The organism is Caballeronia temeraria, from assembly GCF_001544795.2.
Taxonomy (GTDB): Bacteria; Pseudomonadota; Gammaproteobacteria; order Burkholderiales; family Burkholderiaceae; genus Caballeronia; species Caballeronia temeraria.
Genome location: NZ_FCOI02000025.1, coordinates 55644 through 105531 on the forward strand (window position 1 = coordinate 55644; position 49888 = coordinate 105531).

At 62.0% G+C, this 49888-nt stretch carries 47 protein-coding genes and 2 pseudogenes (1 of these 49 running past the window's edge); 28 read left to right on the forward strand and 21 right to left on the reverse strand.

What is annotated here, in order from left to right:
* On the forward strand, nucleotides 1–157 hold the 3' portion of the coding sequence (locus AWB76_RS28100) for an MFS transporter (protein WP_061163403.1). The gene continues 1280 nt to the left of window position 1, outside the view; the window shows 157 of its 1437 coding nt (coding positions 1281–1437); the start codon falls outside the window, past its left edge; it ends in the stop codon at nucleotides 155–157.
* 446 nt (nucleotides 158–603) lie between these two features.
* On the opposite strand, the gene AWB76_RS28105 is transcribed toward AWB76_RS28100, so the two are convergent.
* On the reverse strand, nucleotides 604–1530 hold the full coding sequence (locus AWB76_RS28105; RefSeq protein WP_061163404.1) for a LysR family transcriptional regulator: 927 nt from the start codon (nucleotides 1528–1530) through the stop codon (nucleotides 604–606).
* A gap of 301 nt (nucleotides 1531–1831) precedes the next feature.
* On the opposite strand from AWB76_RS28105, the gene mdlC reads away from it, so the two are divergent.
* From mdlC to AWB76_RS28130, 5 genes are all read left to right on the forward strand, one after another.
* Nucleotides 1832–3445 (forward strand): benzoylformate decarboxylase, encoded by a 1614-nt coding sequence (gene mdlC / locus AWB76_RS28110; RefSeq protein ID WP_061163405.1) that lies wholly within the window; start codon nucleotides 1832–1834, stop codon nucleotides 3443–3445.
* Nucleotides 3446–3482: 37 nt separating this feature from the next.
* Complete coding sequence (locus AWB76_RS28115; RefSeq protein ID WP_061163449.1) at nucleotides 3483–4934, forward strand: aldehyde dehydrogenase; 1452 nt, start codon at nucleotides 3483–3485, stop codon at nucleotides 4932–4934.
* A 74-nt stretch (nucleotides 4935–5008) separates the two neighbouring features.
* On the forward strand, nucleotides 5009–5944 hold the full coding sequence (locus AWB76_RS28120) for a ketopantoate reductase family protein (RefSeq protein WP_279616462.1): 936 nt from the start codon (nucleotides 5009–5011) through the stop codon (nucleotides 5942–5944).
* Between the two features lie 188 nt (nucleotides 5945–6132).
* The gene (locus AWB76_RS28125; RefSeq protein ID WP_061163407.1) at nucleotides 6133–7509 is read left to right on the forward strand and encodes an MFS transporter; all 1377 of its coding nucleotides are present in this window, start codon (nucleotides 6133–6135) and stop codon (nucleotides 7507–7509) included.
* Between the two features lie 234 nt (nucleotides 7510–7743).
* On the forward strand, nucleotides 7744–8889 hold the full coding sequence (locus tag AWB76_RS28130; RefSeq protein ID WP_074171428.1) for an alpha-hydroxy-acid oxidizing protein: 1146 nt from the start codon (nucleotides 7744–7746) through the stop codon (nucleotides 8887–8889).
* 338 nt (nucleotides 8890–9227) lie between these two features.
* Here the strand turns inward: AWB76_RS28130 and AWB76_RS28135 are convergent, their stop codons facing one another.
* From AWB76_RS28135 to AWB76_RS28150, 4 genes are all read right to left on the reverse strand, one after another.
* Entirely contained in the window at nucleotides 9228–9713 is a 486-nt protein-coding gene (locus tag AWB76_RS28135; RefSeq protein ID WP_061163409.1) for an SLATT domain-containing protein, read from the reverse strand.
* Between the two features lie 41 nt (nucleotides 9714–9754).
* Nucleotides 9755–10177 carry a VOC family protein gene (locus AWB76_RS28140; RefSeq protein ID WP_061163410.1) on the reverse strand — a complete coding sequence of 141 codons (423 nt, stop codon included), beginning with the start codon at nucleotides 10175–10177 and terminating at the stop codon, nucleotides 9755–9757.
* Nucleotides 10174–10689, reverse strand: coding sequence for a helix-turn-helix domain-containing protein (locus AWB76_RS28145; protein ID WP_061163411.1), 516 nt, complete (start codon nucleotides 10687–10689; stop codon nucleotides 10174–10176). Before AWB76_RS28145 ends, AWB76_RS28140 begins: the two co-directional genes overlap by 4 nt.
* Before the next feature lie 224 nt (nucleotides 10690–10913).
* Complete coding sequence (locus AWB76_RS28150) at nucleotides 10914–11798, reverse strand: LysR family transcriptional regulator (RefSeq protein ID WP_061163412.1); 885 nt, start codon at nucleotides 11796–11798, stop codon at nucleotides 10914–10916.
* 77 nt (nucleotides 11799–11875) lie between these two features.
* On the opposite strand from AWB76_RS28150, the gene AWB76_RS28155 reads away from it, so the two are divergent.
* Complete coding sequence (locus AWB76_RS28155; protein ID WP_061163413.1) at nucleotides 11876–13177, forward strand: aspartate aminotransferase family protein; 1302 nt, start codon at nucleotides 11876–11878, stop codon at nucleotides 13175–13177.
* Between the two features lie 3 nt (nucleotides 13178–13180).
* On the opposite strand, the gene AWB76_RS28160 is transcribed toward AWB76_RS28155, so the two are convergent.
* From AWB76_RS28160 to AWB76_RS28170, 3 genes are all read right to left on the reverse strand, one after another.
* Complete coding sequence (locus AWB76_RS28160) at nucleotides 13181–14146, reverse strand: GlxA family transcriptional regulator (protein ID WP_061163414.1); 966 nt, start codon at nucleotides 14144–14146, stop codon at nucleotides 13181–13183.
* Nucleotides 14147–14310: 164 nt separating this feature from the next.
* Nucleotides 14311–14787: a VOC family protein gene (locus AWB76_RS28165; RefSeq protein WP_061163415.1), complete on the reverse strand. Its 477-nt coding sequence runs from the start codon at nucleotides 14785–14787 to the stop codon at nucleotides 14311–14313.
* A 40-nt stretch (nucleotides 14788–14827) separates the two neighbouring features.
* A complete protein-coding gene (locus tag AWB76_RS28170) occupies nucleotides 14828–15760 on the reverse strand; it encodes a LysR substrate-binding domain-containing protein (protein ID WP_061163416.1) in 933 nt (310 codons plus the stop codon).
* A 172-nt stretch (nucleotides 15761–15932) separates the two neighbouring features.
* Here AWB76_RS28170 and AWB76_RS28175 point away from each other — a divergent pair, with 172 nt between their 5' ends.
* The 9 genes from AWB76_RS28175 to AWB76_RS28215 all read left to right on the forward strand — a co-directional run bounded on the left by AWB76_RS28175 (nucleotide 15933) and on the right by AWB76_RS28215 (nucleotide 24264).
* Nucleotides 15933–16988, forward strand: a complete 1056-nt coding sequence (locus AWB76_RS28175) for an ABC transporter substrate-binding protein (protein ID WP_061163417.1) — start codon at nucleotides 15933–15935, stop codon at nucleotides 16986–16988.
* Nucleotides 16989–17013: 25 nt separating this feature from the next.
* Nucleotides 17014–18102: an ABC transporter ATP-binding protein gene (locus tag AWB76_RS28180; protein ID WP_061163418.1), complete on the forward strand. Its 1089-nt coding sequence runs from the start codon at nucleotides 17014–17016 to the stop codon at nucleotides 18100–18102.
* On the forward strand, nucleotides 18089–18961 hold the full coding sequence (locus AWB76_RS28185; RefSeq protein ID WP_061163419.1) for an ABC transporter permease: 873 nt from the start codon (nucleotides 18089–18091) through the stop codon (nucleotides 18959–18961). The genes AWB76_RS28180 and AWB76_RS28185 overlap by 14 nt, the downstream gene beginning before the upstream one ends.
* 16 nt (nucleotides 18962–18977) lie before the next feature.
* Nucleotides 18978–19775: an ABC transporter permease gene (locus tag AWB76_RS28190; protein ID WP_061163420.1), complete on the forward strand. Its 798-nt coding sequence runs from the start codon at nucleotides 18978–18980 to the stop codon at nucleotides 19773–19775.
* On the forward strand, nucleotides 19772–20899 hold the full coding sequence (locus AWB76_RS28195; protein WP_061163421.1) for an NAD(P)/FAD-dependent oxidoreductase: 1128 nt from the start codon (nucleotides 19772–19774) through the stop codon (nucleotides 20897–20899). Before AWB76_RS28190 ends, AWB76_RS28195 begins: the two co-directional genes overlap by 4 nt.
* A 7-nt stretch (nucleotides 20900–20906) precedes the next feature.
* Nucleotides 20907–21269, forward strand: coding sequence for a (2Fe-2S)-binding protein (locus AWB76_RS28200; RefSeq protein ID WP_061163422.1), 363 nt, complete (start codon nucleotides 20907–20909; stop codon nucleotides 21267–21269).
* On the forward strand, nucleotides 21259–22665 hold the full coding sequence (locus AWB76_RS28205; protein ID WP_061163423.1) for an FAD/NAD(P)-dependent oxidoreductase: 1407 nt from the start codon (nucleotides 21259–21261) through the stop codon (nucleotides 22663–22665). The genes AWB76_RS28200 and AWB76_RS28205 overlap by 11 nt, the downstream gene beginning before the upstream one ends.
* Nucleotides 22658–23830, forward strand: coding sequence for an NAD(P)/FAD-dependent oxidoreductase (locus AWB76_RS28210; protein WP_061163424.1), 1173 nt, complete (start codon nucleotides 22658–22660; stop codon nucleotides 23828–23830). The genes AWB76_RS28205 and AWB76_RS28210 overlap by 8 nt, the downstream gene beginning before the upstream one ends.
* An 80-nt stretch (nucleotides 23831–23910) precedes the next feature.
* Entirely contained in the window at nucleotides 23911–24264 is a 354-nt protein-coding gene (locus tag AWB76_RS28215) for a RidA family protein (RefSeq protein ID WP_061163425.1), read from the forward strand.
* A 66-nt stretch (nucleotides 24265–24330) separates the two neighbouring features.
* Here AWB76_RS28215 and AWB76_RS38785 read toward each other — a convergent pair whose 3' ends face one another.
* The gene (locus tag AWB76_RS38785) at nucleotides 24331–24492 is read right to left on the reverse strand and encodes a DUF1328 family protein (RefSeq protein ID WP_008346326.1); all 162 of its coding nucleotides are present in this window, start codon (nucleotides 24490–24492) and stop codon (nucleotides 24331–24333) included.
* Nucleotides 24493–25008: 516 nt separating this feature from the next.
* Between AWB76_RS38785 and AWB76_RS28220 the strand changes: the two genes are divergently transcribed.
* Nucleotides 25009–26928: an AAA family ATPase gene (locus AWB76_RS28220; protein WP_061163426.1), complete on the forward strand. Its 1920-nt coding sequence runs from the start codon at nucleotides 25009–25011 to the stop codon at nucleotides 26926–26928.
* A gap of 100 nt (nucleotides 26929–27028) precedes the next feature.
* On the opposite strand, the gene AWB76_RS28225 is transcribed toward AWB76_RS28220, so the two are convergent.
* Together AWB76_RS28225 and AWB76_RS28230 are read right to left on the reverse strand one after the other, a co-directional pair.
* Nucleotides 27029–29263, reverse strand: coding sequence for a xanthine dehydrogenase family protein molybdopterin-binding subunit (locus AWB76_RS28225; protein WP_061163427.1), 2235 nt, complete (start codon nucleotides 29261–29263; stop codon nucleotides 27029–27031).
* Complete coding sequence (locus AWB76_RS28230) at nucleotides 29264–29719, reverse strand: (2Fe-2S)-binding protein (protein ID WP_061163428.1); 456 nt, start codon at nucleotides 29717–29719, stop codon at nucleotides 29264–29266. It abuts the gene before it with no gap.
* Nucleotides 29720–29825: 106 nt separating this feature from the next.
* Here AWB76_RS28230 and AWB76_RS28235 point away from each other — a divergent pair, with 106 nt between their 5' ends.
* Nucleotides 29826–30731, forward strand: a complete 906-nt coding sequence (locus AWB76_RS28235; protein ID WP_061163429.1) for a LysR substrate-binding domain-containing protein — start codon at nucleotides 29826–29828, stop codon at nucleotides 30729–30731.
* Here AWB76_RS28235 and AWB76_RS28240 read toward each other — a convergent pair.
* Nucleotides 30709–31599 (reverse strand): LysR substrate-binding domain-containing protein, encoded by an 891-nt coding sequence (locus AWB76_RS28240; protein ID WP_061163430.1) that lies wholly within the window; start codon nucleotides 31597–31599, stop codon nucleotides 30709–30711. The genes AWB76_RS28235 and AWB76_RS28240 overlap by 23 nt on opposite strands.
* Nucleotides 31600–31842: 243 nt before the next feature.
* Between AWB76_RS28240 and AWB76_RS28245 the strand changes: the two genes are divergently transcribed.
* Genes AWB76_RS28245 through AWB76_RS28280 form a run of 8 tightly spaced genes read left to right on the forward strand, consistent with a single transcriptional unit; the run spans nucleotide 31843 to nucleotide 40344 of the window.
* On the forward strand, nucleotides 31843–32775 hold the full coding sequence (locus AWB76_RS28245) for an amidohydrolase family protein (protein WP_061163431.1): 933 nt from the start codon (nucleotides 31843–31845) through the stop codon (nucleotides 32773–32775).
* Nucleotides 32775–33707: an amidohydrolase family protein gene (locus AWB76_RS28250; protein WP_061134279.1), complete on the forward strand. Its 933-nt coding sequence runs from the start codon at nucleotides 32775–32777 to the stop codon at nucleotides 33705–33707. Before AWB76_RS28245 ends, AWB76_RS28250 begins: the two co-directional genes overlap by 1 nt.
* 55 nt (nucleotides 33708–33762) lie before the next feature.
* Nucleotides 33763–35148: a UbiD family decarboxylase gene (locus AWB76_RS28255; protein ID WP_061163432.1), complete on the forward strand. Its 1386-nt coding sequence runs from the start codon at nucleotides 33763–33765 to the stop codon at nucleotides 35146–35148.
* Nucleotides 35145–35717: a UbiX family flavin prenyltransferase gene (locus tag AWB76_RS28260; RefSeq protein ID WP_061163433.1), complete on the forward strand. Its 573-nt coding sequence runs from the start codon at nucleotides 35145–35147 to the stop codon at nucleotides 35715–35717. The genes AWB76_RS28255 and AWB76_RS28260 overlap by 4 nt, the downstream gene beginning before the upstream one ends.
* Before the next feature lie 21 nt (nucleotides 35718–35738).
* Nucleotides 35739–36809, forward strand: a complete 1071-nt coding sequence (locus AWB76_RS28265; RefSeq protein WP_061163434.1) for a CobW family GTP-binding protein — start codon at nucleotides 35739–35741, stop codon at nucleotides 36807–36809.
* Between the two features lie 40 nt (nucleotides 36810–36849).
* A complete protein-coding gene (locus tag AWB76_RS28270; protein WP_061163435.1) occupies nucleotides 36850–38187 on the forward strand; it encodes a nucleobase:cation symporter-2 family protein in 1338 nt (445 codons plus the stop codon).
* Between the two features lie 24 nt (nucleotides 38188–38211).
* A complete protein-coding gene (locus tag AWB76_RS28275; RefSeq protein ID WP_061163436.1) occupies nucleotides 38212–39597 on the forward strand; it encodes an isoxanthopterin deaminase in 1386 nt (461 codons plus the stop codon).
* A 12-nt stretch (nucleotides 39598–39609) separates the two neighbouring features.
* The gene (locus AWB76_RS28280; RefSeq protein WP_061163437.1) at nucleotides 39610–40344 is read left to right on the forward strand and encodes a maleate cis-trans isomerase family protein; all 735 of its coding nucleotides are present in this window, start codon (nucleotides 39610–39612) and stop codon (nucleotides 40342–40344) included.
* Here AWB76_RS28280 and AWB76_RS28285 read toward each other — a convergent pair.
* From AWB76_RS28285 to AWB76_RS28315, 7 genes and pseudogenes are all read right to left on the reverse strand, one after another.
* Nucleotides 40331–41194: pseudogene (locus AWB76_RS28285) on the reverse strand (sugar transferase); the annotation flags it as partial. The gene AWB76_RS28280 and the pseudogene AWB76_RS28285 sit on opposite strands and share 14 nt — an antisense overlap.
* A gap of 336 nt (nucleotides 41195–41530) precedes the next feature.
* A complete protein-coding gene (locus tag AWB76_RS39485; protein ID WP_074171429.1) occupies nucleotides 41531–41914 on the reverse strand; it encodes a DUF1398 family protein in 384 nt (127 codons plus the stop codon).
* Nucleotides 41915–41936: 22 nt separating this feature from the next.
* The gene (locus AWB76_RS28295) at nucleotides 41937–42386 is read right to left on the reverse strand and encodes a MarR family winged helix-turn-helix transcriptional regulator (RefSeq protein WP_061163439.1); all 450 of its coding nucleotides are present in this window, start codon (nucleotides 42384–42386) and stop codon (nucleotides 41937–41939) included.
* Nucleotides 42387–42486: 100 nt separating this feature from the next.
* Nucleotides 42487–43467: a trypsin-like serine peptidase gene (locus tag AWB76_RS28300; protein WP_244173479.1), complete on the reverse strand. Its 981-nt coding sequence runs from the start codon at nucleotides 43465–43467 to the stop codon at nucleotides 42487–42489.
* A 446-nt stretch (nucleotides 43468–43913) separates the two neighbouring features.
* Nucleotides 43914–44354: a cupin domain-containing protein gene (locus tag AWB76_RS28305; protein ID WP_061163441.1), complete on the reverse strand. Its 441-nt coding sequence runs from the start codon at nucleotides 44352–44354 to the stop codon at nucleotides 43914–43916.
* Nucleotides 44355–44594: 240 nt separating this feature from the next.
* On the reverse strand, nucleotides 44595–44921 hold the full coding sequence (locus AWB76_RS28310; protein WP_061163442.1) for an HdeA/HdeB family chaperone: 327 nt from the start codon (nucleotides 44919–44921) through the stop codon (nucleotides 44595–44597).
* 80 nt (nucleotides 44922–45001) lie between these two features.
* A pseudogene (locus AWB76_RS28315) lies at nucleotides 45002–45307 on the reverse strand (winged helix-turn-helix domain-containing protein); the annotation flags it as partial.
* Between the two features lie 106 nt (nucleotides 45308–45413).
* Between AWB76_RS28315 and AWB76_RS43115 the strand changes: the two are divergent.
* Nucleotides 45414–45701 (forward strand): response regulator, encoded by a 288-nt coding sequence (locus AWB76_RS43115; protein WP_374729956.1) that lies wholly within the window; start codon nucleotides 45414–45416, stop codon nucleotides 45699–45701.
* Here AWB76_RS43115 and AWB76_RS28320 read toward each other — a convergent pair.
* Together AWB76_RS28320 and AWB76_RS28325 are read right to left on the reverse strand one after the other, a co-directional pair.
* On the reverse strand, nucleotides 45679–45981 hold the full coding sequence (locus AWB76_RS28320) for a protealysin inhibitor emfourin (RefSeq protein ID WP_061163443.1): 303 nt from the start codon (nucleotides 45979–45981) through the stop codon (nucleotides 45679–45681). The two genes, AWB76_RS43115 and AWB76_RS28320, sit on opposite strands and share 23 nt — an antisense overlap.
* A 94-nt stretch (nucleotides 45982–46075) precedes the next feature.
* A complete protein-coding gene (locus tag AWB76_RS28325) occupies nucleotides 46076–47149 on the reverse strand; it encodes a M4 family metallopeptidase (RefSeq protein ID WP_061163450.1) in 1074 nt (357 codons plus the stop codon).
* Nucleotides 47150–47609: 460 nt separating this feature from the next.
* Between AWB76_RS28325 and AWB76_RS28330 the strand changes: the two genes are divergently transcribed.
* On the forward strand, nucleotides 47610–49433 hold the full coding sequence (locus AWB76_RS28330; protein ID WP_061163444.1) for a serine aminopeptidase domain-containing protein: 1824 nt from the start codon (nucleotides 47610–47612) through the stop codon (nucleotides 49431–49433).
* Nucleotides 49434–49888: the final 455 nt, after the last annotated feature.

Below are 49888 nucleotides of genomic sequence, written 5' to 3' on the forward strand. Positions count from 1 at the left end.
CAGTGTCGCAGGGACGTCAACGGATCCGATGACTTTGGCTAGGGCGCTAGTCGTCGCAATGATGTGCGTCGGTGGGAGTCTGACCGTTTCCGCCGTTCTGTCTATTGTCGCTTCAAGATCGAGCGTTCATGCCGCTGCAACCGCCGCGCCTCGTTGAGTCCGGCCCGCCATCACTCTATTGGCTTGCGTCGAATTCATGGACAGACCAACGCCTCGGCGGCAGTGCACGCTTGCGACCCGTACCGCAAGTTAGGCGCGGACGGACACGCGCAGTTCGCCTGTTTTAGCGGATTCGACTTCACGAGCGTTGTCACTCTCGATTCCTAATCTTTTTACGCACCTTCCAGCGCGAGCGATGCCGAGTTCTGGACGGCGGTGTTGTTCAGTATTACGGATGGGCGCGCCGCCGCGACATCGGTATCCGATGCGAATCCGAGGCAACGTTGGTGAAATCGCGATGTGCTTCTGGATAACCTTGCCCTAGGCGGCCGGCCAGCCATCGGCGGTATCGACGCGTGCTGATGAGCGCAAAGCCGCAATTGTAAGCGCGTAGATGAGGGTGTCGTTTTGACCGGAATGCCGACCCAGCCGAACGGATAGGGCTTATCGCGTGGTCTGCAACGCCATGCCGCGCTCGGTCAAACTTCTGAGTTCGTCGAGTAGACGCGCCGATGGACGTGGCAGTATCCCGTTGCGGCGCTGAAACGCCGTCAGCGTTCTGGCCGCGCGAATGCCCGGAATAGGCAGAGTCCCCATGATCCCTGCCTTGCTTTCAGAGTCGTACATCGGTTCCGGCATCCAGCTCAGAAACGAACATTCGGCTACCAGACTTTTGAGCACTGTAACCGACCGCGTACGGACAGCAATATCCGGCATGTCGAGGTTGCGAGAGAGGAACGTCTCCCGCATGTGTTCATAAGGGGCTGTACCTTTGGGCGGGATGGCCCACCGTGCAGTCAACGTGTCGGCAAGCGCGAGCTTGGGTCTCTTGCGCAATGGATGGCTGAATGCTGCTACCACAAAGCTGTTGTCCTCCCATCGGCAGTCAGGCACAGCTACGATCTCGTCGCTGTCGTTGGTAGCCGTACTCAGGGCGAGGTCGATTTCGTAATTGATGAGCCCCTCAGCAAGGCGGTCCCACACGCCCTCAATGATTTCGACGTGCAAGTTGCCCCACTTTCCTAAGACGCGATCGATGGCCATAGGAAGGAAGTGGGCGGCGAGACTGCCGACTGCTCCGACCTTGATCGTACCTCTGGCGAGTCCGCGCATCGCGTCGATCTCTTCGCGGGCATTTTCTGCCTCGCGCAATAGAAGCTGAGCATGCGGCAGCAAGGCGGCGCCAATATCCGTCAACTGCATGCCTTTCACATGCCGCTCGAAGAGCGACGCGCCCACATCCTCCTCCAGGCGCTTGATTGTTCGACTGAGTGCTGGCTGAGTCACATTGAGCAATGCCGCAGCCCTTCCGAGACTACCGGACGACACGATGGTCGTTAAAGCATGCAATTGATGGAGGTTGTAGCTCATGAGTTTTACCCTGGATCAGCTCGATGCCGGCACGCGTCGGAGCGCCGAATGCGCTTGGATGCAGCTCGGGGTGTTCCCTAAGGAGACGGACACACGGGGTCGGCCACCGAGGCGAAAAGGAGCATCCCAAAACCCCTTAGAAACAGCGACTTACCTAAACGCATGACCGTTGCCGCAGAGTTCAACCCTTAACCCGAAGGTAAATGGTTTGGTGCAAAAAAGCAATATTCAAGCAAGTCTCAGAATTTCATACTCGCTTTACCGACGAGCAGAAACGCTCTTGAACCAAAAAGGAATTGCAATGAAAGGCAGCGACAAACGAGGCGAAGAAAGCAGTCTGTCGACACAAGCCACCGTGAGGGATGTCGTCATCAAGCTTGTGCGCGAACTGGGAATGACGTCGATCTTTGCTAACCCTGGATCGACAGAGCTTCCAATGTTCCGGGACTTCCCCGACGACTTTCGATACATCTTGGGCTTACAGGAAGCGGCAGTTGTCGGGATGGCCGATGGCTATGCGCAAGCGACTGGAAACGCGGCGTTAGTGAACCTCCATTCTGCGGCCGGCGTCGGCAACGCGATGGGCAACATCTTCACGGCATTCAAAAATCAGACGCCGCTTGTTATTACGGCGGGTCAACAAGCCCGTTCGATCTTGCCCTTCGACCCGTTCCTTTCCGCCGCACAGGCAGTCGAGTTGCCCAAGCCATACGTGAAGTGGGCGATTGAACCCGCGCGCGCGCAAGACGTGCCGCGCGCGCTAGAGCGCGCGTATCACATTGCAATGCAGGAGCCACGTGGGCCTGTTTTCGTTTCGATCCCCGTGGATGACTGGGACCAGCCTGCGGAGTTTCATGAGCGCGCGACTGTCAGCAACTCGGTCCGTCCCGACCCGGAGGCATTGGCGAAGCTCGGTGCAGCGCTGGACGCATCGAGAACGCCTGCTCTCGTGGTGGGTGCGGGAGTCGACCGGGCCGGCGCATGGAAGGAAGTTGTTCAACTGGCCGAGAGACATAACGCACGCGTGTTTGTCGCGCCGATGAGCGCCCGTTGTTCGTTCCCCGAGGACCACCGGCTTTTCGCGGGATTTCTACCCGCGATGCGTGAAAAGATCGTCTCGCTGCTCGATGGGCATGACGTTATTTTTGTCCTTGGCGCGCCTGCTTTTTCGTATCACGTCGAAGGTACAGGCCCGCACGTGCCTCCAGGCGCGGCGCTTTACCAACTCATCGATGACCCCAATGTCGCTGCGTGGACGCCCGTGGGGGCCGCGGTGGTCGGCAACGTCCGCCTTGGCGTGCGCGACTTGCTGGCGCGTGCGGCACCGGACAGTCGTCCTTTGCCTGAGCCTCGGCCGAGGCCACCCCGTGCTGAGCCGTCGCCCGTGATGTCGGTCGCCTTTGCGCTCCAAACCCTGGCCGAAGTTCGCGACGCGAATGACGTCGTCGTTGAAGAGGCACCGAGTTCCCGTCCCGTCATGCAACGGTATCTGCCATTCACAAAGAGCAATACGTTTTTCACGATGGCTAGCGGCGGCTTGGGGTACGGCATGCCTGCAGCGGTTGGTGTTGCGCTCGCTCTTCCGAACCGCAGAGTGGTCGGACTGATTGGAGACGGTTCGAGCATGTACTCCATCCAGGCGATCTATAGCGCCGTGCAAATGCGTCTGCCGATTACGTTTGTCATTTTGAACAACCGGCGCTATGCCGCACTTCAGGAGTTTGCGCCGGTGTTTGGATTCGCTTCGGACGACCCGGTTCAGGGCACGGATCTTCCCGGTCTGGATTTCGTGTCGCTTGCCCAAGGCATGGGTTGTAACGGTGTCCGTGTCACGGACGCCGCGGAGCTTGCAGAGAAGTTGAAGGAAGCCCTCGAGGCGGGCGAGCCGCGTCTTGTCGAGGTCGTGGTGGCCTGAAGACCTACAGCAGAAAGAGAAACATACGGCGGAGACTATGAAGACAATTTCGATGCTCATCAACGGAGCGCATGTCGGCGCAAGTAATGGCGCGACATTCCAGCGCTCTAACCCTTTGGATCGGGACGTGGCAAGCGTGGCCCCTGCATGTACGCTCGACGACGTTCGTGACGCAGTGGATTCAGCTGCGGCCGCGTTCGCTCAATGGTCTCAGCTGGGCCCGACGCAACGTCGCTCTTATCTCCTTGGCGCCGCGCAAGCGCTCGAAGCAAGGGCGAATGCGTTTGCTTCCGCGATGGCGGCCGAAACGGGCGCTTCGCGCATCTGGGCTGACTTCAACGTGCGGTTGGCCGCTGATGGCCTGCGTGACGCAGCGTCACTGACCACGCAGATTTCAGGCGAAATCATTCCGTCCGACGTACCCGGCAGCCTGGCCATGGCGGTTCGGCAACCGGCAGGCGTATGCCTCGGGATTGCGCCATGGAATGCGCCTGTCATCCTTGGAGTCCGTGCGGTTGCCCTTCCACTCGCCTGCGGTAACACGGTGGTACTGAAGGGCTCGGAAATCTGCCCGGCGACGCACGCGCTCATTGCGGACGCCTTCATGGATGCAGGGTTGCCTGCAGGCGTCGTCAACTTCGTGACCAACGCGCCTGCCGATGCAGGTCCGGTTGTCGAGGCGCTGATTTCGCATCCGGCTATCCGACGTGTCAATTTCACGGGCTCAACAAAGGTCGGAAGAATCATCGCAGAAAGCTGCGCACGGCATCTCAAGCCGTCCGTTCTCGAATTAGGCGGAAAGGCTCCGCTGATCGTGCTCGACGACGCCGACATAGCGGCAGCGATCGATGCTGCGGCTTTCGGTGCCTTCGCCAATTCAGGACAAATCTGCATGTCCACCGAGCGCATCATCGTGGATCGCGCGATCGCCGATGAGTTTGTCCTGCAACTTGGTGACAAGGCTAAAGCGCTGCCGCTCGGCGACCCGCGAAAGGGGCCGGCCGTCCTGGGCTCCGTTGTCGATATGGCGACGGTTCAACGCTGCAACGCCTTGATTGATGACGCCTTGCTCAAAGGCGCGACCTTGGTCTGCGGAGGACGAGCAGACAGCACGCTTATGCCTGCAACGCTCGTCGACAACGTCGGGCCGAACATGCGGATCTACAACGAAGAAACGTTTGGCCCTGTCAAGGCAATCGTACGCGTTGACGGCGAAGAAGAAGCGATCCGATGCGCTAACGATAACGAATACGGTCTTGCTGCGGCCGTGTTCAGTCGCGATGTCGCGCGCGCGATGCGGGTAGCCAGGCGCATCCAATCTGGAATTTGCCATGTCAACGGACCGACCGTCCACGACGAAGCGCAGATGCCCTTTGGAGGCGTCAAGGGTAGTGGCTTTGGCCACTTCGGCGGACAGGCAGGCATTGCCGCTTTTACTGACTTGCGCTGGGTCACAGTGCAAACGTCGCCGCGACACTATCCGTTTTGAATTTCACCCGGGTCAGCCTTGCAGCTTACACAGCAACCTTAGGTTAGACCGCAGCCGCGGTCGATATGTCAATTATGGAAATAGCCGTACTCGGTGCAGGAGCGATGGGATCGTTGTTCGGCGGTCGCCTCGCGGAAGCCGGTCATTCAGTAACGCTGATCGACATCAATCAACCGCATCTCGACGCTATCGATGCGAACGGCCTCCGCTTGGAGATAGATGGCGATACTCGAGCCATCAAAAACATCGCCGCGATGCAACCCGGGGCTGCGGATAAGTCGCCTCACGTGCTGTTGGTCTTCACGAAGTCGATGCATACCCGCGCGGCCCTGTCGGGCATCGAGCATCTGCTCGGCGAGACCACCGCCGTACTCACGCTGCAGAACGGACTTGGAAACGTCGAAGCGATTCGAGACTTCGTGCCGCTCTCAAACGTGCTTGTTGGCGTTACCACGTGGCCGGCGGACCTCGTCGGGCCTGGTTCGGTGAGCAGTCACGGCGAAGGGACAATTCGGATGATGAGTGCCGACGGTGAACGCACTCCCAAAGTCAATGCCGTCGCCGAGGCTCTCAATTCCGCCGGACTGAATTGTCAGATCGACGACAACGTCTGGGCGGCTATCTGGGAAAAGGTGGCATTCAATGCTGCGCTCAACAGCATCTGTGCGGTCACTGGAACGACGGTGGACCAGCTTGGACTGCTGGAGGACAGCAAGAGCCTGGCGCTGGCCGTTGCCGCCGAGGTCGTCTCAGTGGCGAATGCCAGCGGCGTTTCCGCGGATCTGAACGTGTGCTCGGCAAACATCGTTCACGCGATCGAACAGCACAAGGGGCACAAGCCGTCGATGCTGCAAGACGTTCTAGCCCGGCGAAAGACAGAGATCGAAGGCATCAACGGCGCAGTCGTCGAAGTGGCCCGCAAACTTAACGTTTCTGTTCCGCACACCGAGACGTTGGCGAAACTCGTCAAGCTTATCGACGCGCGAAACGCACCAGCCGTTGCGAAGTAGATTGCCGCGGGCACTCCGACACAGAACAACAAACGTCCGCGTTCATGCATCAAAAGACGCGTCGATCGACTCGGCGCTGCGTACCTAGGAGACATCGCCATGAAGATATGTTTTGCCATGCTCCCGCGCGACGTCGCGGACCCTGTTGCAATCGACAGACCGTCGAACGTGTGCGCGGAGGTGGAGCAATGAATTCGCAGACCTTCAGCGCTTCGAAGACTGCTGACATTGGCAGTCTTCTCGACGACGGACCCTTTACGCTCATTCAGAAGTTCGTCGTCTGTCTGGCCGCACTGTCCATCATCATGGACGGCTTCGATGGCCAACTCATCGGTTACGCCATTCCCACCATCATCAAAGAGTGGGGCATAACACGCAATGCGTTCGCGCCGGCCGTGGCGGCAGGTCTGGTTGGCATGGGCGTCGGAAGCGCTTGCGCTGGCTTGTTCGCCGACAGATTCGGCCGGCGCTGGGCGCTCATCGGTAGCGTCGTGGTGTTCGGCGCTGCAACCTGCGCCATCGGGCTTGCCCAAGACATACCGATGATTGCCGCGCTTCGGTTTATCGCGGGCCTAGGCATCGGCGGAGCGCTTCCGAGTGCCACGACGATGACCGCAGAGTTCACCCCGGCACGCCGCCGCACGCTTGCCGTCACCTCTACCATCGTTTGCGTGCCGCTCGGGGGCATGCTTGCCGGGTTCTTCGCCGGTGCCGTCTTGCCGACCTTCGGGTGGCGTGGCTTGTTTTTCATCGGTGGCACGATCCCCTTGGCCCTTGGCATTCTGCTGTTTTTCTTGTTTCCGGAGTCTCCCCGCTTTCTCGCTCGCAAAGAACAGCGCTGGACCGAGCTGCGCGCGCTCCTCGCGAAAATGTCGCGGCCGACTGGTGCACAGACGATTTTCGTTGACGCCGCCGAGCAAAGGCTCGAGCAACGCGACGGCTTCGGATCGCTTTTTGAGCCGGGTCAGCGACGCAACAGCATTGCTATCTGGGGCGCGTTCTTCATGTGCCTGCTCGCGGTCTATGCCGCCTTTAGCTGGCTGCCGACCATGCTCGCATCGGAAGGCCTTCCCGTGGCACTCGCGGGTTCGGGCCTGACCGCATACAACCTGGGCGGCGTCTTTGGAGCCCTCATCTGCGCGTTGGCCATCACGCGTTTTGGTTCGCGTTGGCCGCTCCTGGTCTGCTGTGCAGGAGGATGTGCGAGCGCCTTTTTCCTACGAGGCGTTGACGTGGCAAGTCACGCGAGTCTTTTGGTTATCGGTCTGGGCGTCCACGGTCTCTTTGTGAACGCAGTTCAGTCGACGATGTACGCCTTGTGTGCGTATGTCTATCCGACCCGCGTGAGAGCAACCGGCCTCGCTTCGGCGCTCGCGTTTGGACGACTCGGCGCGATTCTCAGCGCATTCGCTGGCGCTGTCGTCATCACAGTGGGCGGAGCGTCGCTTTATCTCGCGATGCTCGGAGTCGCCATGCTGTTGGTACTGATTTCGCTGTCGGCAGTCAAAAACCATATCCCGGCGCTGCGTCAGAAGCGCCTGGTCACTCAGGTCGTCACTGAGTAAGGCGGGAACGGCGACCGGGATGGGCGGCCCTTTCTAGCCGCGCGTACCGGTCGCAATTCCCGCGGCGTCAGGACGGCGCGATCACGATCTGATTCTCGCAATAAGTCGATGTGCTGCTACCGATCAAACTGCGGTTGGTCTTCGGCTCGGGTCGGTGCTCGACGGTCCGTGAGGAGCGGTAAATGAGCTTGCTTTCTTTCCCTCCTTTCCAGTTCAGTCACGCGAGACGCAAATATGACAAGAGCATTTCCCGGCATCTTCTCCGTCAGTGATTATCGTTGCGAGGCTCAGCGGCGGTTGCCAAGGATGGTGTTCGACTATCTCGAAGGCGGGGCTGACGACGAGTCCGGCCTGAAGCACAATCGTGCGGCCTTTGACCGATGGGAATTGCGTCCCCGGCGTCTCATCGATGTGAGCAAGCGGGTGCAGGCTACCGAGCTTCTCGGAAGACAAATTTCGTCGCCGCTTGTAATTGCGCCGACAGGTCTCAATAGTGCGTTCTGGCCCAATGGAGATCTTGCGCTTGCACGCGCCGCGAGCAAAGCTGGCATTCCGTTCGCGCTCTCTACCGCGTCGAATATGTCGATCGAAGAGGTATCAAGAGGCGCGGACGGAGACTTGTGGTTTCAGTTATACGTGGTACATCGGAATTTGGCCAAGAGCCTGGTCAACCGGGCGCGAGCGGCTGGCTATTCAACGTTGGTCCTGACCACGGACGTTGCGGTGAATGGATTCCGGCAGCGTGATCTGCGAAATGGGTTCGCCATGCCATTCAAGATCACTCCACGAGGCGCTCTCGATGGCATTTCACATCCCCGTTGGCTCTGGTCTTACCTCACAAACGGGTTGCCGCAGCTGAAAAACTTCGCGACCGATGACGCGTCCGATACTGCTTCCCAGGCTGCCGTGCTGCGGCGGGAAATGGACGCGAGCTTTGGCTGGGACGACCTTCGTCGCCTGCGCGATGACTGGCCCGGCAAGCTACTCGTCAAAGGTGTCGTGACGGCTGAGGATGCCGAGCGATGCGTAGAGATCGGCGCCGATGGTGTCATAGTCTCGAGTCATGGCGGACGACAGCTTGCGGATCTTCCCGCACCGATCGACGCATTGCCGAGCATTTCCGACGCGACGCCGACTGCCGATCTCATTCTGGACAGTGGTATTCGAAGAGGTGCCGATGTCGTAAAAGCGGTCGCATTGGGTGCGACGGCCGTGATGCTCGGGCGCGCGACCTTGTACGGGCTATCCGCGAAAGGAGAGGCCGGTGTCTCTGACGTCGTGGCAATGATCAAAGAGGAAATCGACCGGACGCTCGCCCTGACCGGGATCAGTTCGATAAGGGAAGTCAATCGGAGTTGTGTTGCTCGGCGGCCTATTTAGGGGAGCGGGCAGCCGGCACATCGACGCGATATTTCCGCACGTGATCGTGCCGCACCGTGCATCACGTCCGTACTTCGAGCAGGCGCATTCGCAAAGAAAACGTCACCGCTACCGGACAAAGCGAGGAGCGACGGAAGGCCATTCCGCCTGGCGCTGCAGCCGTCGAAGGTCCGTAGGATCGCAGTCGTTCAAGGAAGCTGCGTCTAAGCCGACCGACGATGCGCCCGTCGACACGGGGAGCGCACGGCCACGACACGCTGCGTACAAACGCCCCGCATCGCGTGCGCACCAACGTCGCGGGTTCCGCTAGCCGGTCGCATCACGCTCTTGCCAACGCCTCACCGTCCCACCCGCCCCAAATGCGGCGCAGTCGACGCGATCTGATCCAGCTCATCCCTCACGGCATCGATCACACACGCGTCGCGCACCAAAGGATCAGCAGCATGAATTGCCTCCAGCCGCCTTCGCACCGCTCCATACTGCGCCCCCGCCCGGCGATGTAACTCCGCCCGCTCGCCATACCGCAAAAACGTCTGTAACGAAGCAAGCACAGCCGCGCTCAAACTCGTCATCCCGATAACCACACGCACATCCGGCGACACCACCGTCGCGACGAGCGACAGAAACGCCGACGTGCCCGTCGCCGCCGTAATGCCGATGACGGCAAGCCCCAATCGTCGCCCGCAGCGCGTGAGTTTATCGGCCATCGTGTAATGACGAATCTGCGATTCACGCGCGCGCCTGATCCACGCCAGCACGAGCGCCGGCGTGTCGAGCGGCGGATCATACGCGGGCACACGAAGCAAAGTATTGGAATCGGTCATGTTCTAAGCACTCTACGAACAGACCTCATCTTCCCCGCGAATCAGGACATATCTTGTCCGGATGGCGCCTGAATCATCTTCCAGCCATTGCCGGCAGGATCGCGAAAACCCGCATCGACGCTCCCGTAGCGCTCCACCGGCTCCTGCGTGAACTCCACGCCGCGCGCCTTCAGCCGCTCGTACGTCGCGCGACAATCCGCGACCGACAGCACGAGCGGCGGCATCGCGCCTTTGGCGACCATCGCGCGAAGGGTTTGCGCGGTGGCATCGTCATGAATCGGCGCACCCGGCGCGAACAGGCCGAGCTGAAACAACGGCTGCTCCGGATGCTGCACGGTGAGCCATCGATACGTACCGTTGCGCACATCGGTGTGAACGCGAAAGCCGAGTTTTTCGACGTAAAACGCGAGCGCTTCGTCCTGATCGTCGACATAGATGCCCACCACATTGATGCCCTGGTTCATGTGACCTCCTCCGTTGAAGATGGCCGCACTGTACCTTTCGCGCCGCGCCGCCGCTTCTCCAAAACTGCGATCGTGAGATCGGGACGCTGCGCCGCCTTCAGCACGCACGCGGGCACGCGATCGAGCGAGGACACATCGGCGCGCGCCAGCACGCGCATCGCGCGCGGACTGTGGCCGGTGATATCGCGAAAAATACGGCCGAAGGAGCCAAGACTTTCCCATCCGGTGACGAAGGCGATATCCGTGATCGCGAGCTCGGTATCGCGCAACAGCGTGACGGCCTGCTCGATGCGCCGCGTCAACAGATAGCGATGCGGCGGAATGCCGAACGCCCGCTTGAACGAGCGCGCGAAATGGGCTTCGGAAACGCCGCTGACTTCGGCCAGACGTCTGACCGGCCAGTCCTCGTGCGACGACGCGTCCATGCGATCCTTCGCGCGCAGCAGACGCCGCAGCAAAGCCGGATCTTGCAAGGCATCGGCGGTCTCGGAATCGGAATCGCGAGTCGGCATGGCGTTCGGGCTATGGGATGAGCGGCTAGTGTAGCCCGTCGCGCGCGCGACCCGAGCGCAAAGAAAAACGTCGTGCGGACGACAATCCGCACGACGTAAAAGTCGCTCGATCCCTGGAGAAGAAAGAGCTAGAGGAGATGGAAACCATCTTAGCGCCCGATTCCGACACGCGATGTGCCGGAAAGCGACCGGTTTCCGTCTTTCTTCGCCGAATCGGCCTCGCGCTACAGCAACGGCAGCGTCAGCCGGATGTGCTCCGCGAACGCCGCCGTCAACAGCGACGGACGCTCGCGCGCGAATTTCACCGATATACCGACGCCCGGCAACACCGGCAGCCCGGCATCCGCGTTCAGCACGCAAAGATCCGCGGGCACCGCCGTCTGCGTGATGACGGCGAACGCCTGCCCCGAGCGCACCAGCGCCGTCAGTCCCGCGAGGCTGCTGCTCGCATACGCGAGGCGATACGCCCTGCCCGCGCGCCGCAGCGCCTCGCACGCGGCGATGTGATCGAGCGTGTCCGGATCGGAGAGCGCGAGCGGCAACGGATCGTAGTGCGCGGATTCCATCCCCGGACAGCCGATCCAGACCAGTTGCTCGCGCCGGATGATGTCGCCGCCAGCGCTGCCATCGGGCAGCGAAAGCATCGCGAGATCGAGCGCGCGCTTTTTCAACTGTTCGGCGAGCCGGGGCGTCGGCCCGCACACGACCTCCACCAGCGCGTGCGGATGCTGACTCGAAAACTGCCGCAGCAGGCTCGGCAGGAACACGGCCGCGTAATCGTCCGGGCAACCGAAGCGGATGCTGCCCGACAGCCCTTTGCCGCACAGATCGGCCATCGCTTCGTCGTGCAGGCGCAGGATGCGCTGCGCATGAACCAGCAGACGCTCGCCCGGATTCGTCAGCACGACGCCGCGCCCGGTGCGCTGGAACAGCGGCTGATCGACGATTTCCTCCAGCCGTTTCATCTGCTGACTCAGCGCGGACTGCGTCCGTCCGATGCGCTCCGCCGCACGGCTCAAGGCCCGCACTTCCGCGATGACCGCGAACGAGCGCAACAATTCGATCTCGAGTGACAGGCTCAAGGTATTAGCACCTCTTCTATCTCGCATTAGAACTATTCGATTCTATAAAACCAGAGCGTTGTCTACACTGCAAGTTCCTCCCACGATCCGCCAGGAGAAGCACGGTGTCCCGAAACAACGACGCAACTTTCTGGCAGAACGCCAGACAACACCTCATCCGCTACGGCGGCACGTTCGAGCCGATGATCATCGAGCGCGCCCAGGGCAGCTTCGTCTACGATGCCGACGGCCGCGCGATCCTCGATTTCACTTCGGGGCAAATGAGCGCCGTGCTCGGCCACAGCCACCCCGAGATCGTGTCGGTGATCAACGAATACGCGGGCAAGCTGGATCATCTGTTCAGCGGGATGCTGTCGCGTCCCGTCGTCGATCTCGCGACGCGTCTCGCCGACATCACGCCCGCCGGACTCGATCGCGCGCTGCTGCTCAGCACCGGCGCCGAATCGAACGAAGCGGCGATTCGCATGGCGAAGCTCGTCACAGGCAAATACGAAGTCGTCGGCTTCGCGCAGTCGTGGCACGGCATGACCGGCCATGCCGCGTCCGCGACCTACAGCGCCGGGCGCAAAGGCGTCGGTCCGGCGGCGGTCGGATCGTTCGCGATTCCCGCGCCGTTTGCGTATCGCGCGCGCTTCGAACGCAACGGGCAGTACGACTGGCTCGCCGAACTCGACTACGCGTTCGATCTCATCGATCGTCAGTCGAGCGGTAATCTGGCCGCATTCATCGCGGAACCGATCCTGAGCTCGGGCGGCATCATCGAACTGCCGGAAGGCTATATGGCCGCGCTGAAACGCAAGTGCGAAGAGCGCGGCATGCTGCTGATTCTCGATGAAGCGCAAACCGGCATCGGCCGCACGGGCACTATGTTCGCGTGCCAGCGCGACGGCGTCACACCCGACATCCTCACGCTATCGAAGACGCTCGGCGCGGGATTGCCGCTCGCGGCCGTCGTGACATCGGCGGAAATCGAAGAAAAGGCGCACGAGCTCGGCTATCTGTTCTACACGACGCACGTGTCCGATCCGCTGCCTGCGGCCGTCGGTCTGCGCGTGCTGGACGTGGTCGAACGCGAGGGTCTCGTCGCGCGCGCGAACGTGATGAGCGCGCGCCTCAGACGCGGCCTGCTCGATCTGATGGAGCGCCTCGACTGCATCGGCGATGTGCGTGGCCGCGGCTTGCTGCTCGGCGTGGAGATCGTCAAGGATCGCCGCACGAAAGAACCCGCCGATGGCCTCGGCGCGAAGATCACGCGCGAATGCATGAATCTGGGCCTGAGCATGAACATCGTGCAATTGCCGGGCATGGGCGGCGTGTTCCGCATCGCGCCGCCGCTGACCGTGAGCGAGGAAGAGATCGATCTCGGTCTCGATCTGCTCGGCAAGGCGATCGAGCGTTCGTTGTAGGGGTCAGCGCAGCTCGGCGCGCAGATCGCGCACGCCGCGCCCCAGCCGCTGACGCAAGAGCGTGCGCAAGGTCGCGCCGTCTTCGTAACCGACTTCGGCGGCGATCGCTTCGAGGTCGAGGCCGCTGCCGTGCAAAAGGGACTGCGCGCGTTCGACACGCAAGTCCTGAAAGTACGCCAGCGGCGATTTGCCGAGCACTTCGCGGCACCGGCGTTGCAGCGAGCGCGTGCTTGTCGCCAGCGCGCTCGCGGCATCCTGCAACGAAAAGCCTTCCTTCAGATGCTCGCGCGACCAGCGCTCGAAACGCTGGATCAGCGGATCGGCCTGCGCGAGATGATTCGGGATGATGTACGGCGCCTGCGACGTGCGGATATCGGCGAGCAAATAGCGCGACACGAGCGCGGCCAGTTCCGGGCTCGTCTTGCGCACGAGCCACAGCGCGAGATCGAGATGGCCCATCGCGGCGCCGGCCGTCACGCCGATATCGGTCGGCACGAGCATGCGCGATTCATCGAGCATCACATGCGGATAGCGCTGCCGGAAAAGCGGCGCGAGCGACCATGTCGACGTTGCCTGCCGATGATCGAGCAGCCCGGCTTCCGCCAGCAAAAACGTCCCGATGCACGATGCGGCCACCATCACGCCATCCAGGCGCCATTGCTGCAATTGCCCGATGGCGTCTTGCACGTCGGCGCGTTCGAGCGCGGGCAAAAGCAGATCGGGCGTCGTCGTGCCCAATGCGGGAACGATCACCCAGTCGGGCTTCAGATCGGACGTGATGGGTTGCACCGGTATCGCGAAGCCGTGACCGGAGCGCACGCGCCTGCGCACGCCGACCACCGATACGTCGAAGCGCGGCGATCCGCCCATCGCGCGCGCGGCAAGCCCGTTCGCGGCCTTGAGCGTATCGAGCGTCACGGCGAGGCCGGTATCGAAGAGACCATCGAGAGCGAGCACGGCGATGCGCATGGCGTGAATGACCCTAAAGTTGTCATTTACGACAGTACAGCTTTTTCGGTCCGACCGCTACATTGATCTCCGTTGCGCTTCGCAATGAACCCGATCAAGGAGGCTGATGCAGGTCGGTCCGCTCGCGCCGCTGGGTCTGCTGATTCAGGGCAAGTAAGCGCGCATCAGGGCGTTCCCGCCGCCGCGCGTTCGATGATGTCGATGTCGATCTTCTTCATCGACATCATCGCGTCCATCGCGCGTTTGGCGGCTTCGCGATCGGCGCCGTCGAGGATATCGAGCAGGCGTTTCGGCGTGATCTGCCACGAGAAGCCCCAGCGGTCCTTGCACCAGCCGCACGGTCCTTCCTCGCCGCCATTGCCGACGATCGCGTTCCAGTAGCGATCCGTTTCCTCCGCGCTGCCGGTGTGGATCATGAAGCTCACCGCTTCATTCGGTTTGAAGTTCGGCCCGCCGTTCAGGCCGAGAAAGCGCCGCCCGAGCACGGTGAATTCGACGGTCAGTTCAGGCCCGTTTCCGACGCCCGGCTTCGCGGATGCATGCCCGCCTCCGACATGACTGTCGGGAAACGTGGCGGCATAGAACTGCGCCGCTTCACGCGCGTCGCCATCGAACCACAGGCAGTTGACGAGCTCGGTCATCGCAGGCTCCTTTGAAGAAAGCACAGTGTCGCCGACGATATCACGCCGACGCCCGCGCACGTCCTCGCGCCGGCGGCACGACGTCGGCCAGCAATTCCTCGTGCAGCCCGCGCAACACCTCGACGAAAGCCGACGCGAGCCGTTCGCGCGGCCGATGCGGCGGAAACAGCAGATATGTCGGAAAGCGCGTGGCGGGAAGGAACGGGCGGATCGCGATATCCGGCCCTCTGAAGTCCCGCGCGACGATCGGATGCGCGAGCGTGACGCCCATGCCGTGCCGCACCATCTCGCAGCACATCGCGGTGTATTGCGCCTCGATCGCGAGCACGCGCTTCACGCCCGCGCGCTGGAACACCTCGTCCATCAGCGTGCGCGTGCCGTCGCCATGACAGAGCGAAATGAACGATTCGCCCTCCAGATCCTCGGGCCGGATCACGCGCTTCGCCGCGAGCCGATGCTTCGCCGGCATCACGCACACGGCGGACACGCTCGATAGCTGCTCCACTTCGCAGTTCGACGCCTCGCTGACATACACCGCGACGCCCAGATCGCAGAACTGCGACGCCGTCCAGTGATTCACCGTGCCCGACGTATTCACGTGCAGCGACACGGTGACTTCGGGAAACAACTCGACGAAGCGCTTGATCGCGTGCGGCACGAGCGTGATGCCCGCCGACGGCATCGCCGCGATGCGCAGACGGCCGCTGCCCAGATTGCGAATCTGCGCCGCCGCGTTCGCGAGACCCTGCAAGCCGACGAACGCGCGCTCGACTTCGCGAAAGAACGCGGTGCCTTCGCTCGTCGGAATTAGACGCACGCCGCTGCGCTGAAAGAGTTGCAGGCCCGTCTCGCGCTCCAGTTGCGAGATCAGACGGCTGACGTTGGGCTGCGACGTGAAGAGTTCCTTGGCGGCGGCGGTCATCGATCCGGACACCATCACTGCGCGAAATGCCTCGATGTGCTTCAGGTTCATAGCGTTTTTCCCCGGGGGTTTGCCCTATTCTCGATGTCCCGAATCCATATCATCCATGCATAGATAGGTATTTTATTCGTATTGGACGATATGTATTGACAGCGCGACACTGGCTCTCATTCTACGGGCCGGCAAGCCCGCTCCCCACCTCACGGAACTGGAGAACGTCGTCATGAGAAGCGCGTTGCATCGCCGTCTGTCCGTCCTGTCCCGCAGCGCTTTCGCGGGCGTTTTCATCACCGCCGCGCTCGCCGCCCACGCCGAAACCACGCTCTATGTCGCCAATGTCGGCGGCTCGAACGAGCAGCTCTATCGGCAGAAAATCATTCCGCCGTTCGAGAAGGCGCACAACGTCAAGATCGTCTACGTCGCGGGCAATTCCAGCGATACGCTCGCCAAGCTGCAAGCGCAAAAGGGACATCAGCAGATCAACGTCGCCGTGATGGACGACGGCCCCATGTATCAGGCGATGCAGATGAACCTGTGCGCGAAGCTCGACGACGCGCCCATCATGAACGACGTGTATCCGCTCGCGAAGCTCGGACCGACCGCGGTGGGCGTCGGCATGGTAGCGACGGGCATCGGCTATAACGAGGAAGCGTTCAAGAAGGCCGGCCTGCCGCCGCCCGATTCGTGGAAGGTACTCACGGATAAACGCATCAAGGGCAAGCTCGGCGTGCCGCCGATCACCAACACCTACGGCCTGCATACGCTCGTGATGCTCGCGCGGCTTTCGGGCGGCGGCGAGAAGAACATCGATCCCGGCTTCGCCGAGATGACGAAGCAGGTCGCGCCGAACGTGCTCTCGTGGGCGCCGACGCCCGGCGAGATGGACGGCCAGATGCAGTCCGGCGACGTGATCCTCGCGCCTTACGGCAGCGGCCGCGCGGTCGCGTTGCAGAACACGGGCTTTCCGCTCAAGTTCGTCTATCCGAAGGAAGGCGCGGTCGCGTTGCAGGTGGCGGCGTGCGCCATCGCGGAGAACGCGCAGCCGGCGCTCTCGCAGCAGTTCGTGCAGTACCTGCTGACGCCCGAAGTGCAGATGCTGCAGGCGCAGAACATCGGTCTCGGCCCGGTCAACAAGACGGTCAAGCTCGCGCCCGATGTGGCCGCGCGCGTGCCCTACGGTCCCGATCAGATCTCGAAGCTCACCGCGATGGACTGGGCCACGATCAACCAGCATCGCACCGAGTGGACCGAGCGCTGGAACCGATCGGTCGAGCGTTGATCCGGTCTGACGAGGAGCGAGGCGCATGGCTTTCCTGACTCTGCAAGGCATATCGAAACGCTACGGCGATTTCACGGCGATCGAACAGCTCGATCTCTCGGTCGAGCGCGGCGAGCTGCTCTCGCTGCTCGGCCCTTCCGGTTGCGGCAAGACCACGACGCTGCAGATGGTCGCGGGCTTCGTCACGCCGACGACCGGCCGCATCCTGCTCGATGGCCGCGACATCACGAACGAGCGCCCCGAGAAACGCGGCATCGGCGTGGTGTTTCAGAGCTACGCGCTCTTTCCGCACATGACGGTGGCGGGCAACGTCGGCTTCGGGCTGGAGATGCGCAAAGTCAGGCGCAAGGAACGCGAGGCGCGCGTGGAAGAAGCGCTCGCACTCGTGCGTCTCAAGGGCCTCGGGCATCGCTATCCGAAGGAACTGTCGGGCGGGCAGCGGCAGCGCGTGGCGATCGCGCGCGCCATCGCGATGCAGCCCGAACTGCTGCTGCTCGACGAACCGATGTCCAATCTCGACGCGAAGCTGCGCGAGGAAATGCACATCGAGTTGCGCGCGATCCAGAAGCGCCTCGGCATCACGACGATCCTCGTCACGCACGATCAGGTCGAAGCGATGACGATGAGCGACCGCATCGCGGTGATGCATCGCGGCGCGATCTCGCAACTGTCCACGCCGTACGACGCATACGAGCGTCCCGCGACGCCATTCGCATCGACGTTTCTCGGGCGCACCAACGCGTTCACAGGCGAAGTGCTGCGACGCAATCCGCGCTGCGCGATCGTCGATGTCGCGGGCACGCATCTGCACGTGCCGCACGAAGGCCGGCATGTGGACGGCGCGGTGAACGTCTATATCCGTCCGGAAAAAGTGCATCTGGCGAACGGCAACACGGGCGATGCCCGCGTGCGCGGCCGCATCGCGACACGCGTGTTCGTCGGCAATCAATGGCTGCTCGAAGTGGAAACCGGACTCGGCAAGCTGCGTGTCGCGCAACCGAATCACGGCGCGCCGCCGCCCGAAGAAGGCGACGAAGTGGGCCTCGCCTGGACCGACGACGACCTGCGCGTGCTGACGCAAGACCTTCGGGAGAACGTCAATGGCCACGCTTGACGACGCCCGTCCCGGCGCGGCGCCGTGGCTCTTGTCGGGGCCGGCGCTGCTGCTTTTCGTCGGCCTGTTGCTGGTGCCGCTCGTGCTCACGCTGATGCTGTCGTTCCGCGTGTTCAGCGACACGGCCGGCGTCACGTCCGCCTATACCTTTTCGAACTATTGGGAAGTCGTTAGCGATCCTTACTACGGCACGATCTTTCTGCGCACCGCCGGACTCGCGTTCGCGGTCACGCTGCTCTCGATCGTGCTCGGCGTGCCGGAAACCATCGTGCTCGCGCGTATGAAAAAGCCGTGGCAATCGTTGTGTCTTCTGATCGTGCTCGGGCCGCTGCTCATTTCGGTGGTCGTGCGCACGCTCGGCTGGCAGATCCTGCTCGGCAACAACGGCGTGCTCAACAACGTGCTGCAAGCGCTGCATATCACCGACGAACCCATCCGCCTCGTCTTCACGATGACCGGCGTGATCATCGCGCTGACGCACGTGCTCGTGCCCTTCATGGTGATGTCCGTCTGGGCGACGATGCAAAAGCTCGATCCGCAAGTGGAATGGGCCGGCCGCTCACTCGGCGGCTCGCCGTTCGCGGTGTTTCGCCGCGTGGTGCTGCCGCAGATCATGCCGGGCGTGCTGTCGGGATCGATCATCGTGTTCGCGTTGTCGGCCTCCGCTTTCGCGACGCCCGCGCTCATCGGCGGACGGCGTCTCAAAGTGGTCGCGACCGCCGCCTACGACGAATTCCTCGGCACGCTCAACTGGCCGCTCGGCGCGAGCATCGCGGTGTTGCTGCTGATCGCGAACGTCGCGATCGTGATGGGTTGCAGCCGTCTCGCCGAACGCCGTTTCCGCCATATCTTCGACTGAGTTCCGGAGAACGATCATGAACCGCAACGGTCCGCTGGGACTCGTCTACAACGCGTTCTTTCTCACGTTCATCCTTGCGCCGCTCGTCGTGGTGATGCTCGTCGCGTTCACCGACAAGGGCTTCATTTCGATGCCCTTCGATGGCGCGTCGCTGCGCTGGTTCCGCGCGATCATCGAGAACGGCGACATCGTGTCCGCGTTCTGGCTGTCGATCCGGCTCGCGTTCGCGGCGGCGACCATCGGCGTGCTGCTCGCGGTGCCCGCCGCGCTCGCCATCGCGCGCTATCGCTTTCCGGGCCGCGCCGCGCTCACGAGCTTCTTCCTCTCGCCGATGATGATTCCCGCCGTCGTGCTCGGCATCGCGTTCCTGCGCTTCCTGTCGCTCCTGCATCTGTCGGGCTCGTTCTGGTCGCTCGTCGCAGCGCACGTGATCATCGTGCTGCCGTATGCGTTGCGGCTCGCGTTGTCGTCGGCGGTCGGGCTCGATCGCGATGCCGAACGGGCCGCCCTTTCCTGTGGCGCGAGCCGCTTCACCGCGTTTCGCCGCGTCGTGCTGCCGATGATCCGCACGGGCGTCGCGGGCGGCTGGGTGCTGTCGTTCATCCAGAGCTTCGACGAGCTGACGATGACGATCTTCGTCGCGACGCCCGGCACCACGACGCTGCCCGTGGCCATGTACAACCAGATCGCGCAGACGATCGATCCGCTCGTCGCGTCGGTGTCGGCGGTGCTGATCGTCGGCACGGTATTGCTGATGATCCTGCTCGACCGCATGGTCGGACTGGATCGCATTCTGATCGGAGAAGCCCGATGACTTCTGCAAGTCCCGACGTACTGGTGCTCGGCGGCGGCCTGGTCGGTTCGGCCGTAGCTTACGGACTCGCCCGCGAAGGCGCGCGCGTGACCGTGCTCGACGAGGACGACGGCGGCTTTCGCGCCTCGCGCGGCAACTTCGGCCTCGTGTGGATTCAGGGCAAGGGCTACGGACTGTCGCCTTACGCGACGTGGTCGCGCAGCTCCGCGACGCGTTGGCCCGGTTTTGCCGAGGCGCTCCGCAGCGAAACGGGCATCGACGTCGCGTTGCGTCAGCCGGGCGGCTTCCAGTTCTGCTTCAGCGACGCCGAACTCGCCGAACGCAACAATCGCCTCTCGGCGCTCAAGGCCGAACTCGGCGACTACCCATTCGAAATGCTCGACGCAAAAGAAGTCCGCGCGCGCATTCCGCAGATCGGCCCGGCGGTGATCGGCGCGAGCTACACGCCGATGGACGGCCACGTGAATCCGCTCAAGCTGCTGCGCGGCCTGCATGTCGCGATGCAGGCGCGCGGCGTGCGGCTCGTATCGGCGGAGCGCGCGGAACGCATCGTGCCGGACGCGAACGGCTTCACCGTGCACGGCAAACGCGCGACGTATCGCGCGGGGCGCGTCGTGCTCGCCGCGGGCCTCGGCAATCGCGCGCTCGCGCCGTTCGTCGGACTGCATGCGCCGGTCGCGCCGAATCGCGGGCAAGTGCTGGTGAGCGAGCGCGTCGCGCCGTTTCTCGACTATCCGACGCTCAACGTGCGCCAGACCGACGAAGGCTCCGTGCAGTTCGGCGATTCGATGGAAGAAGTCGGCTTCAACGATTTCACGACGACGCACGTGCTCGCCGATATTGCCCGTCGCGGCGTGCGCGCCTTTCCGATGCTTCAGCACGTGCGCCTCGTGCGCATGTGGGCCGCGCTGCGCGTCTACAGCCCCGACGGCTTTCCGATCTACGACCAGTCCGAGGCGCATCCCGGCGCGTTCGTCGTCACGTGCCATAGCGGCGTGACGCTCGCGGCCGCGCATGCGCTGCGCGTCGCGCCGTGGATCATGGGCGCGCCGATGCCCGATGAACTGCCCACTTTCTCCGCGCGCCGTTTCGAGAACGCACGTGAACTGACTCCCGCACATTGAGTTCGACATGACAGTCCAAGCGAATCACACGCTCTTCAAGCCGCTCGACGGCAAAGAAAGCGGCAACATCGAAATCTGGTTCAACGACGAACCGCTCACCGTGCCCGCCGGACGCTCGGTGGCGGCGGCGCTGCTGGCATCGGGCGTCTCGCGCTTTCGTGCGACGCCTGTCAGCGGTGCGCCGCGCGCGCCTTACTGCATGATGGGCGCATGCTTCGAATGCCTCGTCGAGATCGACGGCGTGCCGAGCCGCCAGAGCTGCATGGTCGAAGTGAAAGCCGGCATGCGCGTGCGCTCGCAGGAAGGCGCGCGCGATCTGCCGCCGACCCATCCCGCCGATATCTCTTTGGAGAACGCGCATGGCCGCTGATTTCGCATCCGAAGCCGTCGATGTCGTCGTGATCGGCGCCGGTCCCGCCGGCATGAGCGCGGCGACGCGCGCCGCCCGCGCGGGCCTCAAAACCGTGCTGATCGACGAGCAGGACGCCGTCGGCGGGCAGATTTATCGCGCGATCGGCAAGGCGGACGCGCGCCGCAAGGAGATTCTCGGGCCGGATTATGCGGCGGGTTCCGCGATCGCGTCGGCGTTCGCCGCATCGGGTGCGCGCCACGTGACGAACGCGAGCGTCTGGCAAGTGACGCGAGAGCGCGGCGTCAACTTTCTGAAGGACGGCAGGATCGGCTCGTTCGATGCGCAGCGCGTGATTCTCGCGAGCGGCGCGCTGGAGCGGCCCTTCCCGATTCCTGGCTGGACGCTGCCGGGCGTGCTGACGGCGGGCGCCGCGCAAATCCTGTTGAAGAGCGCGGGCGAAGTGCCCGCCGCGCCGCCGATTCTCGCGGGCTGCGGGCCGCTGCTCTATCTGCTCGGCTGGCAATATGTGCGCGCGGGCGTGCCAATCCGTGCGCTCGTCGATACGACGCGTCACGAAGATCGCTGGCGCGCGAAGCGTCACTTGCTGTCGGCGCTGCGCGCGTGGCCGTTTCTATCGAAGGGACTGCAGTTGATCCGCACGTTGCGCGAAGCGGGCGTGCCGATCTTCGAAGCCGCCGACGATCTGCGCGTGGAAGCGCGCATCGGCACGGATCACGTCGAGCGTGCGGCCGCGTTGAGTTTCACGACGCAAGGCGCCGCGCATCGAATAGAAGCTGATGTGATCCTGCTGCATCAGGGCGTCGTGCCGAATACGCAGTTCACGCAGGCGTTGCGCGCGACGCATCGCTGGGACGACGCGCAATTGTGCTTCACGCCAGCGACCGATACATGGGGCGAACTGGATGTTCCCGGCATCTTCGTCGCGGGCGATGGCGCGGGCATCGGCGGCGCGCAGGCGGCCGCGTTGCAGGGCACGCTCGCGGGACTCGCGGCTGCGGCGCAACTCGGCGCGATCGATCAGACCAAGCGCGATGCCGAAGCCGCCCCGCTGCGCCGCGCGCTTGCCGACGTCATGCGCATCCGGCCGTTTCTCGACAGCCTGTATCGTCCGCGCGACGTCAATCGCATTCCGCGCAACGAAACCATCGTGTGCCGCTGCGAGGAAGTCACGGCGGGTGAATTGCGCCAGTTCGTCGAACTGGGTTGCGTCGGGCCGAATCAGGCGAAATCGTTCGGACGTTGCGGCATGGGACCGTGCCAGGGGCGCATGTGCGGTCTCACGGTGACGGAAGTCATCGCCGATGCGCGCCGCGTCTCACCTGCCGATGTCGGCTATTACCGCATTCGTCCGCCGATCAAACCGCTCACGCTCGGAGCACTCGCCGGTGAATGACGCAAGCGACATTCAGGAAGCGGACGTGCTCGTCGTCGGCGGCGGATTGCACGGCACGAGCAGCGCGTTTCATATGACGAAGCGCGGCGTGAAGGTGATCGTGCTCGAAGCGGATTACGTCGCGCGTCATTCTTCAGGCGTGAACGCGGGCGGCGTGCGCACGCTCGGGCGTCCCGTGCCCGAGATTCCGCTCGCGTTGATGTCGCGTGAAATATGGCACAGCATGACAGATTTGATCGGCGAGGATGGCGGGTTCGTGGCATCGGGCCAGTTGAAGATCGCCGAAACCGACGACGAGCTCGACGCCTGCCGTCAGCGTGTCGCGCTGCTCGAATCGCACGGCTTCACACACGAGAAAGTGATCGACCGGGAAACCGTGCTCGAACTCGAACCGGCGCTCGCGCGGCACGTGACGGGCGGCATCTGGGCCGAGCGCGACGGCTACGCATTGCCGTTCAAAACGACGACCGCGTTCCGCCTCGCCGCGCAGAAACTCGGCGCACGTTTTCTGGAAGGCACGCCGGTGCGCCGCATCGAACAGCGTGGCACGCGCTGGTTCGCGTACACGCCGCGCGGCACGTTCAGCGCGGAGAAGCTGCTCGTCACGGCGGGCGCGTGGTCGGGCGAACTCGCGAAGCAGGCGGGCGAAGCCGTGCCCGTGCATCCGGAAGGCCTGATGCTGATGGTCACACATCGCGTCGCGCCCTTCTGCCGCGCGACGCTCGGCGCAACCGGACGGCCGCTCTCGTTCAAGCAGTTCGATAACGGCACCGTGGTGATCGGCGGCAAGCTGATCGGCATCGCGGATCTCGCGAATCGTCATGGCGAAGTGGATTTCGTTCGTCTCGTGAAGAGCGCGCGCACGGTCACCGATCTCTTTCCGCATCTGAAGCATCTCGGCGTGAATCGCGCGTGGGCGGGCGTCGAAGCCTTCACGGAAGACGAATTGCCTGTGATCTCCGCGAGCCGCACGGCGTCGAATCTGTATTACTCGTTCGGCTATTGCGGCAGCGGCTTTCAGCTCGGGCCGGGCTGCGGCAAGCTGGTCTCCGAATTGATGCTCGATGGCGCGCCGTCCATTTCGCTCGACGCATTCGCGATCGATCGCTTCGGGCGCGATGCCGCTTCAGCGCAGGCCGACGCAACACAACTCATCACTCACTGAGTGCACTTTTCTTCGCCGCGCGCGTGCATGAGCGCTCGCGTTGGCTTCGTTCGTCTCGACTTTTTATCGGAGAAAGATTCATGAGCGATATCGTTCGCATCGACACCAATCAGCGCATGAGCCGCGTCGTCAAGGCAGCGGGCCTCGTGTTCATCGGCGGGCAGACATCCGCCGATCTCACGCCCGACGTGAAACTGCAAACCGCGAAAGTGCTCGAGAAAATCGACGGCTTTCTCGACAAAGCAGGCATCGACAAGACGCGTCTCGTTTCGGCGCAAGTGTGGCTCGCGGATATCGCGCGCGACTTTGCAGGCATGAACGAAGTGTGGGACGCATGGGTGCCCGAAGGCTGCGCGCCGACGCGCGCGACGGTGCAGGCGCAACTCGCATCGAATGAACTGCTCGTCGAAATCGCCGTGGTGGCGCTCGCCTGAAGCGAACACGTGTGAAAAAAGCGTCGTGCCGGCTAGCCTCGGCACGACGCTCTTGCTGCATGGCCGTCAACGTCGCATGAGACCCATCACGAGCGTCACGAGGAATATCACGAGGAATATGAAGAACAATATCTTCGCGATGCCCGCCGCGCCCGCCGCGATGCCGCCGAAACCGAGCGCCGCGGCGATGATCGCTATGATGAAAAAGACCAACGCGTAATACAGCATGATGTTATCTCCCTCTCTCGTTCAGGTACGCCGCGCGCCCCATGTGCGCGGAGTTCAATAGCGTAAGCAAGCAGTATTCCTTACCGGGTGGAGCATAGATTTTTCCCGTGATATCCTAGGCTTCGTCCTGCATACACCATCAAAACCCGCATCACGCCGCGAGCGCGGATCATCCGTTTTTTACATTGCCGTCAAGAACACTCGTCACCTGCCGTTAATCAGAATAAAGGCGATATGAAACTTGAAAGGCGTGTTGAACGCTCGTTCGCGCGCTGCTCCGCGTTAGCGAATGGTCATGCATTACGGGCACCATTGCAGCGGAGCACCCCTTCAAAATAGGGCCATGCTCGCATGGTTGACGATCTGCGGTTTAAGGTCGATCGCTTCGCCATCTTGAGCATCAAGATTTGCGCGCGGGCATCCCACCACCGAAGCACGATAGAGACGCGTCCGGATGCCATTCATCCGACGATAGATTCAGGGCGCCGCGCTGATGGCCCCATTGGGAAAGAATTGATGAAACCGGCAAGGAATTCGCTGCGGTCACGCGTTGGCCGATATATCGCATATGGTGTGATCGCGGCGGCCATCGTCGCGGGCGTGGGCGTCCTGCACTGGCGCAATGAGATGCAGGCCGCGCAATCGCAGCCCGCGACGCTGACGGGCGTCGCCAGTCAGATGCGCCACGACACGTCGCCGTGGACGCATCGTGAGAAGGATGCATCGGAAATGCTGACCGATATTCGCGAGAAGAACGTCGCGACGATCGGCGTCAGTCCGGACGCGATTCTCGTCTCCACGATGAAGGGCGAGAAGTACTATGTGGCCGACCACAAGAGCGCGTTTTCCAATGCGCTGCTGCTCGGCGACATGAAGCCCGGCGCGAGCGCGCCCTATCAGTTGGTGTGGCTGCCCGATGCCAACGTGCGCACGGGTCTCGCGCGCTGGAGCGAGATGTTCGACCGCTCGCGCGATGCGTTGAGTCTCCTGCTTCCGCTGCTCATGGTCGGCGGCCTTCTCTGGTTCATGCGACGTGAAATGCGCGGCGGCGCGCAACTGCTCGCGCAATCGCCGACGCTGCGTTTCGATGACGTCATCGGCGCGGGCGAAGCGAAAGCCGCGCTCAACGACGTGCGTGCATGGCTCACCGAGCCTGCACAATTTACCGGCATGGGCGTGCGTGCGCCGTGCGGCATTCTGATGACGGGCGGGCCGGGCGTCGGCAAGACGCGGCTCGCGCAGGCGCTGGCGGGCGAATGCGGCGCGAACTTCATCGCGATCACGGGCAGCTATTTCAGCGCGAAGTATTACGGCGTCGGCATTCAGAAAGTGAAGCATCTGTTCGAGCTCGCGCGCAAGAATGCGCCGACCGTGATCTTCATCGACGAAGCCGATGGCCTCGGCAAGCGCACCGATACCGGCGGCGGTCCGGTCGAAGCGGAAAGCAATCGCATCCTCAATCAGCTGCTCGCGGAGATGGACGGCTTCGCATCGAACGAAGGCGTGATCATCGTCGCGGCGACGAATCATCCGGACAATCTCGACGAAGCGTTGCGCCGTCCCGGCCGTTTCGATCGCACGGTGCAAGTGCGGCTGCCCGGCGTCGAAGATCGCGCGGAGATTCTGCGCTTCTACGCGGCCAATCTGAAGACGAAACACGACGATATCGACTTCGATCAACTCGCGCGTCTCACGACGGGCCTGTCGCCGGCCACGCTCTCGATGATCGTCAATCAGGCGGGACTCGTCGCGCGCAAGGCGGGCAAACGCGAAGTGTCGGCCGCGCACTTCCTCGAAGCGATCAAGATCGCGCGCATCGGCGATGTCAACGGCGCGGAGCGTGCGCTGTCGGATGACGAACGCACACGCATCGCGGTGCATGAAGCGGGTCACGGGCTCGTTGCGGCGCTGCTCGGCACGGGCGTACTCGAAGAAGTGACGATCCTGCCGCGCGGCGGCGCGCTGGGTGTCGCGCTCATCACGAAGATGCAGGACAAGCATCTGTATCGCGAAAGCGAACTGCGCAACGAGATTCAGGTGCTCCTCGGCGGACGCAATGCGGAACTGCTGATGTTCGACGAAGCATCGAGCGGTGCGGCTTCGGACCTTCAGGAAGCATCGCGCATCAGCCTGGACATGGTGTCGAAGTTCGGCTTCAACGAAGAAGGCAATCTCTTCAGCCTCGCGGCATTGCCGCAGCAGTATGCGGGCTTGCAACTGAAGAATTCGATCGGCCATGCAAACGCGTTGCTGCATGACCTGAGCGATGAATGCTTTGCGCTTCTGCGTGCGAACGCGCCGGTGCTGCGCGCGATTGCCGATAAGTTGCTCGAATCGGAGACCGTGCCGGGCGAGACGGTTTATCGTCTGATCCGCGAGCACGCGGCTGCTGTCGCGAGCACGGAAGCGGTAACGAAGGAAGTGATGGCCGCGTGAGCGGCGCTTACTTCGCCGTTGGGTTGCCGCCGAGATATCGCAGGGATCGGGTGCCGAGCGCGAGCCTCGAATACTTTATCGAGTGCATTCGACGCACGGCCTAGGTTCGCACGGCCTGCCGCAAATCGAACGGCGTCTCGCGCAAGCGCTTGCCCGTCAGCGTGAACACCGCATTGGCGATAGCGGGCGCAACAGAAGGACTCGACAACTCGCCGACACCGCCCGGCTTCGCGGGATCGCCCTGCACGATCTGTATGTCGATGTCGGGCATGTCGGCCATGCGCATCACGCGATACGAATCGAAATTGGTCTGCTGAACCTGACCATGCCTTATGTCGATGCGATCGGCGAGCGCGTGTCCGAGTCCCCAAATCAATCCGCCGTACAACTGCTCTTCGACGCCGGCCGGCGACACCGCGAGCCCGCAATCGGCGACGCACGTGAGCTTCTCGATCACGATGCCATCGTCACGGCGCGTCACACGCGCGATCACCGCGACATAGCTGCTGTATGCGCGATTCGTCGCAACGCCGAGCGCGGTGCCACGAGGCAACGGCTTGCCCCAGCCTGCTCGCGCCGCGGCTTCGCGCAACACGGCGATATGCCGTGCATCCTTCATATGCGCGATGCGGAAGTCGAGCGGATCGCGATGCCCCGCATGAGCGGCTTCATCCATGAAGGACTCGACCGCAAACACGTTCGGGATATAACTCACCGCGCGATACCAGCCGGTCGGAATGCCGGTTTCATGACGCACCCAGCCGAGATCGACATTCGGCGCGCCATAAGCGAACTCATACTTGCTGATCGCCTCCGTGGTGCTGTAGTCCATGCGATCGGGGCGATCGAAATAGCCCGGCTCCCATTGCTCGGGCGATGCCGGCATCACCGCGCGCAATTGCAGCGCGGATAGATTGCCGTGTGCATCGAGCACCGCACGTCCACGATGATGACTCGCCGAGTGATAGAAGAGCGCGCGCATTTCGTCCTCGCGGCTATTCATCAGCTTGATGGGCTTGCCGGTCTGCAACGCGAGCCACGTCACTTCGAAGAGCCAGTACTTCGATTCACGCGCACCGAAGCTGCCGCCCGACACGAGCTCATGCAGCACGACACGATCCGCCGCGATGCCGCCGATGACTTGCGCCGCCTCCTGCGCCGTCGATGGCACCTGCAAGCCGCCCCAATACGCAATGCCGCCGTCTTTCGCCCACGCTGTCACGTTGATGGGTTCGAGCGGATTCGCGGCCTTGTACGGCATCGAATACGACGCCTGAATCACGCGCGGAGCACGCTTCAAGACGGATGCAGCATCGCCGTTCGTGACCGTCGGCACGACGCGCGCGGCGGAATCGTCGAGCCATGCGGCCTGGCGCGCGGCAACATCGCGGCTATCGAAGTTCTCGAAGAGACTGTCTTCCCATTCGACACGCAAAGCCGCCTGCCCTTTGTGCGCCGACCAGTAATCATCGGCGAGCACGGCGACGCCCGCCTGATTGCCGCCGAGCACATCGGGACGTCCGGGTATCTGCAGCACTTGCCGCACACCGGGAATCGCGAGCGCCGCCTTGGCATCGACGCTGCGCACGCGCGCATCGATCACGGGCGCGCGCGTAATGACCGCGACGAGCATGCCCGGCAAGTGCACGTCGATGCTGTATTCGAACGCGCCGCATACCTTCTGCGCGGCGTCGCGCTTCTTGCGCAGCTTGCCGATGTACTTGAACTGCGATGCGTCCTTCAACGGCACATCTTTCGGCGCAGGCAAGCTCGCCGCGCCAATGGCGAGCGATCCATAACTCGCACGCGCGCCGCTCACCTTGTCGATGACGAAGCCGTTGTCCGTCGAACATGCAGACGGCGACACCTTCCACTGCTTCGCCGCAGCCGAGATCAGCATCGCGCGCGCGGTCGCGCCCGCATGCCGCAATCGATCGTATTCGAGTGACACGCTCGTGCTTCCGCCCGTGGAAAACACCTTCCACAAGGGATGAATGTAATCGGCATAGAACGGATTCTCGGGCGTGATGACCTCGATGCGAAACGGATCGACATCCAGTTCTTCCGCAACCACCGCCGCGAGCGCAGTGCGCGTGCCGGTGCCCGAATCGTGTTTGTGGACGACGAGCTTGATCGAATCGTCGGGCAGCACGCGCACCCATGCGTTCGGCTCGAATTCGCCGTCGCGCGGATGCGGATCGCCGTTCTTCGCATACGCCTCGGGCAACTTGAATCCGATGGCCAGTCCCGCTGCGAGCAACGCGGAACTCTGCTTCATGAAGCGGCGGCGCGCGGCGCCATGCGCGCTCGTCGGGATGTGATCGTCGATACGCATTCAGGCCTCCGCCGCCGCACGCTTGATGGCCTTCCGAATGCGCGCATACGTCCCGCAGCGGCAGATATTGCCGGACATCGCCGCCGTGATGGTGTCGTCGCTGATGGCCGGTTTGCTCTTCAGAAACGCCGCTGCCTGCATCAACTGTCCCGGCTGACAATAGCCGCATTGCGGCACGTCTTCCGCGACCCATGCGCGCTGCAATGGGTGCGTGCCGTCTTTGGAAAGCCCTTCGATCGTCGTGATGTGTCTGCCCGCGACCGCCGCAATCGGCAAGAGGCACGAGCGCACCGCTTCGCCGTCCAGATGCACCGTGCATGCGCCGCAAAAGCCGCCGCCACAGCCGAATTTCGTGCCCGTCAAGCCGATGCGATCGCGCAGCACCCACAACAGCGGCATGTCTTCCGGTACATTGTCGAGCGAGTGCCGCGCGTCATTGACGATGATTTCGATCATGCGCTGTCTCCTGAATGTCGTTCGTGCTTGCGGTCATTATCGGAATCCGCGATACAGGAACGCCAGCGACGATTTCTTTGATCATCCGTAAGCCCGGCTAACACCCATGTTGAAGCGCTACCCTTCGATCCAGTCGATGCAGGCTTTTCTCCAGGCCGCGCGCGCCGGCAGCTTCTCCAGCGCGGCACGCCAGCTCTCGCTCACGCACAGCGCGATCAGCCAGCAGATCCGCACGCTCGAAGAGTTCGTCGGCCAGCCGCTGTTCGTGCGCGAAGGCGCGCGCGTCGTGCTGACCGATGCCGGCGCGCTCTTCGCGAATCAGCTCGGCGATGGCTTCGAGCAGATCGATCGTGCGTTGTCGTCGGTGAAGGAGCGCGCGGTAAAGCAGTCGATCACGCTCGACGTCGATCCCGAGCTTGCACAAAGCTGGCTCGTCGCGCGTCTGCCCGCGTTACTCGGCGCGTTGACGGGCACGTCACTCACCATGCTTTCCGCACCGCGTCATGATCGCAGCGCGTTCGAACGCGTCGATCTCGCACTGCGTTACGGCTATGGCGAATGGGATGGCTTCGAGAACGCGCTCATCTGCGGAGACCGGCTGACGGTCATGGGCTCGCCCGCGCTACTGAATGCGCAGGGACTGCGCGTGCCGCTCGCGCCTGAGCAAGTGCTCGCGCTGCCCTTGCTCGGCTACACGAAGCGCTCGTGGATTCCGTGGCTCGCCGCCGCCGGTTTGCCGGAAGTGGAACCGCATGCGGTCGCTGTATTCGACAACGCTGCGGGACTCATCGCGGCCGCGAGCGCGGGCATGGGCGTTGGACTCGCGCGCGGCCTGCTCGCCGCCGATGCGCAACGCGACGGCAAGCTGATCGAACTCACGCGCGTCGAGATTCCGACGCACTACAACCTCTATGCGGTGTGGCCGCGCGAGAAGTCGGCTCGCGTCGCGCCGCTCGTCGATGCCATCCGCGAACTCGTCGCGCAAACGGTCAACGCGCGCGATCCGGACTGACTTCGCGCACCGTGTCGAGAAAACGCGCAAGCACGGGCGACGGCGTTTCCGCGCGATAACGCGCATGCAGCGACACTTCGGGAGCGGGCGCGGCAAGCGGCACGAACGCGACGCCGCCACCCGACAACTGTTCCGCTGATGCCGGCAGCAACGCGACGCCGAGCCCTTCGCGCACGAGACATAGCAACGTATGAAGTTCGACGACTTCCTGTTCGATGCGCGGCGTGAATCCGGCATCGACGCAACAGTCGCGCAGAAACCGCGCAAGCTGCGATTGCAGCAGGCCGAAAGACAGGAATCGCTCGGTTTCGAGCTCGCGCAACGCGATATTCCCGCGCGATGCGAACGGATGCGCTAACGGCAGCGCGACCACCGCGGGTTCGCGCAACACGACTTCGCTGACGATCTCCGGATCTTCATGCGACACGCGAAAGAAGCACACATCGAGCCGGCGCTCTTTCAACGCCTGAATCTGCGCGGCGGGCGTCATTTCATGCAGCGTCCATCTGACTTGCGGATGCTTGCGCGCGAACACGCCGAGCGCGCGCGGAATGGGCTCGACCATCGCCGAACTGATGACGCCGATCTCCAGGCTTCCCACTTCGCCGCGCCCCGCGCAACGCGTGAGATCGATCGCGCGCTCGAACTGCGCGAAGATCAGCGGCGCCTGTTCCTTCAGTGTTTTCCCTGCCTCGGTGAGTTCGACCCGATGTTGCGAGCGCAGGAAAAGCGCCGTGCCCATTTCCTCTTCGAGGATGCGGATCTGCTGACTCAAAGGCGGCTGCGAAATGTGCAGCCGCGCGGCGGCGCGGCCGAAATGCAGTTCATCGGCGAGCACCGCGAAGTACCGCAAAAGCCGCATGTCCATATCGCTAACGTATCAAGATCGTGGTCAAAAAATATTGTACAGAGCGTACATAACTTGTGAGACTGCATCGCAAGCAGCAGTGCACGTCAGTGTGACACTCGATGCCGGCGAGGGGAAGGCGCATCAGCACGCGTCTTGCAAAAGGCCGCATGGGCAAGCTCGCAAGGGCTTTCGTTCCATCGACGCGCCTGCCCGCGATCCGGCAACTGGACACGCCAGTTCCCCTCAAGGAGATCGAGACCCATGATCATCGACACAAGCTGTTATCCGACCAATCTCGTCGACCTCGCCTGGCGCCATGACGGCGAACCCTTTTCGGGCGAGCGTCTGATCGAGGTGATGGACGGCCCATACATCATCAACGGCAAGCCGCGCCGCATCGACAAGGCCTTCATTCAGCCGCCGCAGGGCAACACCATCTATACGTGGACCGACGGCGAACGAAGCGGCCGCGAGTCGATCGACGACTACATGGCGTACACCGTCGAGATGACGCAGAAGTATCCCGACCGTCTGCTCGGCTGCTTCGTCTACAACCCGCGCTGCGGTCCCGAGAACGGCGCCGACGCGATCGAGTTCTATGCGAAAGAGCACGGCTTCAGGATGGTGCAGTTGCAGGCCAACATGCATGCGTATCGCCCGGACCGCGCGCTCGACTGGCTGCGTCCCGCGTTGCGCAAATGCGCGGACCTCGGGCTCATCGTGAAGCTGCATACCGGCGACGGCCCGTACAGCATTCCGAGCGAATGGTATCCGCTGATCCGCGAGTTTCCGTCGGTGCCGTTCATCATGGCGCACTTCGGCGTGCAGACCGGCGGCGTGTATTGCTTCGAGCCTTATCAGATGGCGCTCGATACGCCGAACGTCTATTGCGAATCGAGCTGGTGCCTGCAATCGCGCATCGTCGAATTCGCAAAGGTCTTGCCCACGCACAAGATTCTCTATGGCTCCGACACGCCGCCCAACGAGCCGGGCATGTGGCTGCGCCTGCTCGAAGTGCTGTGTCATGAGCCGCCGCAAGGCCTCAATCTCGACGAAGACACGCTCGAGGATTATCTCGGCAACAACCTCGCGCGCATGCTCGGCATCGAACCGAGCGCGCCGCCCAGAAGCGTCGAAGAAGCGCAGGCCTATCTCGACCAATACAAAGAAGCTGACTACGCAGGAGCGCGCTGATGATCATCGATACCCATCTGCATCCGACCAATCTCGTCGACGAAGCCTGGCGGCATACGGGCGAGCCTTTCACCGGCGAACGTCTGCTCAAGATGATGGACGGCCCGTACATCATCAACGGCAAGCCGCGCCGCATCGACATGGGCTTCATTCAGCCGCCGCCCGGCAACACCGGCTATCGCGACGGCAACCGGCGCGGGCGTGAAGGCATTCGCGATTACATGTCGTATATCGCAGAGCTGACGCAGAAGTATCCGGACCGCTTCATCGGCAACTTCACGTACAACCCGCGCTGGGGTCCGGAAAACGGCGCGGCGGAGCTCGAATTCCACGTGAAGGAATACGGCTTCAAGATGCTCAAGCTGCACGCGAACATGCACGGCTACCGGCCGGATCGCGCGCTCGACTGGCTGCGCCCCGCGATGAAGAAGTGCGCGGAGCTGGGCGTCGTCGTGCTGATTCATACCGGCGACGGACCGTATACCATCCCGACGCAGTTCTATCCGATCATCCGCGAATTCCCGATGGTGAATTTCATCATCGGTCACTTCGGGATTCAGACGGGCGGCAATTACTCGTTCGAAGCCTTCTGGATGGCGATGGATACGCCCAACGTCTATTGCGAATCGGGCTGGTGCTATCAATCGCGCATCGTCGAATTCGCACGTCAGTTGCCGCGCAACAAGATCGTCTTCGGCACCGATTCGCCGCCGAATGAGCCGGGCATGTGGCTGCGCGAGCTGGAAATGCTGTGCGGTCCCGCGCCGCAAGGCATGGACCTCGATGAAGACGGCCTCGAAGATTACATGGGCAACAACATCGCGCGACTGGTGGGCATCGAGCCGACCAAACCACCAAAGGATCTTGCCGAAGCGGAGAAACGGTTGAAGGCCACGTATGTAAAGAGCGACGAAGTTGCGCAGACGGCCTGACGTTAAAGCGGGCGCGGTTACTCACGCGCCCTTCTTCCTCTCGATGGAGTGCACGATGGCCGATCAGCTCTTTCGCGCCACGCAGGACTTTCATTGCTTTGCGCAAGCGTATCGCGAGCAGTATCCGGACGATGTGCTGACGCTCAAGCAGCCGTTGTCCGCCGATCAGGATGTCACGGCGATCGTCGCGACGCTGGCCGCGCGCGGACAACATCCGATGCTCGTCTGCGAGAACGTCGATGGCATCGATACGCCGTTGGCGACCAACTTCTTTGCATCGCGTGAACGTATCGCACGCTTGTTCGATGTCGATGCACGCAATCTCTTCGACGCATACCAGCAACGCGCGAATTCACCGATCGCGCCCGTGCATGTCGCAAGCGGACCGGTGCTCGATAAAGTTATCGAAGCCGATGCAGTCGATCTCGCGCAATTGCCGATGATCCGCCACTTCGCCACCGACCGCGGTCCGTACGTGACGAACGCGGTGATCGTCGCGGAGGACCCGGTGACGGGCATCGCCAATCTCAGCTATCACCGCTCGATGCTGCACGCGAAGAACGCGCTCGCCACGAGTCTGCATTCGCGCGGTCATCTGTGGCGCATGCTCCAGACCGCGAAGGCGCGCGGCGATACGCTGAAGGTTGCAATGGTCATCGGCGCACATCCGCTGTTCATGCTCGCAGCGGCTTCGCGCGTGCCGTTCGGCGCGGACGAGCGCGCCATCGCTGGCGGGCTTTTCGGTGCGCCGCTCGAACTCGTGCGCACGCCGCGCTATGGCATTGGCGTGCCTGCGGCCGCGGAGTTCGTGCTCGAAGGCACGATCGATCCCGACGCGCGCGCTGAAGAAGGTCCGTTCGGCGAATTCACAGGTTATTCGTCGGACCGTTCGACCAACAACGTGCTGCGCGTGGATACGATGATGCGTCGCCGCGATGCATGGCTCGTCGATGTAGTCGGTGGTCCGTATGCCGAACATCTCACGCTTGCGCGCCTGCCGCGCGAGGCCGAGATGAGTGAAAAACTCAAGGCGCGCTTTCCGTCCGTCACCGCGCTGCATTATCCGAACTCGGGCACGCACTTTCATTGCTATGTTGCGTTGAATCAGACACGCGATGGCGAAGCCCGACAGATCATGCTCGCACTGCTCGGCTGGGACCCGTATCTCAAGCATGTCGTGGCGGTCGATAGCGACATCGACATCACCGATGACTCGCAAGTGCTCTGGGCGATCGCCGCGCATGCACAGCCGCATGAAGACGTGTTCATCGTCGGCGGATTGCCGGGCAGCCCGCTCGATCCATCGTCCTCCGTAGATGGCACGACATCACGCATGGGCATCGATGCGACGCGCGGCTCGCATTTCGACGGCATACGCGCGCGTGTCGGCGACGATGCGATGCAACGCGCGGCGGACATACTGAAGGGAGCCACGCGATGAGCACGCGACGCATCGCGGTGGGCATCAGCGGCGCGTCGGGTTTCACATACGGCGTGCGCCTGCTCGAATTGCTGCGCGAACTCGATATCGAAACGCATCTGACGATCTCGCGCAGCGCACTTCTGACGATGCAGCACGAGACCGATTACAAGCTCGCGGATATCACCGTGCTCGCGAGCGTCACCTATCGATGCGACGACATGGCCGCCGCCATTTCCAGTGGTTCTTTCCGCACGCTGGGCATGATCGTCGCGCCTTGCTCGATGAAAACGCTCGCTGAAATAGCCAGTGGTCTTTCATCGAGCCTCATCTCGCGCGCGGCCGACGTCACGCTCAAGGAACGCCGTCCGCTCGTGCTGCTCGCACGCGAAACACCATACACGCTGGCGCATTTGCGCAACATGATCGCTGTCACCGAAATGGGCGGCATCGTCGCGCCGCCGGTGCCTGCGTTCTACTCGCGCCCCGCTTCACTCGACCAGATGATCGATCACACGCTCGGCCGCGTGCTCGATCTGTTCGGCCTCGAATGCAACGTGGTGCGGCGCTGGAAGGAACACGAAGCCTGATTGACTCAAAGGAGACATGCGATGACCCCTATCCATACGACTCACAACGCGTTCGAGAAAATTCCCGTCACGGTGCTGACCGGCTTTCTGGGCGCGGGCAAGACCACCTTGCTCAACTACATCCTGCGCGAGAAGCATGGTCACAAGATCGCGGTGATCGAGAACGAGTTCGGCGAAGTCGGCATCGACGGCGGACTCGTGCTCGAATCGACCGAAGAGATCTATGAGATGACGAACGGCTGCGTGTGCTGCGTCGGCGCGGTGCGCGAGGACCTCGTGCGCATCGTACGGATGCTCGTGGAGCGGCCCGAGCGGCTCGATCACATCATCGTCGAGACGAGCGGGCTTGCCGATCCGTATCCCGTTGCTCAGACCTTTTTCATCGACGATCCGATCGCGCAACGCGTGACACTCGATGCCGTCGTGACGATGGTCGACGCGAAGCACATCGCCGCGCATCTCGACGATCTCGTGCTCGACGGCCGCGACAACCAGGCGGTCGATCAGATCGTGTGCGCGGATCGCATCGTCGTCAACAAGATCGATCTCGTGACGCCGCAGGACATCGCGTCGTTGAAAGAGCGCTTGCGCGGCTTGAACGCAACCGCCGATATCGTCGAATCGAGTTATGCGCAGATCGATTTGCGCAGCATTCTCGGCGTGGGCGCGAACGAGTTCGCACAGCAGCTCGTCGAAGCCGACGACGATCACGATCACGGTCATGAGCATGATCACGAGCATCATGCTCATCACGAAGAAGATCACGACGATCACCATCACGATCAAAGCGTGACATCGGTGGGCATTGAAGTGGTTGCGGATATCGACATCGACGCATTGCAAGCGTGGCTTGCTGAAATGCGCGCATCGGATGCGACGAACCTCTTTCGCATGAAAGGCATCTTCGCCGTGAAAGGCCAGCCATATCGCTACGTGCTGCAAGGCGTACACGACATCATTGAACTGCGCGCGGCGCAGGCGTGGGGTCTGGAGCCGCGTTCGAGCCGCATCGTGTTCATCGGACGCGAACTCGATCGTGCCGCGTTGACCGAGCGCTTTCATGCCTGTCTCGCCGTGCCGATAGCGGCCTGACGATCGCAGCCGCCGACAAAACATAATCAGGAGACACGTGATGAACACCGACCAACACCCCGTCGATCGCGTCCTGCCCAAACGGCAGATGATCACGCTCGGCCTGCAGCATATGCTCGTTGCTTATATCGGCGCGATTGCCGTGCCGTTGATCGTTGCATCCGCATTGAAGATGTCGCCCGCCGACACCACTGTGCTCATCAGCACGGCGCTCTTCTGCTCGGGCATCTCGACGGTGCTGCAGACCGTCGGCGTCTGGAAGTTCGGCGTGCGTCTGCCGATTCTGCAAGGTGTCGCATTCAGCAGCGTGGGGCCGGTCATCGCGATCGGCTTGAGTCCGGGCGTCGGCTTTGCGGGCGTCTGCGGCGCGGTGATCGGCGCGGGTGTCTTCACGATGTTCGCCGCGCCGCTCGTCGGACGTCTGCGGCGTTTCTTTCCGCCTGTGGTGACGGGTTGCATCGTCACGGTGATCGGACTGCAGCTCTTTCCGGTTGCGTATCAATGGGCGGGCGGCGGCGAGAACGCGCGGCACTTCGGCGCGCTCCCGTTTCTCTGCGTCGCGTTGTTCGTCGCGCTGATCATTCTTGCCGTGAATCGCTTCGCCAATGCGTTCCTGCGCAATCTTTCCGTGCTGATCGGACTGGTCGCGGGCAGCGTGCTGGCGTGTGCGCTCGGCATGGGCGATTTCGGCAACGTCGCGAACGCGCCGTGGTTCACGATGCCGCTCCCGTTTCACTTCGGCATGCCCGTGTTTTCCGTGGTGCCGGTGCTGACGATGATCGTCGTGATGATCGTGCAGATGGTCGAGTCGATGGGTCTCTTCGTCGCGATCGGCGATATCGTCGACAAGAACATCAGCGAAGAAGACGCCGTGCGCGGCATGCGCGCGAATGGCCTCGCCAGCGCGATCGCCGGCATGTTCGCGGCGTTTCCGTTCATCGCGTTCATGGAGAACGTGGGCCTCGTCATCCTGACCGGCGTGCGCAGCCGCTGGGTCGTCGCGGTGAGCGGCGTGCTGATGTGCGTGGTCGCGCTGGTGCCGAAGATCGGCGCAGTCGTGGCATCGACGCCCGCAGCAGCGCTCGGCGGCGCGGGCATCGCGATGTTCGGTGTCGTGGTCGCGGCGGGCGTGCAGACGCTCTCGAAAGTGGACTTCGAGCGCAATCGCTATAACGTGCTGATCGTCGGCTTCACGATCGCCACCGCGCTCATTCCGGTGATGGCGCCGCAAGTTTTCAAGCAGATGCCCGAGTGGACGCAGCCCTTCGTGCATAGCGGCGTCGTGCTCGCTTGTCTCGTGTCGGTGGTGCTGAACGCCGTGCTCAATGGCGCGCATGAGGAAGACGTCGTGCCTGCGCACAGCATGGTGCGTGAGTAAAACGTGATGACTGGACGAACCAACATGAACGTATCAAACAACGCACTACTAATTAAAAACCCATTTGCGGTGATGAGCGGTTTGCGCGGCGATGCAGCGCGTCTCGGCCAGGTGGACATTCGCGTGCGCAACGGCATCATCACCGCGCTTGCGCCGAACCTCGAAGCACGCGACGATGAGCGCGTCGTCGATGCACGGTCTTGCGTCGTGTATCCCGGCTGGGTGAACACACATCATCACCTGTTTCAGAACCTGCTGAAGGCGGTGCCTTCGGGTATCAATGCCGACCTTCAGGAATGGCTCGCCGCCGTGCCTTATCCACGGCTCGCGCGTTTCACGCCGGAACTCGCGCGCGTCGCCGCGCGGCTCGGCATGGTCGAGCTGCTCTTGTCCGGCGTGACCACATGCGCGGATCATCACTATCTCTATCACGCCGACGGCACCACCGAAACCGGCGACCTGCTCTTCGACGAAGCGGCATCGTTCGGCTTGCGTTTCGTGCTGTGCCGTGGCGGCGCGTTGCAGGCGGCGGGCGATCATCCCGGCTTTTCGAAGGTCGCGTTGAAGCCCGAGTCGCTCGATCAGATGCTCGCCGATATTGAACGTCTGAAGTCGCGCTATCACGATGCGCACGCGGCATCGATGCGCCGCGTCGTCATCGCGCCGACGACACCGACCTTCTCGCTGCCGCCCGATCTGCTGCCCGAGATTGCGCGTGCTGCACGCGGCATGGGTCTGCGCATGCACACACATCTCTCGGAGACGCGGCGTTACGTCGATTTCTGCCGCGAGCGCTTCGACAAGTCGCCGGTCGAGTTCGTCGCCGATCACGAATGGCTCGGTCCCGATGTATGGTTCGCGCATCTCGTGCATCTCGAAGCGAGCGAGATCGCGATGCTCGCGGAAACCGGCAGCGGCTGCTCGCATTGCCCGGTCAGCAACGCGCGGCTCGGCAGCGGCATCGCGCCCGCGCCACAGATGGCCGCTGCGGGCGTGCCGATGTCACTCGGCGTCGATGGCGTCGCATCGAACGAATCGGGCAGCATGATCAACGAGGCGCATTTCGCATGGCTCGTGCATCGTGCGGCACAGGGCGCGTCGGCGACGACCATCGAAGAGACGATCCACTGGGGCAGCGCGGGCGGCGCGGGCGTGCTCGGTCTCGATGCCGTCGGCACGCTCGAAGTCGGCAAGGCCGCGGACCTCGTGCTGTATGACATCGACGATCCGCGCTTCTATGGGTATCACGATATCGCGGTGGCCCCCGTGGCGTCGGGCGAGCCGGCGCGCGTGCGCTACAACGTGGTGAATGGCCGTGTCGTCGTCGACGATGGCGTGATTCCCGGTCTCGATCTCGATGCCTTGCGACGGGAAGCCGCCGAGGGCGTGAAGGCTTTGCTGGCCGATTAGGAAGGCATCACCATGCGAACGAAACGATTGAAACTTGGCATTCTGACGCCATCGTCGAATACCGCGCTCGAACCGATCACCTGCGCCATGTTGAGCGCGCTGCCGAACGTGAGCGCGCACTTCGCGCGCTTCACCGTCACGCAAATCAGCCTGACGAACGAGGCGCTCGGTCAATTCGATGTGAACCGCATCGTGAATGCGGCGAAGCAGCTTGCCGATGCGCGCGTCGATGTGATTTGCTGGAGCGGCACGTCCGCGGGTTGGCTCGGTTTCGAGCGCGACGAGGCGCTGTGCCGCCAGTTGACGGAAGCGACCGGCATTCCTGCAACGACGTCCGTGCTGGCGCTGAACGAGATTCTCGCGAAGACGGGCGTGCGACGTCTGGGCCTCGTTTCGCCCTATATCGCCGATGTGCAGGAGCGCATCATCCGCAACTACGAAAGACGCGGCATCGAATGCGTGGCGGAACGGCATCTCGGCCTGAGCGAGAATTTCAGCTTCACAGAAGTGCCCGACACGCTTCTCGCCAGCATGATGCGCGAGGCGGCGTTCGCGCGGCCCGACGCGGTGACGACGTTCTGCACGAATCTGCATGCGGCGCATCTTGTGCAATCGTTCGAGCGCGACACGGGTATTCCGGCGTACGACACGGTCGCCACCGTGGTATGGAAAGCGCTCGACATGTTCGATGTGGACATGTCGCCGTTATCGAGCTGGGGAAAGCTATTCTCGATCAATAAGCGTTGATGCTGCGCAGCCCCTCGAGCGCCGTCTTCAAGATGATGCGCATGTCCAACGCGAACGACCAGTTTCCCAGATAGTACAAATCGTGCGCGACACGCGCTTCCATCTTGTCTATCCGGTCCGTCTCGCCGCGAAAGCCATTGATCTGTGCCCAGCCGGTGATGCCCGGCTTGATCCGATGACGATAGGTATAACCCTGCACCACTTGCTGATAGAGATCATCATGTTCCGGTGCGTGCGGAGGCGGCCCGACGATCGACATATCGCCCCGCAATACGTTGAAGAACTGCGGCAGTTCATCGAGGCTCGTGCGGCGCAGGAACGCGCCGACGCTCCCCGTATGCGGATGCATCGAGCGGAACTTGAGAATGTTGAATTCTCCTCCGTCTGCGCCCTTGCGACGCTGCCTGAGGAATACCGGACCGGGCGAACTAATCTTCACCGCAATGGCGATCCCGATCAGAAGGGGCGCAACCGCAATGAGCGCCGCCAGCGCAAACAACCGATCGAATATGGCCTTCTGCAAAAGCGCGCTTTGCGACAGCGCCAGACTGCGTACGTCCGGAATGAATCGCATATTCAAAAGGTCCGCGCGGAACTCGTTCACGAAGCGCAGGATAGTTTTGTCCTGCAATAGCGGCAGGGCGAGCCAGACCTCGTGCACTTTCTGCTCGCGCGCATGACTGACAAATGCATCAAAATCATCGAAGACTGGCGCGAGCGAAGTGATCGGAATGTCCGGTGATGCGTTGAATACTGCGATTGCGCGAAAGCCCGAATGGCCGGCGTGCTCGATCCTTCTTACGATGGATTCGCAATGATGACCGCAACCCACGACGGCCACGTGAGAAAGCTTTGCCAGCGATCCGTCCATGTCGCGCATGTCATATCCCGAGAATCCGGCATTCGTGTGATGGCAGGCTGAAGCAGCGTATTTGTTAACGATCGATTCGTCCAGCGACCGATCATCAGCGCAACCGATGACGGTGATGTGTCGCGTGTGAATTCGTGCTGTTCGCGTTTGAAGCGCTCAGGCGACCAGGTATTCATGCCCCGAACTTGCGAAGTATATGAGCATGTCGAGGCCGACGCACGAAACGATCAATAATGCGCCAGCCGGGATAGCGGTCTCCCGTTCTGCTTGAGTGCCTTGCTCGTATCACACCGAGACTTCAGGATAGTGTTCGACCTACTCCTCGCCCTGACATCCAGCATAGGTTACGCATCTGCGAATCAGATCGACTTCGTAGCGAACCACACCAGCATTCCAGGCGTTATGCAGAAATACCGGAAAGCTGCTCTCTCCCGCCTGATCCGCTCGCAACGCCTTGATCAACGCTTCGCGATCGAACGGGGGTACGTCGAGCGATCCTTGAGCAAGCGGCGTACCTTGCTGAACCACCGGGCCGTGAACTGTGAGATACAGACTCTGGCACGACGGCAGAGACCAGACATTGCTGCTTACGCCGGCCTTCCGAAGCACCTCGGCGAGATATGGAAAGCCGCCGACATCCGGTTTATCCCGCATGGCGCGTTGCTGGGCTGCGACTAGTTTTTCGATCGCCTGGCTCATTACTTCTCCGTCTAATTGAAACTTATTCAAGCGGGATGTCGCGAATCTGATGGAGATCCGCGAGTTTTTGCAGAAGCGCGCGAAGCGTGTCCTGCTCTGCGCGGTCGAGCACGGAAAAGAAGTGATCGTCATTGCCGTCCGCTATTGCCGTCAGTTTCGGTAGCAGACGACGCGCTTGGCGTGTGAGGGACAGAATCTGCACGCGGCTGTCCTCTGTGCTTGCGACGCGCACGACGAGTCCTTTCGATTCGAGCTTGTCGAGAATCTTGGAAACGGCGCCCCGCGTCATCCCGATCGCGGCGGCGATTGCCGAACTTGTAGCGCTGTTACGATTTCCGACGTGGTTCAGCACGACCCACTCCGCCACGGAAATCTGCCGCTCGGCCAGGGCGCGCGCGAAGGCGTTCGATACCGCGTTCGATACGAGCCTTAACCAATAGCCGAGGTGCTGCTCGAGCGGACTTTCGATCATAAGCCTAAATTCACCGTGAGTTTCCGTGGAAACTATTTTAGTTTCCACGGAAATAAACGTCAATGCGTTTTCGGCTTTCTTCCGACGAGCTTTGCGTCGCTCAGTTGCAGTAGCCTTGCGACGCATACGTCCCGCCGCCGGGCGCGCGGCTGTTACAAAGCGTGTTCAACAGCGACGCGATATTGCCTGCCCCGTAGACGCCATAACTTCCATTCGGATACTGCGAGTTCTGGCGGAATTGAGAGGCATAGTTATCCTTCGACGCATTCGGATCCGCCGATCCCCACGACGTCACGCCGATCACGGCAAGATTCGGCGACGAACCTGCTGTCGCGCCGCCGCTCAGCACGGCATCGCGCGCGCGAAAGTTCACGACCCACGGACCGCCGCTCGCTCCGCCTGTCAGATTGCTGCCCTGCCAGAGTTGTGATGCGCCGGTTACGGTCGTCGTGTAAGTGGGACCATCGGTGCGCTGCATGATCGCGCCGCCATCCAGCAGGAATGGATAACCGAATGTGCTCACTGCCGCCGTACGAAGATTGCCGGTTTTCGGCGACGACACGAAAGAATAGTTATTCCATCCGTAGTTGAGATAGCCCGTGATATCGCCGATGAACCGATTGGATGCGTTCTTCGCGATTGCGATCACCGCGAGATCGTTGTTTCGCGCGGCGCCCGAACCGCTATCCGTTCCGTTCGCCCAACTCGATGGCCGGACGAGCGCAGCCCAGTTCCATTGGCCATATGGCGCGATCTGCGTGGACGTGGCGCCCGATGCGCCGTAATGTCCGGGAATGAACTGAAACGAGGAATAGATCGAATTGCCAGAGCCGAAGCTCTGGACGCAATGCGCTGCCGTGACGATCACGCTTCGGCGAATCAGGCTCGCCGTGCAATATCCAGCGGAGAACGTGAGCTTTCCGATCGCCCGATAAGGGTAGGTCGTGCTCAGGTAATTCGCGCTTGTGGCGCCGGTCGCGCTCTGATTTCCGTCCTGGACCCGCGCGGCCGTGTAGGGGATGCCGAACGAACCGAACGCCCTCGTCTCTGCGCTTTGCTGGATGCCCGACTGGGTATTCATGCCCGGCGCATAAGGTCCGGGGTCAGTGTCCGGCGTGATGTTGGATGTATCGGGTGGAATTAGTGTATTCACCACCGGCCTTAGATTAGTCAGATCCCTGGGCGCCATTCGCGCCTCCGCCGGGTTCGTATTGGTGACGACTTCGTCGTGCGCGTGTGCCGCGCCCATCGAAACCATCGATGCTGCAAATATCGCTGTCGTCCTGATACGGCAAACATGCTTGCAATTCGTCATGACATTCTCCAGATAGTGACCGCGTCAATCAGATTCGTTTATTGTTTAGTTATCCGAATCCATATCTTCGACGTAGGTTCACGTCGGAGCGTTTCGCCGGGTTCTGAAGATGAAATACGCAACGCTCCCACTTAGAACGAGAGTCGGAGCGATATTTGAAAATTGCAGCGGAATTCGGGGCGCGGCCGCAACCGTGGCGCGCGAAGCCCCGTTCAGATCGACGTGCGCGGCAGATAGCCGCTCGGCTTGCTCTGAAGCTTGCGACTCACCTTGAGTGCGAACAATACGGGTTTGGTGATATGCGGACGAAGAATGGCGTGCTTGCGCACATATTTCGGGACGTGCCATTGCGAACGCGTGCCCGCGTAGAACAAGGCCGCGTGTCCCGCGCGCAGCGTTTGCGGTTCCTGGCCTTCGGCGGTGATGACGACTTCGCCTTCGATCACGTAGATAGTTTCGTCCTGCTCGAAGTACCAGTTGAAGCGGCCGGCGGTGCAATCCCAGACCCACGAGGACGTTGTCGTATCGAGACTTTGAGACCATCTGCCGCTGCGAGCGACAGGATTGCCTTCGAGAATCCATGCCGGGTCGATCGGATCTGGCTCGAGCAACACATCGTCCAGGCGCACGGATTCGAATGCGAGAGTGGTCATGAAGGCTCCTTTATGGGTTGCGACTGCGGCTCCGTCGAAAGCGTTCGGTGCCGTGCGTATGAGCAGACAAAAACACCGCACATTCGTTCACTTTCAACATTACAGTTTGTAATTTTGAGTGATCTTACCGTACCCCGAGGAATCGCAAACGAAAAACGTGTGCCTTGTATGATCAATGCACGTTCTCTCACTCGACGAATGATGGCCTCGTCGCAAAGACCGGCGGAGCGATCTGGTTCGTCAATGGTGATCGAAAAGCGCAATCTGATTCGCCTTCACCATCGAATGCACCTTCGTTCTGAACTTGGCAGCGGGATCTTTCATGCACGCTTCCGAAACGGTCGCGGCGACGGGTTGAGCGGTATCGATCAGGGTGGTCTCGGTACCCTTCACGCCGAGCTTGTCGACACCGGCGACCCAGTAGACGAGCGCAGGCTTGTACGCGTCGTCGACCTGCACGAAGTCCGCGCACGTCATCGTGGCGGGGGCGACTTTCATCTCCTTGGCACTCGCGGCACCGGCGGCGCAGACACAGATCAGAGCAATCAGGATTTTGGCGGACTTCATGAAACACTCCTTGTTTGGATGATTGAGATTCAGACGACTACGAACAGATCTTATTGAGGCAGAGTTAGCCGAGAATTAACTCAAGCCGGCTGCGCTGCGTCTTTGACTTCCTGCCGCGCGTGAGCCGACGCCGGCACTGTCCAGCCGATGCCGCGCACATTGCGGATCAGAGTGCGTCCGAAGCGCTTGCGCATCGAATGGATGAGCACGTCGAGCGCATTGCTTTCTGCTTCGTTGCCCCATCCATAGATGCGTTCTTTCAGCTGTGCGCGGGAAAGAATGACCTCGGGCCGTTCAAGAAGCGCATGCATCAACGCAAATTCGCGCGCGGTCAATGGCGACGCGACTTCCTCGCGCAAAAGCGTGCGACGGTCGAGATCTGCGGAGCACCATTCATATCATCTTGTAGACCGAAATAAATCAAGAGAGAGACGGTGTGCCTGCATTTTCAAAAGAACGGCGACGAATACTTGCCATGAGCGAAGGAAAATCATGCGCATGTTACTGATTGAAGACAATCTGCAAATGGGGCAAGCCCTGTTCCGAGCTTTGAAGGCCGATGACTATCAGGTCGACTGGGTGCGCGATGCGCGCGCGGGTCGTCTTGCCATTGATGCGGCCTATTACGCGGTAGAGTGCAGTTTGAAATCGTGTTGTATGCATGTCTGTCCTCGCGAAGGAGGACAGGGCGCGTTTGCGTTCTGCTATCCGAACAATCCTCTGATGCCATGCGCTTCGAAGGAAATTGATTTCGGCTTTATCGATGCCCGTGCCGCTTGACGAAATCCATCAAGGCATTAAAGGCGGGAGGCACGGACGGATCGGCGGCAGCGAGGCGAAGCGTATCGTCTCCATCGATATTGATTCGATAGGTGCGGCCATCCGGAACCGGCTTCGCGGCGCGCGGGCGTGCCGCGCCCGCCTCTGCACGCGCCGCGCTTATGAGTCGCGAGAATTCGGCGCCGTCTTCAGCCGATAGATCTTTCTCGTCGAGAATGACCGGCCGGGCAAGTCCCGGAAACGCGCCGAAGCCGCCGTCGGTCGTCAGCTCCGCATGCATCGAAGGCTCCTGTGACGGTTGATGCGAACTGCAACCCATGCAAAGCAGCACCGCGCCGGCGAACAGCCGTGCGAGAAGACGAACCCGCGCTCCGTCACAATACACCGACTTCATTCCATGCTTTCTTCACCGCCGATGCTTCGGCCCCGCTCGCGCCGTATAGCTTGCCTGCGGTCGCAAGCGTCAGCTTCGCGAACGTCTTGAAGGTTGCGTTCCGTTTGAGTTGCGAGTCGGTGAGCGTCTCGTACCAGATACGCCCGGCCTTCTCCCACGCATAGCCGCCGATCTCCAGAGCAGCGAGGCAAAACGCCCTGTTCGGAACGCCCGAGTTGATATGCACGCCGCCGTTGTCCTGCGTCGTACGCACGTATTTGCTCATGTCCGCCGGCTGCGGATCCTTGCCGAGCCTCGGATCGTCGTAGGCCGTGCCCGGGTTCTTCATCGAGCGAAGCGCGACGCCTTTCACGCCCTTCGCGAGCAATCCTTCTCCGATGAGCCAGTCCGCCTTGTCCGCGGTCTGTTTGTTCGCGTATTGCTTGATGAGCGATCCGAACACATCCGATACCGACTCGTTCAATGCGCCCGCCTGCGCCATGTAATTCAGGCCGGCCGTATGCTCGGTCACGCCATGCGTCAACTCGTGTCCGATGACATCGAGCGCAATCGTGAAGCGATTGAACAACTCGCCGTCGCCATCGCCGAAAACCATTTGCTGCGAGTTCCAGAACGCGTTGTCGTAATTGGTCCCGAAGTGAACCGTGCCGGTGAGCGGCAAGCCCGCATCGTCGATCGAATTGCGGTGGAAGATCTCGAGATAGAACTCGAAGGTCGCGCCGAGTCCGTCATACGCTTCGTTCACGGCATCGTCTTTCACGGGCTTGCTGCCTTCGGTGCGAACGACCGTGCCCGGCAACGTTTCGGACTGGTTCGCCGTGCATATCGTTCGATGCGCGGAAGGCGCTGCAGCCGTGGGCATCGGCGCTGCGGCCCGGGGAGCGAGCGCCGCCTGCACTGCACGGAAGCTCCGCAGCGTGTGATCCTTCGACAACGTGTCGATTGCGATGACACGCTCTTCCTCATTGCCGTGCTTCGCGATGTGCTCCAGCATATGCGGCGGCAGAATGCAGTAGATGGAGTGAGGACGTCCCAGCTTCAGGTCAGTGCACATGATCCTGTCCTTTTCGAATCGAATCGTTGAGATGAACGCGACCACGACGAAAATCTAGACGATACGCCCGAATAGTCAATAAGGGTGCGCTTGCGGACACCACAGAGCAAGTTCGATCCTCGTGAACAGCTTCATTCGCTTGCACCTTTAAACGTAGATGTACTTACCATTTCGCCGGAGTTTCCCGACCTGGGCCGTTCCGCGAACGTTGCCGAGTCAAGTTCGCTTCAAATCGCGGTTTACCCCCAATGTTCGGTCCCGAACATCAGTTTGTTGGCCAGCGCACCGAAGGGAAGATTCGAAAGGAGGTTAAATCGTCGAAAACGTGCAATGAGAAACTCAACAAAATGCGCGACCTTACTAAAAAATCGAGCGGCCAAGGGATTTGTCGCATTTCGAACATCGCTTATTACCGATGTTCGCGCCCGTGCTTCGGTAATTTCGGGCAGGGAGTCGACGCATGACGCCCATCGTCTTCGGAGGCCGCTTCGGGTGGCTTCATGCCGGTCAGGGAAATCACGGCGTCGTGATGTGCAATCCTTTCGGACATGAAGAGGCATGGGGGCACAAGGCCATGCGCTATCTGGCCGAGGAGCTGGCCCGGCGTGACATCCCCGTTCTGCGCTTCGACTATCTCGCAACCGGCGATTCAGCCGGCATCGACCATGAAAGCGATCGACTCGATCAGTTCGTCGCCGATATCGGCGCGGCTGTCGAACGTTTGCGACACGAAACGGGCGTGACCAAAGTCACCTTGTGCGGCTTGCGTCTGGGCGGCACGCTGGCGGCGCTCGCATCGCATCATCCGCTGGTGGATTCGCTTGCGCTGCTCGCGCCCGTGGTGAACGGTCGCCACTATATGCGCGAGCTCACCGCATTGCGACAGACATGGGTCGAGAATCTTCCCGTCGTCGTGCGAGCCGCGCAGATCGATTCGCCCTATCACGTGCTCGGACAGGTCTATAGCGAAGCGTTGCGCGGCCGCCTGAGCGGGCTCGATCTCGCCAAGAGCATGATCCGTCAGCCCGCCGTGCCCAAGCGCATGTTCGTCGCCGATCTGCGGCCCGGCGCGAGCCAGTCGCTATGCAACGTGTTGCGCGATCGAGGCGTCGAGGTGCAGGCGGAAGCGTTCGACGACTACTTCGACTTCATGCAGGAGACCGCATCGTCCGTATTGCCGGAAAAGACGCTCAAGCGCACCGCGCAATGGATCGCAGAGGGCACGGCCGAAGGCGTCGCGGGCGATCTCAAGCCGGGACGCGCGCGCAAGGCAGCGCGGCCGAACATGAGCGACGATGCGATCATCGAAACGCCGGAGGCGATCGAGCGCCCGGTGATCTTCGGTGCGACGGGACTCTTCGGCATCTTGTGCGAGCCGCGCGACGGAATGCCCGGCGGCCCTGTGATCGTCATCACGAATACGGCGGGCAGCGTGCATCAGGGCGACAGCCGGCTGTCGGTTCGCTTCGCGCGGGAAATGGCGCAACGCGGCATCGCGTCGTTGCGCTTCGATGCGCGCGGCATCGGCGATAGCCCCGCGCGCTCGGAGGACGGCGCGCACGACAAGGTCGCGTCGATTCACGCGGACACCACCGTCGAAGATGTCGCGACGGCGGCCGCATGGCTCAAGCGCAAAGGCTACGACAACGTCGTGGTGTTCGGCATCTGCTCGGGCGCCTATAGCGCGGTGCGGGCGTCATTGATCGAGCCGGCTATCGGCGCCGCCATCGCCGTGAATCTGCAGCGCTTCCATATACCGGAGCATCTGACTCTCCACGAACTCCGGGCTCAGAGACGCAACACGATGGCGCGGCTCGGACCGGCGATTCTCAAGCCGCAGAAGTGGTGGCTGGTGTTGAGCGGTCAACGCGGGCTCAAGCCGATCCTCAAGGCGTTCGCATCGAATGCGGCCGCACGACTGCAATCGCAGATGCGCGGCGTGGCTCGCAAGAAGGTCGTGCATGCCGGCCAGAGCAAGCTCACCGATCCGCACAGCGTCGTTCACACGCTGGAGCGGAAGGGCGTGCGCACGCTGCTCGTGTATGGCGCGGGCGACGAAGGGCTCGACCAGCTCAACGCGCACTTCGGCAGGCATGGGAAGAAGCTGTCGCGAACGATGCGCGTGCGCGCCGCCGTGTGCGGAGATGTCGATCACGCGCTTTACGATACGCGCGCGCTGGCGAGCGTGATTGCGCTGGCCGAGACGTTCATCAAGGATCTGCAGCCGGACCCCGCGCCCGTCATCGAACCCATCGCACCGCTCGGTGTTTCTCCGCAGCTCTGAGCTGCTCTTCACCTCATCGTCTTCGATACGAACCGTCGCCTGCTTTCGCGGGCACGGCTTCGTATCGGAGATCGCATGCCTCTGTCGCGATGCTGTTCGCGCGATGCCAACAAGCCTCATCGATCTGTATTTCGCCAGCCGACACATCGGCTCGTCGCGACGCGTCCGCATTCGGCCCAGAACTAACGCGAGCACTAGAAAACCCTTCTCCGTCAATATCTTGGATTAACCGAACAGATGTTCTAGCGGCCTCTGGCACAGCCCTCGCATATGTAGCTGCGAGCGCAACGATTGGTGCTCATCCAACCAGCCAAATCCAGGAGCTACATCATGTTGAAGATCGAAAACCTCGCTGTCAGCAAAGAACTCGGCCGTGCTGAAATGGGCGCCATCGTCGGCGGCTCGAGCATCTTCCAGAACAACGGCATCAACTCCAACTACAACGGCGGCTTCTC

Bases quoted from the DNA above. Each gene is read 5' to 3' on its own strand.
- AWB76_RS28185 (WP_061163419.1), top strand. From the start codon at position 18,089: ATGGCCACGCTTGACGACGCCCGTCCCGGCGCGGCGCCGTGGCTCTTG.
- AWB76_RS28220 (WP_061163426.1), top strand. From the start codon at position 25,009: ATGAAACCGGCAAGGAATTCGCTGCGGTCACGCGTTGGCCGATATATC.
- AWB76_RS28200 (WP_061163422.1), top strand. From the start codon at position 20,907: ATGACAGTCCAAGCGAATCACACGCTCTTCAAGCCGCTCGACGGCAAA.
- AWB76_RS28195 (WP_061163421.1), top strand. From the start codon at position 19,772: ATGACTTCTGCAAGTCCCGACGTACTGGTGCTCGGCGGCGGCCTGGTC.
- AWB76_RS28310 (WP_061163442.1), bottom strand. From the start codon at position 44,921: ATGAAGTCCGCCAAAATCCTGATTGCTCTGATCTGTGTCTGCGCCGCC.
- AWB76_RS28165 (WP_061163415.1), bottom strand. From the start codon at position 14,787: ATGACCGAGCTCGTCAACTGCCTGTGGTTCGATGGCGACGCGCGTGAA.
- AWB76_RS28325 (WP_061163450.1), bottom strand. From the start codon at position 47,149: ATGTGCACTGACCTGAAGCTGGGACGTCCTCACTCCATCTACTGCATT.
- AWB76_RS28225 (WP_061163427.1), bottom strand. From the start codon at position 29,263: ATGCGTATCGACGATCACATCCCGACGAGCGCGCATGGCGCCGCGCGC.
- AWB76_RS28190 (WP_061163420.1), top strand. From the start codon at position 18,978: ATGAACCGCAACGGTCCGCTGGGACTCGTCTACAACGCGTTCTTTCTC.
- AWB76_RS28295 (WP_061163439.1), bottom strand. From the start codon at position 42,386: ATGATCGAAAGTCCGCTCGAGCAGCACCTCGGCTATTGGTTAAGGCTC.
- AWB76_RS28275 (WP_061163436.1), top strand. From the start codon at position 38,212: ATGAACGTATCAAACAACGCACTACTAATTAAAAACCCATTTGCGGTG.
- AWB76_RS28230 (WP_061163428.1), bottom strand. From the start codon at position 29,719: ATGATCGAAATCATCGTCAATGACGCGCGGCACTCGCTCGACAATGTA.
- AWB76_RS28245 (WP_061163431.1), top strand. From the start codon at position 31,843: ATGATCATCGACACAAGCTGTTATCCGACCAATCTCGTCGACCTCGCC.
- AWB76_RS28140 (WP_061163410.1), bottom strand. From the start codon at position 10,177: ATGAACCAGGGCATCAATGTGGTGGGCATCTATGTCGACGATCAGGAC.
- AWB76_RS28240 (WP_061163430.1), bottom strand. From the start codon at position 31,599: ATGGACATGCGGCTTTTGCGGTACTTCGCGGTGCTCGCCGATGAACTG.
- AWB76_RS28250 (WP_061134279.1), top strand. From the start codon at position 32,775: ATGATCATCGATACCCATCTGCATCCGACCAATCTCGTCGACGAAGCC.
- AWB76_RS28320 (WP_061163443.1), bottom strand. From the start codon at position 45,981: ATGCATGCGGAGCTGACGACCGACGGCGGCTTCGGCGCGTTTCCGGGA.
- AWB76_RS28150 (WP_061163412.1), bottom strand. From the start codon at position 11,798: ATGCGAGATAGAAGAGGTGCTAATACCTTGAGCCTGTCACTCGAGATC.
- AWB76_RS43115 (WP_374729956.1), top strand. From the start codon at position 45,414: ATGCGCATGTTACTGATTGAAGACAATCTGCAAATGGGGCAAGCCCTG.
- AWB76_RS28235 (WP_061163429.1), top strand. From the start codon at position 29,826: ATGTTGAAGCGCTACCCTTCGATCCAGTCGATGCAGGCTTTTCTCCAG.
- AWB76_RS38785 (WP_008346326.1), bottom strand. From the start codon at position 24,492: ATGCTGTATTACGCGTTGGTCTTTTTCATCATAGCGATCATCGCCGCG.
- AWB76_RS28120 (WP_279616462.1), top strand. From the start codon at position 5,009: ATGGAAATAGCCGTACTCGGTGCAGGAGCGATGGGATCGTTGTTCGGC.
- AWB76_RS28135 (WP_061163409.1), bottom strand. From the start codon at position 9,713: ATGACCGATTCCAATACTTTGCTTCGTGTGCCCGCGTATGATCCGCCG.
- AWB76_RS28180 (WP_061163418.1), top strand. From the start codon at position 17,014: ATGGCTTTCCTGACTCTGCAAGGCATATCGAAACGCTACGGCGATTTC.
- AWB76_RS28305 (WP_061163441.1), bottom strand. From the start codon at position 44,354: ATGACCACTCTCGCATTCGAATCCGTGCGCCTGGACGATGTGTTGCTC.
- AWB76_RS28160 (WP_061163414.1), bottom strand. From the start codon at position 14,146: ATGCGCATCGCCGTGCTCGCTCTCGATGGTCTCTTCGATACCGGCCTC.
- AWB76_RS28105 (WP_061163404.1), bottom strand. From the start codon at position 1,530: ATGAGCTACAACCTCCATCAATTGCATGCTTTAACGACCATCGTGTCG.
- mdlC (WP_061163405.1), top strand. From the start codon at position 1,832: ATGAAAGGCAGCGACAAACGAGGCGAAGAAAGCAGTCTGTCGACACAA.
- AWB76_RS28280 (WP_061163437.1), top strand. From the start codon at position 39,610: ATGCGAACGAAACGATTGAAACTTGGCATTCTGACGCCATCGTCGAAT.
- AWB76_RS28145 (WP_061163411.1), bottom strand. From the start codon at position 10,689: ATGCCGACTCGCGATTCCGATTCCGAGACCGCCGATGCCTTGCAAGAT.
- AWB76_RS28255 (WP_061163432.1), top strand. From the start codon at position 33,763: ATGGCCGATCAGCTCTTTCGCGCCACGCAGGACTTTCATTGCTTTGCG.
- AWB76_RS28130 (WP_074171428.1), top strand. From the start codon at position 7,744: ATGACAAGAGCATTTCCCGGCATCTTCTCCGTCAGTGATTATCGTTGC.
- AWB76_RS28330 (WP_061163444.1), top strand. From the start codon at position 47,610: ATGACGCCCATCGTCTTCGGAGGCCGCTTCGGGTGGCTTCATGCCGGT.
- AWB76_RS28300 (WP_244173479.1), bottom strand. From the start codon at position 43,467: ATGAATACCCAGTCGGGCATCCAGCAAAGCGCAGAGACGAGGGCGTTC.
- AWB76_RS28115 (WP_061163449.1), top strand. From the start codon at position 3,483: ATGAAGACAATTTCGATGCTCATCAACGGAGCGCATGTCGGCGCAAGT.
- AWB76_RS28205 (WP_061163423.1), top strand. From the start codon at position 21,259: ATGGCCGCTGATTTCGCATCCGAAGCCGTCGATGTCGTCGTGATCGGC.
- AWB76_RS28270 (WP_061163435.1), top strand. From the start codon at position 36,850: ATGAACACCGACCAACACCCCGTCGATCGCGTCCTGCCCAAACGGCAG.
- AWB76_RS28260 (WP_061163433.1), top strand. From the start codon at position 35,145: ATGAGCACGCGACGCATCGCGGTGGGCATCAGCGGCGCGTCGGGTTTC.
- AWB76_RS28215 (WP_061163425.1), top strand. From the start codon at position 23,911: ATGAGCGATATCGTTCGCATCGACACCAATCAGCGCATGAGCCGCGTC.
- AWB76_RS28265 (WP_061163434.1), top strand. From the start codon at position 35,739: ATGACCCCTATCCATACGACTCACAACGCGTTCGAGAAAATTCCCGTC.
- AWB76_RS39485 (WP_074171429.1), bottom strand. From the start codon at position 41,914: ATGAGCCAGGCGATCGAAAAACTAGTCGCAGCCCAGCAACGCGCCATG.
- AWB76_RS28125 (WP_061163407.1), top strand. From the start codon at position 6,133: ATGAATTCGCAGACCTTCAGCGCTTCGAAGACTGCTGACATTGGCAGT.
- AWB76_RS28175 (WP_061163417.1), top strand. From the start codon at position 15,933: ATGAGAAGCGCGTTGCATCGCCGTCTGTCCGTCCTGTCCCGCAGCGCT.
- AWB76_RS28170 (WP_061163416.1), bottom strand. From the start codon at position 15,760: ATGAACCTGAAGCACATCGAGGCATTTCGCGCAGTGATGGTGTCCGGA.